This window comes from Caballeronia telluris, assembly GCF_001544495.1.
In the GTDB taxonomy this organism is placed as follows: Bacteria; Pseudomonadota; Gammaproteobacteria; order Burkholderiales; family Burkholderiaceae; genus Caballeronia; species Caballeronia telluris.
Genome location: NZ_FCNZ02000035.1, coordinates 1 through 40902 on the forward strand (window position 1 = coordinate 1; position 40902 = coordinate 40902).

Genomic DNA, 40902 nt, shown 5'->3' on the forward strand with positions numbered 1-40902 from the left:
CCTTGGTTGCACCCTCATCCAACGCCAGGAATCGTTTCTCACCGTTCAGGCACATAACGCCGAAGGGAACAGAAGCCCGACAATCTGAAATCGGGTGTGCACAAGCCCGGATTCTACGACCCCGACATCAATCCGACCTATCAGGAAATGGCCTCGCATTACTCCGTGGCTGTGATCCCCGCTCGCAGTAAAAAACCGAGGGACAAGCCGAAAGCAGAGTTATCGGTCCTCCTGGTGCAGAGATGGGTTCTTGCACGCCTGCGCAATCAGCGCTTCTTCAACCTCGACGAGGCCAACCGCGCCATCGCCGCACTGCTGACCGACCTGAACAACCGGCCCTTCAAAAAGTTGCCTGGCTGCCGCCGTAGCGTCTTCGACGAGATCGATCGCCCGGCACTCAGGCCATTGCCTGAGCGGCCCTATCAATACGCAGAGTGGAAGGTCGCACGCGTCGGTCCGGACTATCACGTTGAGCTCGACCAGCACTACTACTCGGTGCCGTACCGCTATGCGCGCGAACAGGTCGACATGCGTCATACAGCCAACACGGTCGAGATCTTCCATCGCGGCCAGCGCATTGCCGCACACGGCAAAAGCGCTCGCCGTCGGTACCACACCACGATCGACGCGCACATGCCGCCGGAGCATCTGGCTGTCGCCAAAGGCTGGGATCCGCAGCGGCTGCGTGACTGGGCTGCCGACATCGGTCCGCACACGGCGGCCGTCATCCAGCACCTGCTGGGCGCCCGCAAGCACCCGCAGCAATCCTATCGAACCTGCCTGGGCGTGCTGCGCATGGGCAAGGACTACGGGCGCGACCGGCTCGAAGCCGCCTGCCGCCGCGCCATCGATTTGAAAGCGCCGAACTACAAGTTCATTGCTTCGACGCTCAAGAACGGCCTGGACCAGGAGCCCGAAGCGGCTCCCGCCCAGGCTGACCTGCCGCTTATGCACGCCAACGTGCGCGGGCCGTCCTACTACCATTGAAAGGGAGTCGTTATGCTGCAACATCCCACTGTCGACAAACTGCACGCGCTGCGTCTGCCTGGCATGGCTGCGGCGCTTGCCGAGCAACAGAGCCAGGACGGCATCGACCGGCTCAGCTTTGAAGAACGCCTGGGGTTGCTGGTCGAGCGCGAAGCTAGCGAACGTGACTCGCGACAAACAGCGGCCCGGCTGCGCCGGGCCAGACTGAAGATCCCCGACGCGTCGCCGGAGGACATCGACTATCGCACCGCCCGCGGGCTAGATCGGGCGCTCACCGCCCGTCTGCTGACCTGTGAATGGATTCGGGAGCGGCAGAATCTGATCCTCGTCGCGCCAACCGGGCTCGGCAAGAGTTGGTTGGGGTGTGCCTTCGCCATTCAGGCGTGCCGCCAGGGATTCTCCGCCTGCTATCTGCGTGTGCCGAAGCTCAGCGAGGAACTGGCGATCGCGCACGGCAGCGGCCAATACGCTCGGTGGCTTGCGCAACTGGCCAAGACGGATCTCGTCATTCTGGACGACCTGGCGATGGCGCCGCTCACGGATTCCGCGCGTCGTGATCTACTGGAGGTTCTCGACGACCGGCACGGACACCGATCCACACTGGCGACCAGCCAGATTCCCGTGGACCACTGGCACGAGGCGATCGGCGAACCCACCGTCGCGGACGCAATCCTCGACCGGCTCGTACACAACGCTCATCGCATCACGCTCGCCGGCGAATCGCTGCGCAAGACGCGTAGTCGATTGACTGCGAAGCCGCAGTCCGAGTAAAAAGGCAAGATCCCGCGTCGCTGCGCTCCGCTTGTTCGCGATGGCGTGGAATCCTTGTTCGCTTTGCCGTGGAATCACGATTCACTTTGCCGTGGAATGGCTGTTCTCTTTGCGTGGAATACGCATCCGCCCCGACTACGAGTTTGATCAGTAGCGCTGCCGCGTGCCATGTCACCCATCCCGTTGCGCGTTGCCAACCGCCTTCCGCTTATTTAGACGGGCGGTTTGCTATGGTTTGTCGGGCGAAACTCCGAAGTCGGCTTCCGTGCCGCGCCCGCCAGTTCCCCGTCCGTGTGAAACGCGAGCGGCTGAGAGCCGCATCCAGTGTCGCAGTGCGATCAGCCCGCCAATCACGCTCATCATCGAACCCGGAATCCATAGCAGCAGCCCCCCATCTGCTGGTCGCGCATCGGGCTGAGCCACGTAAATGCGCGCCCACAAATCGAGTAGATCGGATACAACTCGTGCGGTGTAAAAAAGATGTATGCGCCAAGCAGAATCTGCGGCGGAATTGCAGCGATAGCGATGAGAATGCGCCGGCCCGGCGTGAGGCGAGCGGGCGGCGCAGGCCGGAAATCAAGCACGAGCCACCAGAAGAGCAGGCCGTCAATCACCATGCTCCAATTCATTACACGATATAGCCGATAGTCAAGCATTGCCGCAAGGTGGATCGGGGAGAGCAGCCAGAAGTAGATCAGCCCGATAAAAAGCGTCAGTGCGACCACTGGATTGAATAGACCGGCGGACAGACGGCGCGCCGTTCTGGTGCCCAGCGCGGGCTGCAGCCAGCGCTGGCGCCAGTTAGTCGGGACGCCGGCGCGCAACGCGGCGCCCGGATAGGACACCGCGATCAGGAACGGTCCGACGTGATGCAGCACGAGGTGCTGCAATCGATGCATAAAGAATTCATGTTCGAAAAAATAGTCGAGTCGCGTATGCAGCGCAACATCGATTGCTAAAAGACCCAGCCAGAACGAGACATGGCGCGAGACCGACACGCTGGCACATCGCGCGCCGCGCGCGAACAGAACTGCCGCGATCAGCACTGCCACCACGACGGTCGGTGAGGGCTCCCAAGGTTCGAGCCAGTAAAGCATCGACTGCATCATGACTTGGGCGAATCGATCAAACGCCGGAGGTCATGCGCGATGGCATCGATGGAATCGTTGTCGGTGGCGAGCAGGCGTGCGTGGCCTTGCGTGTCGAAGATATAGACCGCGGAGCTGTGCGTGACTTCGTACTCGCCGTTCACGTCGCGCTTCTCCCTCTGGTAGGCCACGCGGTAACGCTTGGCGAGCGATTCGATCGCGCGATCCGAACCCGTCAGGCCGACCGCGTGCCGCGCGTCGAACGCGCGCACATACGCGTGCAGCGCGGCGGGCGTGTCGCGGGCGGGGTCGACGGTGATGAAGACAATCTGCGCACGACTGACGTCGGGGCCGATTTGTTGCAGCACCTGCATGAGCCGCGTCAACGTTTCCGGACACACGTCCGGGCAATGTGTGTACCCGAAGTAGACAAGTGCCGCGCGTCCTTCAAACGTCTGAGCGGTGACCGCGCGCCCTCCGTCGTCAACCAGCGAGAGTGCGAGGTCAGGCAAGTGGCCGCTTATATTGGCAAGGCGCCACGGTTCGCCGGTCCGAGAACACGCAGTGAAGACGACACCTAGCAATGCGGCGGCGACGAACAAGTGAACGCCGGGGCCCTTGCGCCAAAGGTGCAACAATCCAAGCATTTGGAACTCCACCAATATTCGGTGCGCCAGGTTAACAGGATACGTGAGTGCCCAGACAAACGCCTTCCTCCAAGACGATCCGGGCTTTATGACTCGGGATGGAGAGGTCAGGCAACTGTTTTTTTTAGATAGCCCGGCACTCCGATTGCCAATCCGCTTCTCGCGACGTCGATGCCGCGCCTCCCTGCGGCATCAAATTCGTCCTCCGTGGTTGGCGCCGCGACGAGCGCCCGAGATGATATCTGCCCAACAAACTCTCCGAGTGGCACAGTCGTCTTCCTGCCCGCTGGCTTCGCGCACGAACCCAACAATGCCGCGGTGTCTTCATTTTCCTGCACTTCACTTATTGATGTAATTTGTATCACGAGATGATATATATTACCTGCAATCTTTGTTGCTCGCCTTGCGGTGACAGTGCGTTAGTTCCGACCTGCAGAAGCATCATTGTTCCTTGCAAGCGTTGACCCCAAAGGCGGCCCCTCTCAACCTTCCCGTTCTCGAGCAACGGTCGTTGACGACTGCGTCAACCGGCACGGAGTTTGCGCTGTTGTCTACGTTCGAGGTTGTACAGACCTGCTAATCAAGACCTCATTGGCCGAACATCCGTGCGAATGTTCAGCTTTCTGCAAGGAGATGGTAATGTCAGAAACCGTCGGCGACTTTCTAGTTGATCGTCTTCACGCCTGGGGGGTGCGCCGGATCTTTGGATATCCCGGCGACGGCATCAATGGCGTCTTGGGCGCACTCAATCGCGCTAACGGAAAGATCGAATTTATTCAGGTCCGCCACGAGGAGATGGCGGCGTTCATGGCGTCGGCCCATGCGAAGTTTACTGGCGAGTTGGGCGTTTGCATCGCGACGTCGGGCCCGGGTGCCTCGCACCTGCTCACCGGGCTCTACGACGCACGGATGGATCACATGCCGGTGCTCGCGATTACGGGCCAGCAAGCGCGGGCCGCCCTCGGCGGCCACTATCAGCAGGAACTCGATCTTGTGTCGATGTTCAAGGACGTGGCTGGTGCTTTCGTGCAACAGGCGAGTGTGCCCTCCCAGGTGCGCCATCTCGTCGATCGGGCGGTCCGCACGGCCCTGTCCCAGCGCAAGGTCACGGCGATCATCCTTCCAAATGACCTGCAGGACCTCGACTACGAGCCTCCCGCGCGCAAGCACGGCACCTTGCATTCCGGCGTCGGATTCACCGCCCCGAAACTTGTTCCTTACGACGCCGACCTGCGGCGTGCTGCCGAGGTGCTGAACGAGGGGAAGAAGGTCGCGATCCTGGTCGGAGCCGGCGCGCTTGGCGCAACCGATGAAGTCATCGCCGTAGCCGACAAACTCGGCGCAGGCGTTGCGAAGGCACTCCTTGGGAAGGCTGTGCTGCCCGATAACCTGCCGTGGGTTACGGGCTCCATCGGATTGCTCGGAACCAAGTCCAGCTACGACATGATGATGCAATGCGACACGTTGCTGATGATCGGCTCAGGCTTTCCGTACTCGGAATTCCTGCCGAAGGAGGGCGACGCGCGCGGCGTGCAGATCGACATCAAGGCCGACATGCTGAGCCTGCGTTACCCGATGGACGTCAATCTGGTAGGCGACAGTGCCGAAACCCTGCGCGCGCTCCTGCCGCTGCTCGAAGAGAAGCCAGACCGCGCGTGGCGCAAGAAAATCGAAGGCTGGACCGCCGAGTGGTGGAAGACGCTCGAAAAGCGCGCGCTCGAAACAACGACGGGCGGCGTCAACCCGCAGCGCACCGTCTGGGAACTCTCTAAACGAGTTCACTCCGACGCGATTGTCACGAGCGATTCGGGGTCGTGCGCGAACTGGTATGCCCGCGACCTGAAAGTGCAGCGTGGCATGATGTGCTCGCTCTCCGGCGGGCTCGCGTCGATGGGGGCGGCGGTGCCTTACGCGATCGCCGCGAAGTTTGCATTCCCCGGACGCCCGGTGATCGCGCTTGTCGGCGATGGCGCGATGCAGATGAATAACATGGCCGAGTTGATCACCGTATCGAAGTACTGGAAGCAATGGTCAAATCCGCGCTGGATCTGCATGGTGCTGAACAACCAGGACCTAAACCAGGTCACGTGGGAGCAACGCGTGATGGAGGGCGACCCGAAGTTTGAAGCATCGCAGGACATTCCATCGGTGGCTTATCACAAGTTTGCCGAATTGATCGGCCTGAAGGGCATCTACGTTGACGATGCCGAGCATATGGGTGCGGCGTGGGACGAAGCGCTCGCGGCAGATCGTCCGGTGGTGATCGAAGTGAAAGCCGACCCGAACGTACCACCCTTGCCGCCACACATCACAATGGCGCAGGCGAAGGCCTTCGCGACGACGCTGATGAAGGGCGATCCGGAGCAGGGCCACATGCTGCTCGAAACTGCGAAGCAGGTGCTAAGCGCCGTGCTACCAGGGCATAAGGACGGCGAAAAGAAGTAGGCGCCCCCCAACCATGACTATCCCGACACTTCACGACGCCGCGATCACCGCCGTCCGTGCGCAGGCGTACACGATTCCGACCGACGCGCCCGAAGCCGATGGCACCTTTGGGTGGGACTCGACTACGCTCCTTGTTGTCGAAGCGGACGCGGGCGGGAAGACAGGCATCGGCTATACCTATACCGATGCGTGCGCGACGTCTTTGATCCGCGGCGCACTGGCCGAAGCGGTGCTGCATCGCGACGCATTCGACGTGCGCGCCGCATGGGTTGCGATGCAAAAGAGGGTACGCAATATCGGCCGGGCAGGCGTTGCGGCGACCGCTGTTTCAGCCCTCGACTGTGCATTGTGGGACCTGAAGGCCAAGCTTCTCGGACTGCCGCTCGTGCACCTGCTTGGCGTGATTCGCGAGCGGGTTCCGATCTACGGGAGCGGAGGTTTCACCACCTACACCGATGCGCGCCTCAGAGATCAATTGTCGGCATGGATCGCCGAGGGCGGCTGCCGCTGGGTCAAGATGAAGATCGGCACCGAGCCTCAACGCGATCCGAGCCGCGTGCGTGCGGCACGTGAGGCGATCGGCGACGCCGGCTTGTTTGTGGATGCAAACGGAGCGCTCACGCAAAAAGAGGCGCTGCACTACGCCGAGGTTTTCGCGCAATACGGCGTGCAATGGTTCGAGGAGCCCGTGTCCTCCGATGACCTCGCCGCATTGAGCGCCTTGCGCCGCGCGGTGGCATCGATGGAGGTCGCGGCGGGCGAATACGGCTACACCCTTGACTATTTCCGACGCATGCTGGACGCGTGTGCCGTCGACGTCTTGCAGGCCGATGTAAGCCGTTGCGGCGGTATTACGGGCTTTCTGGACGTGGCGACGCTCTGTGACGCGTATCACATGGCGCTCTCCGCGCACTGCGCACCGGCACTGCATCTGCATGTCGCGTGCGCAGTGCCGCGCCTCATTCACCAGGAATGGTTTCATGACCACGTGCGCATTGAAGCGATGCTGTTCGACGGCGCGCCGCGTGCAGCCGACGGCTCAATAACACCGGATTTCTCGCGTCCAGGCTGTGGTCTGGAACTGAAGCGCGCGGATGCCCGGGCCTTTGCCGTGTGAGGGGGCATCGATGAGTGCAAGGAATGCGAGGACAGTGGGGGTTGGCATCGCAGCCGGCGCCGTAGTCGGTGCGGTGCTACTAAGCGCGCTCGCGCGACGTCGTTCCGGCGCCGCAGGGCTGCCTGGCGTTGAAACAGCCGCACATCTCGATGCCGCGCGCGCGTTCAATCGGAGCTCGGCACTGCTCGCCTTGTCCGTGCTCGCGGATAGCGGCATCGAGCATTATCGCGGCTCGTTTGCGAACAAGGCGATGTATACGCCGCTCATCAGCTCGCTTCTCTCGCTCGCAGCAGGGCTGCATGGCGGCGCTGACAGCGTCGCGCGCAAGCATCCGGTGCGTAATGTCGTTTATCTCACGGCTGCATCTGCGGGCATTGCGGGCACCGGATTTCATCTCTACAACATCACGAAACGCCCGGGTGGCATCAGCTGGCACAACCTTTTTTATGCGGCGCCGATCGGCGCACCAATGGCGTTGCTCCTTTCGGGCGCACTCGGTGCGGTCGCTGAGCGCTTGCGCGATGAACCCGCGGTCGAGCCGCAGTTATTCGGCATGCAGGCGGGACGGGCACTGGGACTTGCAGCCGCCGCCGGTTTGGCGGGCACCGTCGGCGAGGTCGCCTTGCTGCATTTTCGGGGCGCATTTCAGAATCCGGCCATGTATGCGCCGGTTACGGCGGGGCCACTCGCGTGCGCGCTACTTACGCACGCAGCGCTCGCGGCGCCCCGCGAGCGCTGGTTCACGCGTGTATGGCTCAGGATCACCGCCGCACTGGGTTTTATTGGCGTGGGCTTTCATGCACGCGGCGTCGCGCGCAATCAGGGCGGTTGGCGCAACTGGAGCCAGAACGTTCTCAATGGACCGCCATTGCCTGCGCCGCCTAGTTTCTCTGCATTGGCGCTCGCGGGCCTCGCGGCACTGCGGCTCAGGGAGACAGAAAAATGACATTGCCGCCCGCTTCTCGGTATCCTGGCTATGACGTGCTAAACAAGCGCGACACCGTCTCGTGGGACGACGCGACACGCGCTGTGATCGACGAACGGCTAGGCACGCCCTCCGAGCCCAGCTTCTTCAATCCCGTTGAATGGCGCGCGCTTCTGGCGCTGTGCGCCTGCATCGTGCCGCAGCGCAGTGATGCATCGCAAATACCGGTCGCCGCGCTGGTTGACGCGATGCTCAGTGCGAATCATGGCGATGGTTATCGCGACGCTCGCCTTCCGCCGCTGCGCGACGCCTGGAAAAGGGGGCTCGCCGCGCTCGACGCTGAGAGCCGCGTGCGTTGCGACTTGCCTTTTGCAAGCATCGGCGAGGAAGCACAAATCGCACTATTGCAATCAGTGCAGGCGGGTGACTTACACGGCGACTTCTGGCAGGGCATGCCGTCGAAGCTCTTTTTCTCGGAACGCGTGCTGCACGATATCTGCGGCGCGTACTACTCGCACCCTCACGCGTGGAGCCAGATCGGTTTCGGCGGTCCCGCGAATCCGCGCGGCTACGTACGCATGAACTTCAATCGACGGGACCCGTGGGAAGCGGTCGAGGCGAACCCCGGCGCTGGGAGCAATGCACGCACGGAGAACCGGCATGCTCGATGATGCCCAGCAACATCCGCGCGGCAAGAACGGACGTGCTCCCAATGTCTTTCGCGTGGGCGCCTGGACGGCGATGCGTGAGTACCCGCAGGATGAAGCCGTCGACTTCGCGATCATTGGGACTGGCGCGGGCGGTGGCACGCTCGCGTGTCGTCTCGCTGAAAAAGGCTTCAGGGTGGTCGCATTCGACGCGGGCGCATGGTGGCGTCCGCTGGAGGAGTTCGCGTCCGACGAGACGCACCAAAACAAGCTTTACTGGACCGATGAGCGCATCTGCGATGGCGAAAATCCGCTCAGACTTGGCAACAACAATAGTGGCAAGGCGGTAGGCGGGAGCACCGTGCATTTCGCGATGGTGTCGTTGCGGTTTCGCCCGGAGTGGTTCAAATCCCGCAGCCTGCTTGGCTATGGAGCGGACTGGCCCATTGACTGGCGCGAAATGTGGCGCTATTACGCCCAGGTCGAAGACGCGCTCAAGATATCAGGGCCTGTCAACTATCCGTGGGGTCCGAAGCGCCGCCGCTATCCATACCGGCCGCACGAACTCAACGCGGCCGCGCTCGTGCTCGCGCGAGGCGCCGAGGCACTTGGCATTCCTTGGTCTCCGACACCGCTCGCCACCTTGTCGGCCCCGCGGGGCGAAGCGCATCCATGCGTCTACCGGGGCTTTTGCGTGTCAGGTTGTGCGACCAATGCGAAGCAAAGTGCGCTCGTTACGTGGGTACCCCGCGCGCTTGCCGCGGGCGCGGAAATACGGGACCTCGCGATGGTGGGCCGCATTGACACGAATGAGGCTGGCCGCGTGAGCGGAGTCGAATATTTTCGCGAGGGGCGCTGGCAGTTTCAGCGAGCCCGCAACGTGGTCGTCGCGGGTTATGCGATCGAGACGCCGCGCCTGTTGCTGCTGTCGGCGAATGCCCGCTTTCCCGATGGGCTCGCCAACAGCTCGGGCCTTGTCGGCAAGAACCTGATGGTGCAGTCGAACCAGGCCACCTGGGGCGTGATGCCTGAAGAAATCCGCTGGTACAAGGGCCCGCCGTCGCTTGCGCTCACCGAGCACTGGAACTATACCGACAAGGGCAAGGACTTCTTTGGCGGCTATTGCTACATGAGCCAGGGGCCATTGCCCAACGCCTGGGCCGCAACGCAGAACGGACGCGGACTATGGGGCGAAGCGCTTATGCGAGAGATGCAGAAGTATAACCATCAGGCTGGACTGAAAATCGTAGGCGAAACCCTGCCGCAAGAGCGCAACCGTGTGACGCTTGCCGACGAAAAGGACCAGTACGGACTGCCAGTCGCGCGCGTCACGTACTCATTTTGCGACAACGACCGCCGCCTAATCGCGCATTCGCTCGACTTCATGGGGCGCGCACTGCATGCCGCGGGCGCCAGCGAAATCTGGAACGAGACGGATGACACCTGTCACTTGAACGGCACCGCTCGCATGGGCGACGATCCGCGCACGAGCGTCGTGAACGCGGACTGCCGCAGTTGGGACGTTCCGAATCTGTGGATCTGCGACGGTTCGGTGTTTCCAACGGTCGGTGGGGTGAACCCTTCTCTGACGATTCAGGCGATCGCCTGCCGGACAGCGGATCGCATCGCCGTGCTCAGGGCGCGCGGCGAACTCTAGGTCCAGAACCCCGGCCGCCAAGCGATGCAGTCGCAATTGGTCAGACGAAGAACAATGGAGAGTAGCGTGAGAAAGAGCATACGGAATCCAAAAAACGTCGTCGTCACGGGTGGAAGCGCCGGGGTCGGGCGAGCGGCAGCACTCGCGTTCGCCGGCCGTGGCGCGAATGTGGCAGTGCTCGCCCGCGATCTGAGCGCGCTCGAGGAAGTCGCGTTGCAATTGCGCGAGCTTGGCGTGCGCGCGTTGCCAATCGCTGTCGATGTGAGCGATGCGGATGCACTCGAGGCGGCCGCCGAGCGGGTCGAAGCGGAACTCGGTCCCATCGACGTGTGGGTGAATGACGCGATGGTAACGGTGTTTTCGCCGGTCGAGCGCCTGACACCCGAGGAGTTTCGTCGTGTCACGGAGGTCACTTATCTCGGCTATGTATGGGGAACAATGGCAGCGCTCAAACGGATGAATCGTCGTAATCACGGCGTCATCGTACAGGTCGGCTCGGCATTGGCGTACCGTTCGATCCCGCTGCAATCGGCCTATTGCGGCGCCAAACATGCGATCCGCGGGTTCACCGATGCACTGCGCTGCGAGTTACTGCACGAACACAGCAACGTCCACCTGACGATGGTGCAGATGCCTGCACTCAACACGCCGCAGTTCAATTGGGCTGTGTCCCACATGTCCCATGCGCCGCAACCCGTGCCGCCCATCTATCAACCTGAAGTCGCCGCGCGCGCCATCGTTTGGGCGGCGACGCACCGTCGGCGCGAATTGTTTGTGGGTCTCTCGTCGATCAAGGCGATTCTCGCGAACAAAGTGGCTCCCGGCATGTTGGATCGATACCTGGGACGAAAAGGCTACGCCATGCAGCAGCGTCCAGAACCGTTGCGGACGGATCGTCCCACGGACTTATGGCTTCCTGTTTCAGGAGAGCATCGTGTGCGCGGAGCTTTTACCGCAGAATCCCGGGAAACGAGCGCGGCGCTGTGGCTCGACACGCACCGTGCTCTGGCCGTGTGTGCCGCCGCGTTGATGGCCGCGGTGGTGGTTTGGCGCCGCACGAGCAGGCGACTGAGCAAGCCGCTTAGTAAGCCGCTTAATAAGCCACTGAGTAAGCCACGCCGCAAGTCACTCGATACGCGTTAGGAGGGGCGATGGCCGCACGGATCGAGGACTACGCGCTGCTCGGAGACGGTCGCTCCGCCGCGCTCGTGGACCGACACGGCTCAATCGACTGGCTGTGCTGGCCATCGTTCGACAGCGATACGTGCTTTGCCGCGTTGCTCGGCGACCCGGGCAACGGACGCTGGCGCCTTGCACCGCGCGAGGCGATCCTCTCCGCCAAACGCTGTTATTACGGTCAGGGACTTGTCCTCGAGACGACGCTCACCACGGGTTCCGGCATCGTCATTCTCACGGACTGGATGGTCTGGGGCGCGACGCCCCCGATCCTGGCGCGCCGGGTGCGCTGCGAGGGCGCTCCGGTGTTAATCGAATGCGAACTGATCGTCCGCTTCGATTACGGACGGGCCGTGCCCTGGAGCAAGAAATCGGGCACCCGGGTGCAGTTGATGGCCGGCCCACAGACGCTTTGGCTGGATTCTTCCGCAGAACTGAGCTGCGTTGGCAACGACGTGCGGATGAGTTTCACCTTGGCGCCCGGCGAGGAGCGGACCTTTTCGCTTACCTGTGTGCCTTCAACGAGTCCTGCGCCGGCCGTTCCCGATATGGACGCGGCGCTCGACGGTACCGCGACGTTTTGGGCCGGATGGTCGGCGCGCAGTATGGCGACGGGGCCTTATGCCAATGCGATACAGCGATCGCTGGTCACGCTTAAGGCGCTGTCAAGCCTCGATTCGGGTGGCGTGATTGCCGCACCGACCAGTTCTCTGCCTGAGACAATTGGCGGCCAGCGAAACTGGGATTACCGGTTCTGCTGGCTGCGCGACGCGAGCTTCACTCTCAAAGCGCTGCTGGCAGGTGGCTATCATGATGAAGCGGCGCGTTGGCGGGACTGGCTCGTGCGAGCTGTTGGGGGTGATCCGGCGCAAGTGCAAATTATGTACGCGCTCAATGGTGCGCGCCGTGTCGACGAGTGGGAGTGTCCATGGCTGCCTGGGTATGAGCGCTCAACCCCTGTGCGTTTCGGCAATGCAGCCGTTGGCCAGCTGCAGCTTGACGTCTACGGCGAAGTTCTGAATGCGCTTTATATCTGCCGGCGTGCCGGCCTGCCGCCTGACGACGACGCCTGGTTGCTGGAACAGGGGCTGGTCGGTCATTTGGGGAAGGTCTGGCGCGAACCGGACGATGGCATTTGGGAGGTGCGCAGTGGTCGCAAGCCGTTCACCTTGTCCAAGATCATGGCGTGGGTGGCGGTCGACCGCGCGGTGCGTTCTGCACAAGAATTTAACAAGCAGGGGCCCATCGAAGACTGGCAACGGCTTGCGAAGCGCATTCGTCACGACGTGCTCGAACATGGCTTCAATCGAAAACTCAACAGCTTTACCCAAAGCTACGGCGGCGACACGCTCGATGCCAGCCTGCTGTTGATTCCGCTTACTGGTTTTCTCAGAGCGGACGATCCTCGGGTAAATGGGACGGTCGATGCGATCGAACGTGGATTGGTGGAGGACGGGCTAGTCCTGCGCTATCGCATCGAAGCAACGAATGACGACTCGGCGACCGAGGAGGGGGCGTTTCTCGCCTGTTCTTTTTGGCTCGCGCATGTCCAGCGCTTGCAAGGTCGAGGATCGGCGGCTCGAACGCTTTTTGAACGCCTGCTCGAGCTTCGCAACGATGTGGGTCTCTTGCCCGAAGAGTATGACTTCAGGAAAAGGCGGCTGTGCGGGAATTTTCCGCAGGCATTCTCACACGTGGCGCTGGTCAATGCCGGGATGGCGATGAGTTCGGAAATCCACAGCGCCCCCGAACACAAGAGCCCGCTTCGTCACGGCGCTGAGGCTGACAAATGACCATTTCCATTCGCGCCGCGCCCCGTAGGCCCGACAGGGTCGCCGTGCTGGCGGTTCTCGCCGTGATATTTTTGGCCGATAGGTCTGCGACAGCGTCGGCCGAGGAGAATTCTGCGCCGCTGAACTACTTCCTCCATGCAGCGGGACCCGCGGCGTCGCCGACGCTTTGGCTGGGCTGGATATTTGCAGGGATTTGTGCCGGTGTGTGTCTGATCATCGCGGTGCTACTGACCGCCGCAATCCTGCGGCGGCGACCGATGTCACTCCCCGCTGACCTCGGTGCGTTAGCCGCCACCGGTGGAGGAACAAAATGGATTTACGTGGGCGTCGGCATGTCCACAGTCGTGCTCGTCGCCATGCTCGTATATGCATTGATGACACTCGAAAGCGTCGCCAAACCCAACGACTCGCCTTCGCTGACCATTACCGTCACCGCGTACGACTGGTGGTGGAAAATCTCCTACGCCGATGCCGCTGATCCGGGACAACGCTTTGTCACGGCGAACGAGATCCACATTCCGGTCGGTGAACCGGTCAAACTCAAGCTGGAAAGTGCGGATGTCATACACGCGTTCTGGGTGCCGGTGCTCGCTGGCAAGACGCAGACGATCCCTGGTCAAACCAACGAGCAATGGATTCAGGCGGACCGTCCCGGTTTCTACCGCGGTCAGTGTTCGCAGTTTTGTGGCGCGCAGCACGCGCATATGGCGTTTGAAGTGATCGCGCAGAGCCGCGCCGATTTTGCGGCGTGGAGCGCGCAACAGGCTCAAGCTCACGTGCAGCCGTCCACAATCAGCCCGTCAATTGCGGCGGGGCACAAGCTCTTCGACGAACGATGCGCCGGCTGTCACGCGGTTCGGGGTTCATCCGCGCAAGGTGCACAGGCGCCTGACCTCACACACCTCAACACGCGTCGATTGATTGCTGCCGGCTTGCTCGCTAACACTGCGGCAAACCAGCTTGACTGGATCACCCGCGCACAGCAGATCAAGCCGGAATCAATGATGCCCAGCATGATTTTGAGCCAACAGGAAGCCGCCGATCTGTCGGCCTTTCTCGCTACGTTGCGATAACCACAGGCACGATGAGGCCATGAGCGCACCTGCTGAACCTGAACGCAATGCGTCGCCGCCGAGGCCACTGGCGCTCTCGCGGGTGCCTGAGATTGGCCGCGTCACGCCCGGAAGTCCGACGCAGCGGCGCCTGCAGAAAATTTGGGAGAGCGAACCCGGCTGGCGGGGCTGGCTTTCAACCGTCGATCATAAGAGCATCGGTCTGCGCTACATCGTCACCGCATTCGTTTTCTTGTTGATGGGCGGCGTCGAGGCTCTGATTATGAGGCTTCAGTTGGCGCGCCCGAACGCCGCCTTGCTTACGCCGGAACAGTACAACCAGCTGTTCACGATGCACGGCGTGACGATGATCTTTCTCTACGCGCTGCCGGTGCTCTCGGGGTTTTCGAACTATCTGTGGCCTTTGATTTTGGGCGCGCGCGACATGGCGTTTCCCCGGCTCAATGCGTTCTCGTATTGGGTGTTCGTGTTCGCTGGCATTTTCCTCTATTCGAGCTTCCCGTTTGGCCAGGCACCAAACGCGGGCTGGTTCAACTACGTGCCGCTTTCCAGCCTTCCGTACGACACGGGCCCTAACATCGACGTCTATGCGCTCGGCATGGTGCTGCTGGGCATTTCGACTACGGTAGGATCGGTCAATTTTATCGCCACGCTGGCGCGCATGCGCGCCCCCGGCATGTCCATCGACCGGGTGCCTGTGCTCGTGTGGGGCACGCTAACGGCTTCCGGTGGAAATTTGCTGGCAGTGCCCGCGGTCAGTCTCGCCTTTTTCATGTTGTGGCTCGACCGGCAGTTTGGTACGCATTTTTTCGACGTCTTGAATGGCGGCAAGCCGCTTCTGTGGCAGCACATGTTCTGGATGTTCGCTCACCCCTGGGTCTATGCCGTGGTGCTGCCAGCGATGGGCATTGTCTCCGACGCGTTGCCTGTCTTCTGCCGCCGACCGCTCGTGGGCTACACCCCTGTTGCGCTAGCGACGGTCGCGACGATGGTGGTGGGCTTCATTGTGTGGATCCATCACATGTTTGCCACCGGAATACCGGCGCTTGCCTTGGCGTTTTTCGGCTCCGCAAGCATGGTGATCGCGATCCCCAGCGCCGTTGCCACTTTCGCGTGGCTTGCGACGATCTATACGGGCCGTCCGGTGTTCAAGGTCCCCTTCTTTTATTTCGCCGGTTTTGTGCTGCTGTTCGTGATCGGCGGCGTGTCCGGCGTGATGACGGCTGCCGTTCCACTCGACTGGCAGCTCACCGACACATATTTCGTGGTGGCGCATCTTCACTATGTGCTGCTTGGGATCAACGTCTTTCCGGTGATCGGTGGCATCTACTACTGGTTTCCCAAATTTACCGGTCGCATGATGAGCGAACGCTTGGGTAAGAGCGGCTTTGCAGTTCTTTTCATCGGCTTCAACGTTGCCTTTTTTCCGATGCATATCGCCGGGCTTCTTGGCATGCCGCGACGTATCTACACCTATCCCGCCGATATGGGATGGAACACCGTCAACCTGATCACCTCAATCGGATCCTTCGTGTTCGCGCTTGGTGTGTTGATCTTTCTGGTCGATCTTGCATGGAGCTACAGGCGAGGGCCGGCTGCTGGCGACAACCCGTGGGATGCGCCCACGCTCGAGTGGTCCATTGCCTCACCGCCGCCGCCTTATAACTTTGCGACCATCCCGTTTGTCGGAAGCCGCCACCCGTTGTGGGAGCGCCGGCTTGCCAGCGAACAAGGAGACCATCCAGGGTCCGTGCTCAATGAAGGCTACATCCTCGACGATGGACGCGAAGCGCTCGGCACGACGGCGCTCGACGGCGAACCGAACATCATCCTGAAAATGCCGGGCGATTCGTATGCACCGCTCTTCCTGGGCGTTTTTTCCACGCTTGTATTTGCGGGCATGATTCTTCACGCATGGTGGTTCGCCGCGGCGATGCTCGTCGCCGCCGCCTTCTCGGTGATCGCCTGGCTTTGGCCCGAGCGCGGCCTGTTGCAACGGGAGCCGTTCCCCGTACACGACGAGGGAGGCGAAATTGGCTGATGCGATCGATGGCTTCAACACCACGCGTGCCTTGCCAATCGGCAGCGCGGGTGAGCGATCCAGTGGTTGGTGGGGCGTGTGGACCATGATCGCCACCGAGTCCGCTCTGTTCGGCTATTTGATTTTTTCGTATCTCTATCTCGCCTCACAATCGGCGCAGCATTGGCCTCCGGAAGGTCTGCCAAAACTCGGAATCGGGAGCGCCAACACTGTGGTTTTGCTGTCCAGCAGCTTCTTCGTGTGGTTCTGTGAACGATGCGTTCGGCGCAAACGACTGAGACTCGGGGTTGCATCGATGGGCGTCGGTATCTTGCTGGGGGCAGTTTTCGTTGGTGTCCAGCTCAAAGAATGGCACGACCATCCGTACGGCCCGACGACGCATCTCTATGGCTCGCTGTACTTCACCATCACGGGCTTCCACCTGCTGCACGTGCTGGTGGGAATCGTCATCCTGGTTTTGTTGCTGACGTGGACTGCCCTTGGATATTTCGACGAAAGGCGATGCGCCGCGCTAACCATCGGTGGGCTGTATTGGCACTTCGTGGACGTCGTGTGGTTATTCATCTTTGCGACGCTGTACTTGTCGCCGTACGTGCTTTAGGTGTGTGCTTTAGGTTTGTGTCTTGGGAGAATGAACGTGTTTGTGCAACTGGTTCGGCCGCCGTCCGGTTCTGCGACCCCGCCCTTCGACGACGCCGGCCGGTCGCGACGCGAGACTCACCCAGCACCGAAGCGCGCCGAGGCCCACCCGCTACTCGTGCTGGCGGGTATCGTTGCTGCCCCGCTTGCCTGGATCATTCAGATCTGCATTTGTGAAGCGTTAGCCTCACACGCCTGTTTTCCGAAGGAGCATCCGTTGTCTGCTCCGGAGCTCACCTCGCTTCTGCGACTCGTTGCGGCTGTCAGTGCAGGGGCCTTCGTGATCGGAAGCTTGGGCTTCGTGGCAGCGTGGACGAGTTGGCGCACAGCCCGGAAGGAGCACACGGACACGGGTGAGCGTGATGCAACGGGGTTGTCAGAGCGTGGCCGGCGCATGCATTTCCTCGCTCTAGTTGGCGTGCTCGGCAGCTCCGTTTTCTTGCTCGGACTGTTGCTGACCGCGATGGCGGCTTTTGTCGTGTCGCCGTGCGCAAGGTGGTGAACCCATGCCTAGAATTCGTTCGGTTCTTGCGCTGCTAATCGTGTCGGCCATAACGTTGAACGTCGGCAGGGTCGGCATCGCAGAAGCGACCGACGGGGACCGTCCAGGCCGGTTTCGTCCGGTTGCGACCTTCACGCCGACCGACAACGCGGCGTTGATCGCACGCGGCGATTACCTCGCGAAGGCCGCGGACTGCGCGGGCTGCCATACGGCGCCAAAGGGCGGCGCACCGTTTGCGGGCGGCCTGGGATTGGCGTCTCCATTCGGTACGATCGTCAGCAGCAACATCACGCCCGACTCGCAGTACGGTATCGGCGCCTACCGCTACGAAGAGTTTGCACGCACACTGCGCGAAGGCGTCGCACGCGGCGGAAAGCATTTGTACCCGGCAATGCCCTATCCGTCGTACTCGAAGATTACGGACGACGATATGCGTGCGCTCTACGCGTACTTTATGCGCGGCGTTCAGCCCGTTCACACACAACCGCCTGCGACGGAGTTGCCTTTTCCGTTCAACCAGCGCTGGGTGTTGGCTTTCTGGAACCTGGCGTTCGTACCGAACGGTGTCTATGAGCCACGTAATGGGCGCGATGCGCAGTGGAATCGCGGCGCTTACCTGGTGCAGGCACTGGGACACTGCGGCGCCTGCCACACGCCGCGCGGCCCGGCCTTTGAAGAGCGCGCCTACACGGAGAGCGAGGATGTTTATCTCACCGGCGGCGTAAATGATCATTGGTTTGCGCCCAATCTCACGGCGGATCCGGGTTCCGGGCTCGGACGCGTGCCGGCCGAGCACATTGCGTCGTTTCTCAAAAACGGTCACGGCGGCGGTCTGGTGACCTTTGGCAGCATGGTGCAGGTCGTGGAGGACAGCACCCAGTACCTGAGCGACGCCGATCTGAACGCCATCGCCCGTTACCTGAAAAGCCTGCCAGCCCAGCGCCAATCAGGCACTTATGAGCCGCGTTCGTTGCGCGCTCGACAGGGTGTTGATGCAATGCGAACGGGCGCGGTCCAACGTCCGGGCGCGGGCATTTTTTTGTCGTTCTGCGCTAAATGCCACCAGGCTGATGGGACAGGAAAGCCATTGAAGTTCCCGAGGCTCGCGGGCAATCCGGCCGTCCTTGCAGCGGACCCGACATCGCTGATTCGCCTCCTGGTCGAAGGAGGGCAAAGTCCCGAGACAGCGGGCGGCCCGCCGCCGGAGAAAATGCCCGCGTTTAACAAGAAGCTGACGAGCGAGGAGATGGCGCGGGTCCTGACGTTTGTTCGCAACACGTGGGGCAATAACGCGGCGCCCGTCACCACCCATCAAGTGACGGCGCTGCGCGACGGCATACATAAATGAAACGCCGCCGCAGCTTCGCGGATCGCCTGCATAGGCACCTGATAACCAACGACGAGCATACCGATGGACAAGCTAACACTCGAGGAGCGAATCCGCAAACGAGCCTATCAACTCTGGCAGCAAGACGGAAGCATGGAAGGCTGTGCCGACGAGTATTGGCGACAGGCGCGTGAGATGGTCGAACAGGAAATCATCGAGGAGAAGTCAAGACCGCAGCCGCAACGCTGACGAACACCATCATTAGACCATCAACATTTGGGCAGAACCGCATCGAAAAGACCCGTCATTGTATGTCACAACGTGATATATAATGCGAAGGAGAGGCAGTCGACATCGAAGGCTCGTGGGAAAATCGCGTTGCAGGAGGCATGATGGCCACATATCGCCGGATTCTATTGTGTTACAACGCCACGCGTGAGGGACGCTGCGCGTTGCGGCTGGGCGCCGCACTCGCTCAACAACTTGGCGCTGAGACACATCTCCTTGCGGTGTTGGACGACGCTGCGTGGTTAAGGGGCTTCGACGTCGTGCCGGCCGTACCCTTCAATCTGGAAGAAGAGTCCGCCAAAGAGGTCCTGGATGAAGGCGTCAAAAGGCTCGCCGAACTGGGCGTGGTCGCCATCGGCCACCTCGCGATCGGAAATCCAATGAATCAAATACCGGCGTTTGCCGAAACGCTAAAGGTCGACCTCGTTGTCGTAGGCCACCATCGAAGCGGTCTTCTTTCACGCTGGTGGACTGGCCAGGACGATGGACGACTGCTGGACCGACTTTCGTGCAGCGTTCTCGTTGCGATGGATACAGGGAATCCCGAGGACGCTTGGACGGCGAACGATGAAGGCGTCTCGGCGGGCGATGAGGTGCGGGAGGTAGCGGCGCCACGGGTTGACGAGCACTCAGTTGTCCATTGACTTTGCGAGCACCGATTACTCAGGAAACCGTGCGGCGTCTGATCAAACAGGCGCGCTTGGATCGCCTGAGGCTGCGCCCGCCAGACGCCGTTAAGTCGGCCGCGTCCATTTGCGCCCACACCCTGGCCCATCCCTAGCACCCCCATAAACTGCACATGCGCTATCTAACCATCGCCGACACCATTGGAAAAACCTCCCTCGTTCAGCTCGTGCGGCTTCCCGATGAAGCAATGCGGGAACGCAACAACGTCATCTTGGGGAAGTTGGAAGGCGGCAACCCAGCTGGTTCTGTGAAGGATCGCGCTGCGCTGTCCATGATCATGGGAGCCGAGCGGCGCGGTCAGATACATCACGCAGACGTGCTAATCGAGGCCACAAGCGGAAACACCGGAATCGCGCTGGCCATGACGGCAGCTTTTCGCGGGTACAAGATGATGCTCGTCATGCCAGAAGATGTATCAGCAGAACGCCGCAGGAGTATGCGGGCGTACGGCGCTGAATTGATTCTGACCCCGGCCCAGGGCGGCATGGAGTTGGCGCGCGATGCCGCGACTCAGATGGCGCGCGAAGGTCGCGGCGTCGTTCTGGACCAGTTTTCCAACCCTGACAACCCTCTTGCCCACTATGAGACGACCGGTCCGGAGATCTGGAACGATACGGGCGGCGCCGTTACGCATTTTGTTTCAGCGATGGGTACGACCGGCACGATTATGGGCGTGAGCCGTTATCTGAAAGAACGAAGCGCTGACACGCAGATAGTCGGCGTGCAACCAGAAGAGGGCGCTCGCATTCCAGGCATACGCAAATGGCCGACGCAGTACTTACCCGCTTTCTTTGATCCTCGCCGGATTGACCGAACTGAAAGTGTGAGCCAGTCGCAGGCTGAAGTGACCGCACGTCGTCTTGCCGCGATCGAAGGCATTTTTTGCGGAATTTCCACGGGCGGAGCATGCGCGGTCGCACTGAGAATTGCTCAGGAGGTGGAAAATGCGACCATTGTCTTCGTCGTGTGCGATCGAGGTGATCGCTATCTCTCGACGGGCGCGTTCCCAGCCTGAGCCGGCAGGAGCGAGTGCGATCCTGCGCTTTGTTGACGTTCGACCGTTATTGCCTGAAACGCAGTGCTCTGACTGGATTCGTTTGAGAGTGGCAAGTGCATACGCGCGGGTTTCTTTCGGAGCGACCGCGGACAGACGAAGTCATTCCGTGATGTAACTGTCGACTGAACGCACTTCAGACGTAGCCACACATGGGCCGGAAATGGAAGTGTCCGAGGTCCGTTATTTTTGCTGGTCTCCGGTCACACGCCTCGATCGCTCCTCAACCCGTTGATGAGCCGTAAACGGATCTTCTTTAACACAACTCGACAAACCGAAACCGATGGCGGCGAGCAATACCAGCGCGAGGAAGAAGAGTACCCAGTAAAAGTGAATGTCCATTTCAATAGTAATATGCACCGAACCTACTTACGGCGCGTTTAAGCGGAACGCGACACTCTTCAGTCAAACAGGTCAAACTGACGCGACCGACGCGCTTTCGAACAATACACCGCAGGTCACACGGCGCAGCAGCAGCGTGGAATTGTCGCTCGTCCACCCGCGCGCAAATGCGCTTCCCGGGCTCTGCCCGATCACAATCAGATCCGCCCTTACTATGTTCGCCAATCGGGAAACTTCATCGACAGGATTTCCCAACAGCAAGTGACCCGTTGCCGCGGCCGTCGAAGCGCGCAACCTCTCCACGCCTTCATGAAGAATCGCCATGGCAGTCTTTTCGTCGAGATCGAATTCGACAGCGGGAAGCGGGTCGAAACCACCGGCGCCGCAGCAACACTCGAGCACCGCTAACAAATGTGCTTCGGCGTTCAACTGGCGGACGAGCGCCGAACCGCATCGCAGCGAAGCTTGACCGCTTGCCGTACCGTCATAACAGAGAAGTATCCGATCGATTGAGGACATCGTTGAGGCCGTCGATGAGTCTCCACCGTTGACAAATCCGGTGGGCTATTACCTGTTCGATGACTAGGTAATGAGCGGTACCGCCTCAATCAGCGCAAAACCGACTAATGCACCGATCGCGGCGCCTACGAGCTTAGGGTGCCATCGATCAAGGTGGATAGCGGCAAGGAGCGCACCGACCAGAATGACGCCCAAAAGCGCGGACGCGATGATCAAATAACCGATCTCGAAGTCACTGGTAATAACCATGATCGTTCCCCCTTAGCCGGTCTACCTCGGCCACTGCTCGAAATCAGACCAGCACGACAGGCCCGCTTGCGAGCGGGCAGCGAAAACTGAACCAACCGACGATTTAATTATAGATCACAACGTGAGGTAATGTGTGAGGACGGACGGGCCTCAAAACCGGGTTTGTCTGCCAGTAACGCTTCAAGCATCGTCTCAGCCGCCGCGGCCCGCACGAAATAAACGCGTCTTCGACCCGCCTACGCGAATTCGCCGGAAGCGCTCGCGCTTGTGCTCTTCATCGAAATGGGCGAGCGACGGTTTCACGAGATCGCTGCGCGACACGATGCCGATCAGCCGCCGCGTCTCATTGTCCGCGACAACCGGCAGCCGTTCGAGGCCGTGGACGGCGAGCCGCGTCGCCACCAGCCGGCAGGTTTCGCCCGGCAGCGCGACGACCGGCGCCACACCGCGCAGCGCGGCGGCGACAGTCGTTTCCGCATCGAGCGCGAGCGTCGCCCGGTCGACCATGCCGATCACCGCGCCGTCGCGCACCGCCGGATACGCGCGATGCGTCTGCGCCTCGCCGAAGAAGGTCGCGAGCGCGTCGCGCGCGGTGAGGCCGGCGTCGATCGTCCGCACGCCGCGCGTCATGACCTCGTCGACGTGATGCCGCTCCAGCGGATCGACGCCATATTCGCGATAGATGTGATAGCCGCGCCGCGCGATCTTCTCCGTCATGATCGAGCGCTTCATGACGACGGTCGTGAAGCCGTGGGCGACGAGTGTCGCCGCGAGCAGCGGAAGGAGCGCGTTGACGTCGTGCGTAAGGCCGAACGCGAAGACGATCGCGGTGAGCGGCGCGCCCAGCGTGGCGCCGAGCGTCGCCGCCATGCAGACGAGCGGCCACAGCGCGGGCTCTCCGCCGGGCAGGACCGGCGCGAGCAGGGTGCCGAGTCCCGCGCCCAGCATCAGGAGCGGCGCGAGCACGCCGCCCGAAGTCCCCGACCCGAGCGCGACGACCCAGATGACTGCCTTCACGGCGAGGATCGCGACTGCAACCTGCAACGCGACGTGCTGGTGCAGTAAATCGCCGATCACGTCGTAGCCGACGCCGAGCGCGCGCGGCTCGATGAATCCGCCGATGCCGATCACGAGCCCGCCGATCGCGGGCCACCACATCCAGTGGACGGGGAGCTTGCCGAAGAGGTCCTCGGTCTTGTAGAGCGCCGCCGACAACCCGGACGCCAGCGCACCGGAGAGCAACCCCGCGATCACGCACGAAACGAGCGACAACGCGCCCGGCGGCGCCGTTACGAGCGGAAAGAGCGGCCCTTGCCCGAAGAACGCGACGCGCGCGAACCCCGCGACCGCGCACGCGAGCGCGACCGGCAGGAAGCTGCGCGGCCGCCATTCGAAGAGCAACAACTCGACGGCCAGCAGCACGGCGGCGACGGGCGTGCCGAACACGGCCGTCATGCCCGCGGCCGCTCCGGCGACGAGCAGCGTCTTGCGCTCCGCGGCGGTGACCTTCACGCATTGCGCGATCAGCGAGCCGAGCGCGCCGCCCGTCATGATGATCGGGCCTTCGGCACCGAACGGCCCGCCGCTGCCGATCACAATCCCCGACGACAGCGGTTTCAGCACCGCGACTTTCGGCGACATGCGGCTTTTGCCGAACAAGATCGCCTCGATCGCTTCGGGGATACCGTGGCCGCGAATCTTCTCGGAACCGAAGCGCGCCATCAGCCCGACGATGAGCCCGCCGGTAACCGGCACGACGATCACCCAGAGTCCGAGCGTGTTGTCAGCGGGCGAGCGGTCCGCGAACGAAAAGCTGCCGAAGAAAAAGAGGTTGGTGAACAGATGGATGAGGGAGAGCAGCACGAACGCGGCGAGCGTGGCGACAGCGCCGATCACGGCGGCGAGCGCGGAAATGCCGGGCAGCCGGGCGTTTGAGGCGAAATCGCGTTTTGATGAGTGAAGGCTCATGAGGCGTTGGGAACTCGTCAGTAGTCGATCTGAGGCACGCGGAAAGAGCCCTGCAGCGACTTCAGTTCCGCGCGATGAAGTTGCGCGAGCCGCGCGAGCGCCTGCTCACCCGCCTTCTGCAAATGCACTTCGACCTGCCGCCGGTCCGTCTGACTGACCTGGCGCCGCACGAGATCGAGCGCTTCGCACCGCGTGACAAGCGCGACGACCCCGTGGTGGTGCGACTGCAGTCGCTCGGCCAGTTCGCCGATGGTTGCCCAGTCGCGGCCAGGATAGCCGCGAATATGCAGCAGTAGCAGATACTGCAGCGGCGTAACGCCTTCCCCATGGGCGGCCTGTTCAGAGAAGCGCTCAAAGCGCCGCATCTGATACCGAAACGCTGAAAGTTGCTCGAAATCTTTTTTGGTTAAGTCGCGGGTCTCGCCGTGGGCAAGCTCTTTCATCATGGTCTCAAACTCGCAAAGCGCAATTATATGTCACAAAGTGATACGAACAGCCGATTCGCGGCTCGCGTAGAACGGCCCCTGTTTAGGCGGCGTGTCGCTGCGGCAATTGCGTTTGCCGATAGAGACCCGAGATCAGGTCAGCTTGTGTGATCATGCCGACCAGCCGCTCGTGCGGATCGACCACCGGAATGTGATGATGGCCGTAATTGGCGAAGAGCGGCACGAGCTCGGCAATCGGCCTCGCGCTGCTTACCGTGCAGACGTCTGTCGCCATCAATGCGCCGACGAGCCGCGGCGAACCGTCGTTGCCTGCGAACCAGCGGGCCGGGCGCCGCAAGAGTGCCCCCAACGGGCTAGCGGACGCGTCGCGCGCAAGGTCCGCGCGCGTCACGATGCCGACCACACGACCTTGCGCGTCAGCCACCGGCAGAGCCTTCACGGCACGACGGCTTAACAGGTCAGCAGCTGTTGCAGCCGTTGTTGTCGCGAAGATCGAGGCGACCGGATGGGACATGATCTCCCCGCAGGTCAACTCGCCGAAGCCGCGGATGTACGCTTGCAACTGCGCTTCGTTCACGACCGACTCGAAGTCGGCTGGATCGATGTCAAGCATTTCACCGCGCCGCGCCAGCACCAGTTCCAGATCGGCCCGGGTGAAGCCCGGGTTCGTGGCGAGGTTCGAGGCCTGGCTTACCGCATTGCCTTTCAAGCTTTGTCCGGCGACGTGCGGATAGCGGTGGCCTGTCAGCGCATGGAACACGATCGCCGCTGCGAGCAAGGCGAACGACTGAATGAGGATCGGTTCGAACACAAAGCCGAAGCCCAACGAATGAATCGATGGACCGCCAAGGACCGCAGTGAGCGCCACCGCTCCAGACGGCGGGTGCACACACCGCAGTGTGAACATCGCGCAGATCGCCAAAGCGATAGCGAGCGCCGCCGCATCGACGGGGTCGGCGATCCAGGTCGCGCAGGCGACCCCAACCGTTGCCGACACGAGATTTCCGCCGATAATTGACCAGGGCTGCGCAAGCGGACTCGCCGGCACGGCGAAGAGCAGCACGGCAGAGGCGCCCATCGGCGCGACAAGCAACGGAATGCTCGCCGACGACCCAAGCAACAGATGCATCGTGCCGCCAGTGAAGCCGATCCCGATCAGCGCCCCGAGGCAGGAGCGAAGGCGTTCGGGCCATCTGACGGCAACTGACGACGGTGCAAAGCTGACAAGCCAGCCAACAAGTGAAGTGCGACTCAAGTTTACTCAGGCAGAAGTGCAAGCAAAGGGACCCACCTTAGGGGCAACAGCATCAGCCGGCAAAGGAGCCATTAGAAATAAATATATTACAGCATGATATAAAACGCGACTCCCCGCGTCGGGAAAAGCTCAGATTAAGGCTTTGAGCCCATCTGACTACGCGCCGGACGTGCACTATATCATAGTGTGATGTAAAATGAGCGTCTGATGGGTCGGTGGTGCTCTGTGTGCCCGACCAGGAATTGACAGCGAGGAGGAGTGTCATGCTGATCACCTTTCAATCGAAAGCCGCGCCGGATGTCACGATGCTCAAGGACCTGGCGGGCTATCTGCTGGGGCTCGTTGGCAAGCGATTGGACGTGCGAGGCGTCATTACGCGGGAGCAACTACCCGGTGCTATCGAGCGCCTTGAGGCCGCGATCGTCGACGATAAAAACACTGAAGAAGGAAGCGCGCCTTTACATCATACGACGCACGCTAATGCTTACGAGCATCGCGCTGGGCTCTCTCAGCGCGCGTATCCATTTCTGGACATGCTGCGCCAGGCACGCGAACAAGAGGCAGACGTCATCTGGGGACTTTGATGACGCTGTACAGCACTTAAAGAAAAGATGGGACCCTGCGGGAGGAACCTAACGTTGTCGGTCCATGGAGCGGCCATGAAGAGCTTGGCGTTTGCAATGCTTTGGGGCGTTTTCGTCGCCAGTTCGTTCGCTCAGCCGCGACTCGAGGCAACGAGCGCGGTCGCAATCGGCCGTTTTCGTGAAACGACGACCTGCGCGCAATCGACCTGCTGCAACTTTTGCGACTGTTGCCACATTGGCGCAGGCTCAGCAGTGCTGCGGGTCATCGGACCATACGGCAACGTACTGCCGGATCTTATTCATACAGGCTCTTTCACCTTGATAAGGTGGCGTAGTGGCGAGACGAGCCCGAAGGCCGGTGCACACGTTATGTTTGTGTGGCCCTCGGCCTGAATCGTCCAAAGTACTGGCGAAAGAACTGTTGCGAACTCTGCCGTGCCCGATAGGGGATAGAACCCTATATCGAAAGTGGCGTGCGGCCCGTCGCAAAGCGCCGTCCCAAAGCGCCGTCTCATGTCTAACGGAGGTCGCCGACTCCGAAAACCTCGGTATGAATTCGCGATGCGTCGACTCCCAGAGCCCGCAATGCGTCTACCTGCGCGCGCATAAACGGCATGGGTCCGCACACGAAGTACTCCGCATCGCGAAGTAGCACCGCTTCGCGAATCGTTGCGAGGTCAAGGCGTCCGACGAAATTGTAGTCCCTGCCCTGTACGTCGTTCGGCCCGACTTCCTCGTAAAACGTCAGTTTCGAAGCATTCGGGTGATCGGCTATGACGTCGTCGAGCCATTCTCGAAAGGCATGCACTCGTCGGTTGCGACACGCATGGAGGAAGCTAACGCGGCGGGTGGCAGAATCCATGACAATCGTGGCCAGCATCGAAACCATGGGCGTCAGGCCAACACCGCCGCTTATTAATACGACAGGCGTTCGCTTGGTACGCTCCAGGACGAAATCGCCATAGGGCGCGCTCACTTCGACATGTCCGCCAGCGTGCAATTCGTCATGTAACAGAGTGGAGACTCGGCCGGCCGGTTTTGCAGCGTCGCCCTCGCCGGCGGCCTCCCGTTTCACCGATATGCGTAGCCATTTGCCGTGCGGCGCGTCCGACAGAGTGTATTGACGGGGCTGTTCGAGCCCGATATCGCCGACATAGCGCTTGACGCTCACAAACTGGCCCGGCTCGAAAGGAGGAAGCGCCTTGCCGTCGGTGGGAACCAGATAGAACGACGAGATTTCCTCGCTTTCGTCCACTTTGCGCACAACCTCGAACGGACGCCACCCAATCCAGCCACCCGGCTGTGCCGCGCGCTGATTATAGAGCTCCTTTTCGGCGCCAATCATGACGTCCGCGAGCTGCTGGTACGCGGCGGCCCAGGCGTCGCGCATCTCACCGCTGAAGGCGTCACCCAGCGTCTCGCCCATTGCGGCAAGCAGGTGCTCACCCACGATAGGATAGTGCTCCGGCTGCACGCCAAGGCTGGCATGCTTTTGGGATATACGCTTGACGGCTGGTCCGAGCGCGGCGAGATTGTCGATGTTAGAGGCGTATGCCCAAACGGCATGCGCCAGCGCCTCCGACTGTCCACCGGATCGCTGGTTGGCGTGGTTGAAAAGATTTCTGAGCTCGGGGTGATGTTCAAAGAGGCGGTGGTAGAACCGTGTCACCACCGTCATTCCGTGCTCGCTAAGAACTGGCGCGCTCGACTTGATGATCTCGGTCTGCTTTGGGGTCAAGGCCATTGCGAATCTCCTGTGTACGCGCTCGCCCTTGCTATCGCCGTGGCAGTTCGCAGCTCAACTGCGCGAGACGCCCAATGCGCGAGCGCGTCCCACGAATAAGAGCAAGGACAACGCTTCGATTATATTTGAGGCGACGACAAAGCGTAGACGCGCTAGTCGGCGCTCATCGAGTTTGTCATCCAGGGTCCAGGCGTGCTTATAGTAGGGGTCAACGATCCTCGCCTCGGCCTCGCGACCACCGCTCGATATCGGCGAGGAGCTGAAGATATTCATTCAATACGGCGGTGTTACGATCCGATGTGGCAACACCTTGATGCACTTCGGTCCGAAGCCGGCCGAGTTTTTCTAGCAAAATGGACGCAGGTATCGTTTGGACCGTCAGGATTCTGAAGTCCATCCGGATTTCAGCGGCGCTTCGTTGATAGCGATCTCTCATCTTCTCTTCAGGTTCTTTGGGTCATGCGATGCGGTCCAACGGCCCTTGCCTCTTGGCAGCAATGATTTAGCCCACCTTTGCAATAACTACTGGCGCCGAGTGCCGGCCGGCGCCAAGTCGTCTTCGGCAAAACGCCGATCTCGTTTCGCCCAATGCGCACCGACCGAGCGTATCATGGTGTGATACGTTTATTCTAGCGCAGCTAGCCAAGGCGATCATGACCGTATCTTCCAATTTTACAAGGTGGCTGACGGAAGTTTGTCGTGCCGCGGCACAGATTGACTTCGGTCATTCTTTCTACGATGAGACGTGCGAGCCGGCTGTGGACTCAGACCGTGTGGCGCTGCTTCGCGAGCAGCTCGAACAGCAGGTGTTCTTCAGGAGACTGATGGAAATGACCTGCGTGGAGGTGATGCGGGTTCCCGTTATGAGCGTCACTGATGATCAATCGATTGGTAGGGCACTTGCTCTGCTCAATAAGCAGCGAATCAAATTGCTGCCCGTGATCGATGCGAGAGCTCGCCTGATCGGCGTAGTCACGCGCGCGGATCTTCAGCCGCTTCACCCGAGCGTCCGCCAAGGTGCTGTGGAACGCAGCGCGATCGAGGCCGCAGAACGGGAAAGGAGACGGTCACCGGTTCGCAGCGTGATGTCGACTGAAGTGACTACTGTTAATGCGGCGACCAAAGTAGCAGAGGTGATACCCCGATTCACCGCTCGAGGGCATCATCACATCCCAGTGGTGCTCGACGATGCTGAGTTGGTTGGAATGCTCACGCAATCGGATATCGTGGCAATAATGTGCCGAGGGAAGGCGGTCTGACTGCGGTCTGGTATCGAGCCACACGCGCGATCGTCGGTACGGAAGGAGATCCCTTCAAAACAGTGCCGGAATCTGTGAGGGAGGCCTCTGCTAGATCATGGCGAAGCGGTCATAGCGCTTTGCCGCGTCATGGTCATTCGGGGCCTCGTTGTGAGTTACGGGTCTTACAGGTGTCAACGGCGCTTTTGGTCCGACGATCCATTGAACTGGTTCATACAATCAGCGGAATGCGCGACACTGCGTCGAGCATCGATCGACCATCGCGTGTCAGATGAAGTCGCTCGCATCCGGAAGCGAGCGTCTCACGGGTGACGAGATGGCGGCCGAGCAGTGCTTCCAGATCGTCGGCGCTCAGTTCTGACTGATCGGGCGTGTCGCGGACGAGCATGAGAGCAGCGAATTCGTGCAGGCTAAGCAATTTTTGTCTCCCAACAGTAGTCAGTCTAGGTTGTTATTATTTGAAGCACTACCGCAGGTCTCCGAGGCGTCATGCCGACGACTGCGGCAACTCGCCAGATCTGCTGAAACGACCTCAGCCAGTCCTACCGATGACAGGTCCTGGCGATACACCTGTCATGAATCTCGCGAACGAATGAACGACGAAATCAACTGACTTGGAAGTCGATGGAATTCCAACAAGAGATCGCAATCGCGTTCCATTTGCCCGTGCGTGCCCGCCCACGCGATTCCCATAGACGAGCACGTCGACGATCTTGCCTCAATATCTGACAGCGATCTCGACAGCGCGGCAAAGACGCTTATTTTGGCCTCGCCGCCTCGCGCGGGTAGCAAGCCAGACGACGCGGAGATACATTAGCAGCCGTTCATGAGAATGGTGTGCAGGAGGGCGATGTCTTGCCTCGCACGGCCAGATGGAAAACGCCAACTGACCGGTGCGCCGACGCAGGCATATGTCGTCATCCTGATTCATCAACGCGATACTTCTCCCGAGTCAATTGCGCACATATGCCGCAGCATCAAGCTCTGCGGCGTCTCGTTAGCACTCAGCCCGCACCGGCGGTGAGGAGTCGCTGAGCTGGGGTGGCAGCCTGTCCGGGTCGGGCCGTGCTAGCTCTGCAAACCTGCCATGCTCTTGCGCAACTACGAGAGCGGACAACGGCATGCAGCATGCAAAGGCGTACGTGGCTGCGGCACCGGCGCCGATCAAACTTAGAGCAGCCGCTGAGATCGATAGATAGTCCATTTGTGCCTCCGTTCGCTAAGAACTGTTCAAATTATGTATCACGACATGATGTAATGCAACCTGGTATGTAGTTACCTATCGTGCGTGGACGCCCGTAGCGATCATCCCTCGCACGTATCTGGACGTTGTTAAGCTGAATGCTATTGATTTCGCAACACGTACTTGTATGCCTTCGACGTAAGCCGGAGACGGGGCCGCTGAGCACCAAATTTTGGAGTTTTTCGCGATTGCGGCCTCTCCTTTAAGATTGAGCTGATTGAGCCGGGTCATCGCGTCCTCGCCGTCCTTCCATTTGTCGGGCATCGCAACGTGGTGGGGGTCTCACAGCTGTAGTGCGTCGACAATGTGCAGGAGTTCGTTAAAGCGTTAAAGCTGCTGCTGATGCTCAATCCCTACCCAAGCGCCACGCCGCGTAGAGGCATCGCACTACAAATCGAGGCCAGTGCTACTTGGGTAAATGTTGTTCATCTCGCTGAGCTCGTGGGTCCGTCGTCCGTCGATGAACGGCGGACGTGCTCTGCCGTCTGCTTCGAGGCCAGCCTTTTTGGTGTAAAGGCGGGAAAATCAATAAATGTAACGGCGCGACCACGGGAGGGTGGCTGCACTGCGGCCTGCCTTGCGGCCAACGATCTGGAAGATGGCAACCTCGTCGTTCTCGAACGCATAGGCGCAGCCGGCGAGATAAATGCGCCAGATCCGATACTTCTCCTCGTCGACGAGCGCGTGCAGTCTCGTACTTTGTGCTTCATAGTTGTCGCTCCATATACGAAGCGTTCTGGCATAGTGACGGCGGAGGTTTTCCACGTCGAACGCTTCCAGTCCACCGCGTTGCATGGCGTTCAGCGCGAGGCTGATGTGGGGCAAGTCGCCGTTCGGAAACACGTACTTTTCGATGAACAGGCTGCCGTGTGAGGTTTCGTCACCGCCAGGGTCCGTCGAAGTAATCCCGTGATTCATGATGACACCATCGTCGGCCAGTAGGCTTTGAACGCGCGCAAAGTACCCTGACAGATTCGCTCGTCCCACGTGCTCGAACATGCCAACGCTTGTGATCCGGTCGAACCGTCCGTCAACGTCGCGATAGTCCTGCAGACGAATCTCGATGCGGTCCGCGAGGCCGGCGGCTTTCACGCATTCGTTAGCCCAGTCGTATTGGTTTCTGGACAGCGTAATCCCGACGCAACGCGCGCCGAATTTCTGCGCGGCTCGAATCACGAGCGCACCCCAGCCGCAGCCGATGTCGAGCAGTGTGTGCCCCGGCTGGAGCTGGATCTTGGTCAAGATATGATCGATTTTTTTCTGTTGCGCGGTTGCGAGATCTTCATTGCCATTTTCAAAATAAGCGCACGAGTAGACCATCCCGGGGTCGAGCCACAATCCATAGAAATCGTTCGAAACATCGTAGTGGTACTGGATCGATTGCTTGTCCGACGCCCTCGAGTGCGTGACACGCCGCGCAAGACGCTGCAACTTGCCCGGCGCATTGGCGACGGTTTGGGCAAGCCCGTAACTGATCTCAATGATATCGCTCAGCTTTCCTTCGACGTCGATTTTTTCCTGAACGTACGCGACGCCGAGATTATCGAGGTTCGGGTCGAGCAACAGTGGCATCGCCGCGGGCGACTTCACGTGCAAGGTGACGGCCGGCTGCCTGAAGTCGCCAAGGTCAAACGACTGACCATCCCACAGTGCCAGCCGTGCTGGCATGTTGACGCCGGCGCGCACTTCGGCAGCCCATTGCGCCAGCCGTTTATCCCAAAGCATCTGATCCTCCGTCATTTCGGTGGTCAAGCGAGTCCTGCTTCGCAAGGTCGCTATGCGCTGCCTGGCGGAGCGCCGCCAGTCGCAGCCTCGAGTTGTCTCTCGACGAGCCTAATGTTTTCTTGGTGCGACGCTAGCATCGCGGTGAGTTCGGCGCGGAGTTGTTTTTCGTCGACGCCGGGCAGCAGCGCATGGAGCTTGCGGACGACCCACGCCTGGCCTCGATTTAGGAATGCCATGCGCTGCCACAGATCTGCGACGGCCATAGCTTTCTCATAAAAGGCACCGGTGCGCCGCGATGGCGACCCGTCCAGCGACTGAATCGCCTTTGTCAGCACGCCGCACCAGCGCGCCTCGTCTTGCCGGACGGCGATCATCATCTGCTTTAGTGATGGTTCGGCGATTTCAACGACCATTTGAGACGCCACCCGTGCGCCGGCGCGCTCGGCCTCCAGCAGTTCGTTCAGTGTCGCCAGTAGCGCGTGACGGCCAGTGGTTCTATGTCGCTCGTCACCCATGTGCTCCGACAGGGCAATGGCTGATTCCTTCCTGTCGAGCACGGATGCAACGCCTGGGTCGAGAAGCGCGCCGGCCTGCAAGACGATCTGGTGTAGGCGCGTAGCTGCTCCCGTTATGTCGCTGATGCGTTCCGCGCCCTTTCCGGCGTACAGTGCCATTGCTTCGAAGTCGCCCGTCATTGAACGCAGTGGCGAATCGGTGCTAAACAGATAGATCGGCCGTCCTTCCTCTTCGCCGATCACTGTGCTTTCCGTGCCGTTCGTGCCGCAAGCGCCGAAGGGGTCGCCGCGCTCCCCGCGCGTGACGCTATTGGCCAGCACGCGCACCCGAGCGCCCTTGGGCCAGTTGATATGAAACGAGTCCGTCAGAAGTGTCTCGTGCTCGCCCGCATCGACAATGCGCTGCTTGTGGTAACTGTGCGCAAAGGACTCGCGAGTCGGAATCATCGCTGTGCCGAGGACGACGCCCTGCGCGCCGAGGGAGAGGGCGGTCGCGACATCTGCGCCTTCGGTGATGCCGCCGGCCGCGAGGACAGGAAGCCGCGTGCCCGCGACGACCTCTGGCAGCAGCACCGCCAGGGGTTGGGTGCCACGCACGTGCCCGCCAGCCTCTCGGCCTTGGACAATCAGGAAATTTACGCCCGCGGCTTCGGCCGAGCGTGCCTCTCCGATCGAGCCGATCTGATAGGCGACCGTAATGCCGGCATCGCGCAGCCGCCGGACAATCGCGGGAATGACGTCCCAAAAAAGCGACACGACCGGGACGCCTATTTCGATGCAAGTAGCAATTTGAGCGTCGAGCAAACCGACGGGCGTCGCAGCCGGAATCAGGTTGACGCCGAACTTGCGATCTGTGCCGGCGCGAACTTCTCGGACTTCCTTCAAAATCAGAGAGGTCGGCTCACGCACCATGCCTAGAAAGCCGAAGCCGCCGGCAACCGTCACCGCAGTGACAAGCTCCGCGCGTGAGACGCCGCCCATGCCGGCGAGCACGACGGGCCACGTGCAGCCAAGAAGGTCGCACATGGGACGATGGAGCGTGTTTGCGTACCGATGAAGGTCAGAAGACAGATCGAGCGCAATCGACATAACACTCCTTTCCCTGTGCGGATACCGGGCCCCGCTGGGGCCACAGATGCAATGGCGTCTAGAAAAAGACGGCTTCGGCTCCGGCGCGCCGGTCATACATTGGACAAATGTTCGGGCTTACCGCGCTCGCGCGGGCAAGATCGAGCGTCGTCTTGTTGGCTGTGAGGTCGACTTCTTGTCGACGTTCTCCAGATACATTGTTAGGATCGTTCGCCGACAACTGCCCCGCGGGAAAGGATGCTCTTGCTCGACGCATGCCCTTCATGTGGATAGTAAGGATGCCTTTGGCGCGAGCGCCGGTGGTTCTGCGGGCCCCCTTCAAGCGGCTAAACTTATTCTCGCACCCGCGTTGTCAACACACCAATGCATTATGATTAAAAATGTGAGCAAAATAATTGATATGAAAGTCAATGGACATCACACTGGCGCGTACATTTTTGGAAGTGTCGGCAAGCGGTAGCTTCGTGCTGGCGGCGCAGCGTATGCACTTGACGCAAACAGCAGTGAGTGCTCGGATCAGAACATTGGAAGAACAACTCGGACGTCGACTGTTCGTTCGAAATAAGGCCGGCGCACGGCTGACCGCTGCCGGTGAACGATTTGTTCGTCACGCGACGACTTTGATTCAGGTGTGGGAGCAAGCGCGGCAGCACGTGGCGCTTCCAGCCGGACGCGAGGAAGGTGTGAGCCTCGGTGCCGAACTCAGCTTGTGGCAGCCGTTGCTGGCGGACTGGCTCGTCTGGATGCACCGCGCCTGCCCAGAGGTGGCACTGCGCGCGGAAGTCGATAGTCCCACGCGCCTGCTCGATCGCGTGCACGAGGGATCGCTCGATCTGGCGGTTCTTTATAATCCGCCGCAGCGTCCCGACCTCGTTTCGGAACTGCTTTTCGAAGAAAAGCTCGTCATGGTCACGAGCGCGTCCGACGGCACGATGCAGCCGAATCAATATATCTACGTCGACTGGGGGTCCAGTTTCGTCGCGAACCATCAAGCCGCGTTTCCGGAACTTAGTAGCCCGCCCGTATCCATTTCGCTTGGTCCGCTTGCTTTGACTTATTTGCTGACCGTCGGAGGCTCCGGCTATTTCCGCAGCGGCACGGTTCAACCTTTTCTGGTGGAGGGGAGGCTGCGACAAGTCGCCAACGCGCCGGAGTTTTCGTGGTCGGCGTACACGGTGTATCGCACACGTCGTGAGGGGCATGTGATCGAGCGCGTGCGGCAGGGCCTGCATGTGGTCGCGGCGGCTCAAGACACATCTGGGCACGGTTCAAGTCTCCGATCGCCTAGAGCGAAAAAGAAACCGAAGCGCTAGCGGCACGCGGATCAGCCTGTGAGAGCCGGTTGATGGAAAAACTCAAAGCTTGCAATGTGCTTTCGAACGCACTTTAACGAGCGCTTCGCTTGCGCCGCCGCAGTGCTGCAGTATCGGTCGGTCAAGGGGCCATCTTGCAAATACCCGTGCACGCGAAGACAACCTAGGCCCGACGCCGAATTTTCGGGCGTCGTATGCACGTCCACCCCGTCGCAAGGATGCAGGTTTTGCAAACTTAGCACATAGGATATGGCGTTGATCCGAGGCAGGCAGGCGCCCAGCCAGAATTCCTTTAAGCATGTGCCAGTGGTCCGGCGGCCTCCTAAACGAATTGGCCGCCCCTGTAAGACTAAGTGCGCGGCTGTACGGCGGAACGTTCTCGGCAAGCGCATCGTGCCGCGCCGATCCCTCATAGCAAAGGTCTTCCACGTCAGTGTGGTCTTACTGCGAAGGGCAACTGCGTGGTCAGAGCGTTCCATTGCGCTGAAACGGCAACGAACACGAACCGCCCACGGCGCATTTTTTTCGTGCGGAAAGGGAATGGGAATTGCTCATGGGAAGGCAAACGTTCACCCAAACCGCGAGGCAAATGACATGGCCGAATCCGACAGCGGCGCCCGAAAGAGCGCTGCGTATCCATATTCGTCCGGCGGGTGGGGTTCTCTCAGAGCAGTTGCCGGCGTGTTAGCTCAGGAGAAAGTGCCGCTTAAGAAGAGCTCGGTGCTACTGAAACAGAACAAGCCCGACGGCTTCGCTTGCGTCAGCTGCTCCTGGGCCAAGCCCGCCGATCCGCACGTCTTCGAATTCTGCGAAAGTGGCGCGAAGGCGACTGCATGGGACCTGACCGCGAAGCGCATGACGCCGCAATTCTTCGAGCTTCATACGGTGACACAGCTGTGCGCATGGCACGATCACGACCTCGAAGAGGCGGGGCGTCTTACCGCGCCATTGCGGTACGATGCCGACACCGACAAGTACCTGAGCGTAAGTTGGGAAGAAGCGTTCGAAGAGATCGGACGCGAATTAGGCGCGCTCGACCCCAAGCGCGTCGTGTTTTACACTTCAGGCCGCGCCTCACTCGAGACGTCGTACATGTATCAGTTGTTCGCGCGCATGTACGGCACGAATAATCTGCCAGACAGTTCAAACATGTGCCACGAGAGTTCGAGCGTCGGGCTGAAGGAGGCGATCGGGGCGGGTGTCGGCACTATCACGCTCGACGACTTCGAGAAGACGGATTTAATGTTTTTCTTCGGACAGAACGTGGGAACGAACAGTCCACGCATGCTCCACCAGTTACAGGACGCGAGAAAGCGGGGCGTACCGATCATTACGTTCAATCCGCTGCGCGAGCCAGGGCTGCTGCAATTTGTAAATCCGCAATCACCGGTCGAGATGTTGACACCCGCTCACACTGTGATCAGCACGCAATATCACCAGGTGAAGACGGGCGGTGATACGGCGGCGATACTTGGCATTTGCAAAGCTGTGATCCACGCCGATGATCGCGCGATCGAACGCGGCGAGTCGCGACTGCTCGATGTCGACTTCATCGAGCAGCACACCGCGGGCTTCCCGGCCTTCGCCGAGTACCTCCGCGCAGTGTCGTGGGACGATATTGAGCGGGTGGCCGGCCTGTCTCGCGGGGATCTCGAAGCCGCTGCCGAAGAGTACATGCGCGCTAACGCAGTGATCATCCACTACGGCATGGGCCTTACCCAGCACCGGCAGGGCGTGCAGAACGTCAGAATGCTGTGCAATTTACTTTTTCTGCGGGGCAACATCGGCAAACCGGGCGCTGGGCCGTCGCCCGTGCGGGGACATTCAAATGTACAAGGGCAGCGCACGGTAGGCATCACGGAGAAGCCGGAACTTGCCCCGCTTGACAAACTTGCGAGCCAGTTTGGCTTCGATCCGCCGCGCGACAAAGGAATGAATGTCGTCGAGGCATTCGAGGCAATGATCGAAGGCAAGGTGAGCGCAGTGGTTAATCTCGGCGGCAATCTTGTGCGTTCGGTCCCGGACCGCTTACGTATCGAACCCGCCTGGCAAAACCTCACGCTGAGTGTGAACGTCGCAACGAAGCTCAATCGCAGCCATCTCATACACGGCAAGAAGTCGTACATTTTGCCGTGCCTGAGCCGCATCGAAGTCGATACTCAAGCGAGTGGTGCGCAGGCGGTGTCGATGGAGGACAGCACAGGCTGCATTCACGGCTCGCGCGGCGTGGCCGAACCGGCTTCGGCCGACGCGCGATCTGAGCCGTTTATCATCGCGGAACTGGCGAAGCACACCCTCGGCGAGCGCTCGACTATTGACTGGGACCGTTGGCGCAACGATTATGCGCATGTCCGCGATCACATCGCAGAGACGTATCCCGAAACCTTCCACGACTTCAATGCAAGGATGTGGACACCCGGCGGGTTTCCACGAGCTTTGCCTGCGCGCGAGCGTAAATGGCAGACAAAAAGCGGGAAGGCGGAGTTTTGCGTTCCGGAGTCAATCGGCGAGGACCCGGACATGCCCGAACGCGATCCGCGGTCGCTGCGGCTCATGACACTGCGTAGCGACAGCCAGTTCAACACGACAATCTACAAGCTCGACGATCGCTTTCGCGGCATCAGCGGCAATCGTATGGTAATTCTTATTTCCAAGGGGGATATGGAGCGCCATGGACTTGCGAAAGGCGATCACATAACCTTGCAAACAATCGCGGAGGATGGTTTCGAGCGGCGCGTAGCCGGCCTGCGCATCGAGCCATACGACATACCGGCCGGCTGCATCGCCGGATATTATCCCGAGTGCAATCCGCTATTGCCGCTATGGCATTATGCGAAGGAGAGCAAGGTGCCCGGCGCTAAGTCGATTCCTGTGCATATCGTCGAGGTGAACGGCACGCCACGCGACCGTTGACGCATGGGTCCAATCGCTAGCCTCACGCATAACGCCGTCCACGGCGTGACGAGGGAGGCCGCAAACAATGCACAAGGGCAAACGCACCCACTGTCAAGACGGCAAGTGACGCGATGGGAAACGTGCCTACCGTGTTGGCCGCGATCGTGGCTGGACGCTTCTGAGCGAGCAGTTGTAGTCGGCGCTTGGTCATGCGGTGCCCCAGTTGAGCGAGCTGGGAGGCTAACGCACGCTCGGCTGTGGGCAGCAGCGTCGTTTCTTCATCGGCGACGTGGTGAATTACTCCACGCATCAGCTGCATAAAACGCGCGTCGTAGGCGGCGTCCTCCGGACCCATGGCGCGTAGTTTCCCTATCTCCTCTCTCATTTTGTCATGCTCGGGCTTGCTTTTCGCGAGCGTGTCGTCGCCGGGCATTGCGTTGGCTAGCGCCGGGTAGAAAACTTCTTCCTCTAATTGTGCATGGATTTCCAAGGCCGTGCAGGCAAGCTCGACGATGGCCCGCTTTCTCCACCATGGGCTATCGGCATGGTACCGATGAAAAGCCGCTAGGACGTGGGTGTGATCCATGCGAATCATCGTCGTGATCGAAGGTGAGGCTGATTGAATATTCATGAAGACTCCTTTTTCCTTCTGTGCGATGTGCTTCGAATCATAAACTTGTCTCGCGTCGGGAAAGCGATGCGGACGCCCAGCATTAGCTGCCTGTCTTGAGCGGATTCCACCCTCGAAAAGCCTTTGCGGTTCGTCGGAGTACCAGCACGGATCATTCCGCGAGGAGCGCCACACTTGCTTACTTATGCAGCGTGCGGCGCAATGAAATGACGTCGTTCGTCGTGATCGTCGCGCATCGTTGCCCCGCGGACGACCTCACACAGTGAGCGCCTGTGCGATCTGCGCATTTGTCAGCCGCGTGCAAACCGAGGTCGGCTAGCGAGGCGGACCGTGAATTGTCGCAGGACCGCCGCGGCCCTCAACGACGAGCCGAACCACGTGGGGCCAAAGAGTAAGGTCGGCGGCCATCAACTAACCAGCAACAGACTTCACCATTTCCCTGTCGTTCAGGGTATTCGCTTTCGCTTAGAATACAGCTTACCCCGGTGTATTTGAGGCGGAAGTCATGGCGCTCCCTTTCTACACGGTCGGACACTCGACGCGATCACTCGAGGATTTTGTCGCCGTCTTGGATGCGGCGGAAGTCAACGAGGTTATCGATATTCGAACCGTACCTCGGTCAAGGACAAATCCACAATTTAATGCAGACGTGATTCTTGGTCTGCTGGCGCCGCATCACATCGGCTACGAAAGGATTCCAGAACTTGGTGGCCTTCGCAGTAAGGCGAAAAATGTTTCTCCCGATGTGAACGGTTTTTGGGAGAATCGTAGTTTTCACAATTACGCGGATTACGCGCTATCGGAACCTTTCCGGGCGGGCCTTGAGCGACTCATACAATCCGGACGCAAGATGCCGTGCGTTGTGATGTGCTCAGAAGCAGTTTGGTGGCGTTGTCACCGACGGATTGTCACTGATTATTTACTTGCTCGCGGCGAGGCGGTGTTTCATTTGATGGGAAGTAATAGAGTAGACGAGGCGCACTTGACCCGAGGCGCATCAGTTATATCGCCCACGACAGTCTTATACCCGCGCAAAACATCGAACCATAATGCAAGCGCGCCGCGATGACGCGAAGCGGTGGTGTGGATCCTTATTTGGTTGTCTACAGTCCGCCAGGTCGTCGTTCCCGTAGCATCGTGACGACTAGAGGGGGTGCCTTGTGTGATAGTCGTTGATCCGGGCGGCTAATAGCCAAGCTCGTCGATCGGCGAAAGCACAGCCCCTCCGTGCGACGCCTACCAGTCGGCCGCACGCTGCCGCGTTGTCTCGGGCACGCCCATTTCCTGCGTGCCTCTATCACGGGGCGTTTCAAAGAGGGTCAAAGTATTTAGCCTCTGGATCTGCGCTTAAAAGATCTTCAACGATGTGTCGCGCGGCAGAGTACCCCGCCATTAACGCATCCCCCTCGGTCGCAAAAAGTCTTCCGCCGGTATCTCCGAGACGCAATGGAGAAAAAGTCGCGACCGTCCCTCCAGTTCGTCCGATCTTGACGATCACTACGTAGGCAACTGTTGTTCGCTCGTTCTTTGGAACCGAAGTGAAATTAGATTGGACTGCAACTTCCAGTGTGAACCCTTTGTACTCGTATGCTCGGATCATCATTTCATCCTTTGAAGCGGATACTGTAACTGCAAAGACGACCAAATTCCGAAGGTTCTCAATGTCATCGGTGCACCCGCGCCCGCCCGTGCACAAGCCCGCTGCCCACACTGGCGTGTGAATAGCCCCTTCCGGGTGCCGGACTTACACGCCGGCTCCCCGCGAGGCTTTGCATACGGCCTTGACGCGCCGTTTGGGCTTGCCTTGACAAAAAAACTAAGCTACAGCCGCCCAGGTGTTCTCCGCTCGGGACGTAAGGGACAGTGAGGCAACGGGCCGTCACGATAAGCACACACCAGCTCAACGCGTTATCTACGTAGCGCGGCGAATCGACGTTGCGGTGGATCGCTTTGTTCGGGCGTCGACATTGACCGAAAAACAAAAGCCGTGACGATGGGCCGAAGCACGGGCGCAGGCAGCCGTCTTGGAAATGAGGCGGGCGCGATTCTGACTTCTGCAAAGTGATCCCGGCCCACGCCGATCCTGGCCCGACGTGTGCCGACTGGAAACTGAAGTTCCGGAGTTAAAAAGACAAAATCTGTTGCCACATTAGCAGTTACCCTTATATGGCTGCTTGCCTACATCCCCGGCGGTCGGTCAAATTCCCCCATGTATGGTCACCTCAAAATCCCCCAGGTAACGATCGCCGGCTGAGCGGTCC

General features: G+C 60.4%; 32 protein-coding genes and 2 pseudogenes. 21 read left to right on the top strand and 13 right to left on the bottom strand.

The features are described 5' to 3' along the window. Window positions 1-75 precede the first annotated feature (75 nt). Together AWB66_RS28210 and istB are read left to right on the top strand one after the other, a co-directional pair. Window positions 76-987 (top strand): annotated as a pseudogene (locus AWB66_RS28210) (Mu transposase domain-containing protein); the annotation flags it as partial. 12 nt (window positions 988-999) lie between these two features. Next, window positions 1000-1758 (top strand): IS21-like element helper ATPase IstB, encoded by a 759-nt coding sequence (istB, locus tag AWB66_RS28215; protein WP_087633362.1) that lies wholly within the window; start codon window positions 1000-1002, stop codon window positions 1756-1758. A 228-nt stretch (window positions 1759-1986) separates the two neighbouring features. On the opposite strand, the pseudogene AWB66_RS28220 reads toward istB, so the two are convergent. Together AWB66_RS28220 and AWB66_RS28225 are read right to left on the bottom strand one after the other, a co-directional pair. Beyond that, window positions 1987-2864 (bottom strand): annotated as a pseudogene (locus AWB66_RS28220) (cytochrome c oxidase assembly protein). After that, the gene (locus AWB66_RS28225; protein ID WP_087633363.1) at window positions 2864-3493 is read right to left on the bottom strand and encodes an SCO family protein; all 630 of its coding nucleotides are present in this window, start codon (window positions 3491-3493) and stop codon (window positions 2864-2866) included. Before AWB66_RS28225 ends, AWB66_RS28220 begins: the two are co-directional and overlap by 1 nt. Before the next feature lie 639 nt (window positions 3494-4132). Between AWB66_RS28225 and AWB66_RS28230 the strand changes: the two genes are divergently transcribed. From AWB66_RS28230 to cysM, 14 genes are all read left to right on the top strand, one after another. Next, a complete protein-coding gene (locus AWB66_RS28230) occupies window positions 4133-5938 on the top strand; it encodes a thiamine pyrophosphate-requiring protein (protein WP_087633364.1) in 1806 nt (601 codons plus the stop codon). A 13-nt stretch (window positions 5939-5951) separates the two neighbouring features. Next, entirely contained in the window at window positions 5952-7055 is a 1104-nt protein-coding gene (locus AWB66_RS28235; protein WP_087633365.1) for an enolase C-terminal domain-like protein, read from the top strand. A 10-nt stretch (window positions 7056-7065) separates the two neighbouring features. Next, window positions 7066-8001 (top strand): hypothetical protein, encoded by a 936-nt coding sequence (locus AWB66_RS28240; RefSeq protein ID WP_125469807.1) that lies wholly within the window; start codon window positions 7066-7068, stop codon window positions 7999-8001. Continuing rightward, window positions 7998-8651, top strand: a complete 654-nt coding sequence (locus AWB66_RS28245) for a gluconate 2-dehydrogenase subunit 3 family protein (protein WP_087633366.1) — start codon at window positions 7998-8000, stop codon at window positions 8649-8651. The genes AWB66_RS28240 and AWB66_RS28245 overlap by 4 nt, the downstream gene beginning before the upstream one ends. Beyond that, window positions 8641-10284: a GMC family oxidoreductase gene (locus tag AWB66_RS28250; RefSeq protein WP_087633367.1), complete on the top strand. Its 1644-nt coding sequence runs from the start codon at window positions 8641-8643 to the stop codon at window positions 10282-10284. Before AWB66_RS28245 ends, AWB66_RS28250 begins: the two co-directional genes overlap by 11 nt. 66 nt (window positions 10285-10350) lie before the next feature. Then, window positions 10351-11427 carry an SDR family oxidoreductase gene (locus AWB66_RS28255; RefSeq protein ID WP_235021275.1) on the top strand — a complete coding sequence of 359 codons (1077 nt, stop codon included), beginning with the start codon at window positions 10351-10353 and terminating at the stop codon, window positions 11425-11427. Between the two features lie 8 nt (window positions 11428-11435). Continuing rightward, window positions 11436-13253: a glycoside hydrolase family 15 protein gene (locus tag AWB66_RS28260; RefSeq protein WP_087633369.1), complete on the top strand. Its 1818-nt coding sequence runs from the start codon at window positions 11436-11438 to the stop codon at window positions 13251-13253. Beyond that, a complete protein-coding gene (coxB, locus tag AWB66_RS28265) occupies window positions 13250-14326 on the top strand; it encodes a cytochrome c oxidase subunit II (RefSeq protein WP_087633370.1) in 1077 nt (358 codons plus the stop codon). The genes AWB66_RS28260 and coxB overlap by 4 nt, the downstream gene beginning before the upstream one ends. 19 nt (window positions 14327-14345) lie before the next feature. Beyond that, entirely contained in the window at window positions 14346-16367 is a 2022-nt protein-coding gene (gene ctaD / locus AWB66_RS28270) for a cytochrome c oxidase subunit I (RefSeq protein ID WP_087633371.1), read from the top strand. Further along, the gene (locus tag AWB66_RS28275) at window positions 16360-16968 is read left to right on the top strand and encodes a cytochrome c oxidase subunit 3 (RefSeq protein ID WP_235021276.1); all 609 of its coding nucleotides are present in this window, start codon (window positions 16360-16362) and stop codon (window positions 16966-16968) included. Before ctaD ends, AWB66_RS28275 begins: the two co-directional genes overlap by 8 nt. A gap of 544 nt (window positions 16969-17512) precedes the next feature. Beyond that, window positions 17513-18856 carry a c-type cytochrome gene (locus tag AWB66_RS28285; RefSeq protein WP_087633373.1) on the top strand — a complete coding sequence of 448 codons (1344 nt, stop codon included), beginning with the start codon at window positions 17513-17515 and terminating at the stop codon, window positions 18854-18856. A 63-nt stretch (window positions 18857-18919) separates the two neighbouring features. After that, on the top strand, window positions 18920-19084 hold the full coding sequence (locus AWB66_RS28290) for a DUF2934 domain-containing protein (RefSeq protein ID WP_087633374.1): 165 nt from the start codon (window positions 18920-18922) through the stop codon (window positions 19082-19084). 143 nt (window positions 19085-19227) lie between these two features. Further along, window positions 19228-19767, top strand: a complete 540-nt coding sequence (locus AWB66_RS28295) for a universal stress protein (protein WP_087633391.1) — start codon at window positions 19228-19230, stop codon at window positions 19765-19767. Between the two features lie 155 nt (window positions 19768-19922). After that, complete coding sequence (cysM, locus tag AWB66_RS28300) at window positions 19923-20825, top strand: cysteine synthase CysM (RefSeq protein WP_087633375.1); 903 nt, start codon at window positions 19923-19925, stop codon at window positions 20823-20825. A gap of 453 nt (window positions 20826-21278) precedes the next feature. On the opposite strand, the gene AWB66_RS28305 is transcribed toward cysM, so the two are convergent. The 5 genes from AWB66_RS28305 to AWB66_RS28325 form a co-directional block, all read right to left on the bottom strand. Continuing rightward, a complete protein-coding gene (locus AWB66_RS28305) occupies window positions 21279-21725 on the bottom strand; it encodes a universal stress protein (protein WP_087633376.1) in 447 nt (148 codons plus the stop codon). Window positions 21726-21788: 63 nt separating this feature from the next. Further along, on the bottom strand, window positions 21789-21974 hold the full coding sequence (locus AWB66_RS28310) for a hypothetical protein (protein WP_062638737.1): 186 nt from the start codon (window positions 21972-21974) through the stop codon (window positions 21789-21791). 192 nt (window positions 21975-22166) lie between these two features. Then, window positions 22167-23942 (bottom strand): chloride channel protein, encoded by a 1776-nt coding sequence (locus tag AWB66_RS28315; RefSeq protein ID WP_087633377.1) that lies wholly within the window; start codon window positions 23940-23942, stop codon window positions 22167-22169. A 17-nt stretch (window positions 23943-23959) separates the two neighbouring features. Then, window positions 23960-24385 carry a MarR family winged helix-turn-helix transcriptional regulator gene (locus tag AWB66_RS28320; RefSeq protein ID WP_087633378.1) on the bottom strand — a complete coding sequence of 142 codons (426 nt, stop codon included), beginning with the start codon at window positions 24383-24385 and terminating at the stop codon, window positions 23960-23962. Between the two features lie 85 nt (window positions 24386-24470). Beyond that, the gene (locus AWB66_RS28325) at window positions 24471-25643 is read right to left on the bottom strand and encodes an HPP family protein (protein ID WP_087633379.1); all 1173 of its coding nucleotides are present in this window, start codon (window positions 25641-25643) and stop codon (window positions 24471-24473) included. A gap of 263 nt (window positions 25644-25906) precedes the next feature. Between AWB66_RS28325 and AWB66_RS28330 the strand changes: the two genes are divergently transcribed. Then, window positions 25907-26227 carry a DUF1840 domain-containing protein gene (locus AWB66_RS28330; RefSeq protein ID WP_087633380.1) on the top strand — a complete coding sequence of 107 codons (321 nt, stop codon included), beginning with the start codon at window positions 25907-25909 and terminating at the stop codon, window positions 26225-26227. Between the two features lie 517 nt (window positions 26228-26744). Here the strand turns inward: AWB66_RS28330 and hmpA are convergent. Next, window positions 26745-27971 carry an NO-inducible flavohemoprotein gene (gene hmpA, locus AWB66_RS28335; protein ID WP_087633381.1) on the bottom strand — a complete coding sequence of 409 codons (1227 nt, stop codon included), beginning with the start codon at window positions 27969-27971 and terminating at the stop codon, window positions 26745-26747. A 653-nt stretch (window positions 27972-28624) separates the two neighbouring features. Here hmpA and AWB66_RS28340 point away from each other — a divergent pair. Beyond that, entirely contained in the window at window positions 28625-29230 is a 606-nt protein-coding gene (locus tag AWB66_RS28340) for a CBS domain-containing protein (protein ID WP_087633382.1), read from the top strand. Between the two features lie 211 nt (window positions 29231-29441). Here the strand turns inward: AWB66_RS28340 and AWB66_RS28345 are convergent, their stop codons facing one another. The 3 genes from AWB66_RS28345 to AWB66_RS28355 form a co-directional block, all read right to left on the bottom strand. Further along, window positions 29442-29618, bottom strand: coding sequence for a hypothetical protein (locus AWB66_RS28345; protein ID WP_327355613.1), 177 nt, complete (start codon window positions 29616-29618; stop codon window positions 29442-29444). Between the two features lie 1380 nt (window positions 29619-30998). Then, a complete protein-coding gene (locus tag AWB66_RS28350) occupies window positions 30999-32198 on the bottom strand; it encodes an SAM-dependent methyltransferase (protein WP_087633392.1) in 1200 nt (399 codons plus the stop codon). Between the two features lie 50 nt (window positions 32199-32248). Beyond that, complete coding sequence (locus AWB66_RS28355) at window positions 32249-33802, bottom strand: DUF6306 domain-containing protein (protein ID WP_087633384.1); 1554 nt, start codon at window positions 33800-33802, stop codon at window positions 32249-32251. A gap of 410 nt (window positions 33803-34212) precedes the next feature. Between AWB66_RS28355 and AWB66_RS28360 the strand changes: the two genes are divergently transcribed. Beyond that, the gene (locus tag AWB66_RS28360) at window positions 34213-35115 is read left to right on the top strand and encodes a LysR family transcriptional regulator (RefSeq protein ID WP_087633385.1); all 903 of its coding nucleotides are present in this window, start codon (window positions 34213-34215) and stop codon (window positions 35113-35115) included. A 594-nt stretch (window positions 35116-35709) separates the two neighbouring features. Further along, the gene (locus tag AWB66_RS28365; protein ID WP_087633386.1) at window positions 35710-38028 is read left to right on the top strand and encodes an FdhF/YdeP family oxidoreductase; all 2319 of its coding nucleotides are present in this window, start codon (window positions 35710-35712) and stop codon (window positions 38026-38028) included. Window positions 38029-38050: 22 nt separating this feature from the next. On the opposite strand, the gene AWB66_RS28370 is transcribed toward AWB66_RS28365, so the two are convergent. After that, entirely contained in the window at window positions 38051-38641 is a 591-nt protein-coding gene (locus AWB66_RS28370; protein WP_087633387.1) for a hemerythrin domain-containing protein, read from the bottom strand. A 505-nt stretch (window positions 38642-39146) separates the two neighbouring features. Between AWB66_RS28370 and AWB66_RS28375 the strand changes: the two genes are divergently transcribed. After that, window positions 39147-39710, top strand: coding sequence for a DUF488 domain-containing protein (locus tag AWB66_RS28375; protein ID WP_087633388.1), 564 nt, complete (start codon window positions 39147-39149; stop codon window positions 39708-39710). A 240-nt stretch (window positions 39711-39950) separates the two neighbouring features. On the opposite strand, the gene AWB66_RS33520 is transcribed toward AWB66_RS28375, so the two are convergent. After that, on the bottom strand, window positions 39951-40244 hold the full coding sequence (locus AWB66_RS33520; RefSeq protein ID WP_125477775.1) for a hypothetical protein: 294 nt from the start codon (window positions 40242-40244) through the stop codon (window positions 39951-39953). Window positions 40245-40902 lie beyond the last annotated feature (658 nt).

Coding starts and splice junctions, on each gene's coding strand:
- istB (WP_087633362.1), top strand. CDS start 1,000: ATGCTGCAACATCCCACTGTCGACAAACTGCACGCGCTGCGTCTGCCT.
- AWB66_RS28225 (WP_087633363.1), bottom strand. CDS start 3,493: ATGCTTGGATTGTTGCACCTTTGGCGCAAGGGCCCCGGCGTTCACTTG.
- AWB66_RS28230 (WP_087633364.1), top strand. CDS start 4,133: ATGTCAGAAACCGTCGGCGACTTTCTAGTTGATCGTCTTCACGCCTGG.
- AWB66_RS28235 (WP_087633365.1), top strand. CDS start 5,952: ATGACTATCCCGACACTTCACGACGCCGCGATCACCGCCGTCCGTGCG.
- AWB66_RS28240 (WP_125469807.1), top strand. CDS start 7,066: ATGAGTGCAAGGAATGCGAGGACAGTGGGGGTTGGCATCGCAGCCGGC.
- AWB66_RS28245 (WP_087633366.1), top strand. CDS start 7,998: ATGACATTGCCGCCCGCTTCTCGGTATCCTGGCTATGACGTGCTAAAC.
- AWB66_RS28250 (WP_087633367.1), top strand. CDS start 8,641: ATGCTCGATGATGCCCAGCAACATCCGCGCGGCAAGAACGGACGTGCT.
- AWB66_RS28260 (WP_087633369.1), top strand. CDS start 11,436: ATGGCCGCACGGATCGAGGACTACGCGCTGCTCGGAGACGGTCGCTCC.
- coxB (WP_087633370.1), top strand. CDS start 13,250: ATGACCATTTCCATTCGCGCCGCGCCCCGTAGGCCCGACAGGGTCGCC.
- ctaD (WP_087633371.1), top strand. CDS start 14,346: ATGAGCGCACCTGCTGAACCTGAACGCAATGCGTCGCCGCCGAGGCCA.
- AWB66_RS28285 (WP_087633373.1), top strand. CDS start 17,513: ATGCCTAGAATTCGTTCGGTTCTTGCGCTGCTAATCGTGTCGGCCATA.
- AWB66_RS28290 (WP_087633374.1), top strand. CDS start 18,920: ATGGACAAGCTAACACTCGAGGAGCGAATCCGCAAACGAGCCTATCAA.
- AWB66_RS28295 (WP_087633391.1), top strand. CDS start 19,228: ATGGCCACATATCGCCGGATTCTATTGTGTTACAACGCCACGCGTGAG.
- cysM (WP_087633375.1), top strand. CDS start 19,923: ATGCGCTATCTAACCATCGCCGACACCATTGGAAAAACCTCCCTCGTT.
- AWB66_RS28305 (WP_087633376.1), bottom strand. CDS start 21,725: ATGTCCTCAATCGATCGGATACTTCTCTGTTATGACGGTACGGCAAGC.
- AWB66_RS28310 (WP_062638737.1), bottom strand. CDS start 21,974: ATGGTTATTACCAGTGACTTCGAGATCGGTTATTTGATCATCGCGTCC.
- AWB66_RS28315 (WP_087633377.1), bottom strand. CDS start 23,942: ATGAGCCTTCACTCATCAAAACGCGATTTCGCCTCAAACGCCCGGCTG.
- AWB66_RS28320 (WP_087633378.1), bottom strand. CDS start 24,385: ATGAAAGAGCTTGCCCACGGCGAGACCCGCGACTTAACCAAAAAAGAT.
- AWB66_RS28330 (WP_087633380.1), top strand. CDS start 25,907: ATGCTGATCACCTTTCAATCGAAAGCCGCGCCGGATGTCACGATGCTC.
- hmpA (WP_087633381.1), bottom strand. CDS start 27,971: ATGGCCTTGACCCCAAAGCAGACCGAGATCATCAAGTCGAGCGCGCCA.
- AWB66_RS28340 (WP_087633382.1), top strand. CDS start 28,625: ATGACCGTATCTTCCAATTTTACAAGGTGGCTGACGGAAGTTTGTCGT.
- AWB66_RS28345 (WP_327355613.1), bottom strand. CDS start 29,618: ATGCTCGTCCGCGACACGCCCGATCAGTCAGAACTGAGCGCCGACGAT.
- AWB66_RS28350 (WP_087633392.1), bottom strand. CDS start 32,198: ATGCTTTGGGATAAACGGCTGGCGCAATGGGCTGCCGAAGTGCGCGCC.
- AWB66_RS28355 (WP_087633384.1), bottom strand. CDS start 33,802: ATGTCGATTGCGCTCGATCTGTCTTCTGACCTTCATCGGTACGCAAAC.
- AWB66_RS28360 (WP_087633385.1), top strand. CDS start 34,213: ATGGACATCACACTGGCGCGTACATTTTTGGAAGTGTCGGCAAGCGGT.
- AWB66_RS28365 (WP_087633386.1), top strand. CDS start 35,710: ATGGCCGAATCCGACAGCGGCGCCCGAAAGAGCGCTGCGTATCCATAT.
- AWB66_RS28370 (WP_087633387.1), bottom strand. CDS start 38,641: ATGAATATTCAATCAGCCTCACCTTCGATCACGACGATGATTCGCATG.
- AWB66_RS28375 (WP_087633388.1), top strand. CDS start 39,147: ATGGCGCTCCCTTTCTACACGGTCGGACACTCGACGCGATCACTCGAG.
- AWB66_RS33520 (WP_125477775.1), bottom strand. CDS start 40,244: ATGATGATCCGAGCATACGAGTACAAAGGGTTCACACTGGAAGTTGCA.